Raw genomic sequence first — 57,101 nt, forward strand, 5'->3', positions numbered from 1 at the left:
CCCCGCGCCTGCCCGGGGTCGCGGCACGCCAACGCCCTCGCGACCGGCGTTCTGGCGGCGTTGCGCGGTTTCCGCCTGACCGCAGGGGAAACGACGTGGGTGTCGTCGCCGAACCTCCGGATGCCCGCGGTGCTGCGGGTGACCCGCGGCTGAACCGGCGGCGGGTTCTGCTAAGACTTACCGCGTCATTCTCTGGGGGAAGGGACGTTCCTTGCTGTACTTCGATGGTCTGCTCGGCATCTTCACGCTCGGGTTGTGGATCTTCTGCCTGGTCGACGTGATCACGACGGACGAGTCCTCGTGCCGCAACCTGCCGAAGGGGCTGTGGCTGCTGCTCGTGCTGGTGGTGCCGCTGGTGGGCTCGATCGTCTGGCTGGTCGCGGGCCGTCCGCAGCAGGCGACGCGGGCGCGCGGCCCGTACGAACGCCACACGCCGGCGTTCCCCGAGTACGACCGCCCGGGCCGCTTCGCGGCGACGAGCCCGGACGACGACGAGGAGTTCCTCCGCAGGTGCCGGGAACGCGCGGAGGCTCAGCGCAAGCTGGCTCGCGAAAAGCGCGGCGAAGAATAGCGCCGTGTCGTCCACCCAGGTACGCGTGTCGTCCACCTGAGTACGCACGGCGTCAGCAGCTCGGGCCTTCGCAGGTGCCGCGTTCGTAGGTTTCCAGCGTCGTGATCACGAGCCGGCGCTCGGCCGGGGTCAGCGGCGTCAGCGCGTCGCTCCAGGCTTTCGCGCCGCGGGCGAGCCAGGCGTCGACCGCCGGGCGCTTGTCCGGGGCGATGCTGACGATCGTGCGGCGGCGGTCGGCCGGGTCCTCGTCGCGGTTCAGCACGCCCTGACGGCTGAGGTCGCCGACCATCAGGCTCGCCGTCGTCGGCGCGACCTGTAGGCGGGTTGCCAGTTCGGTGACCGTCATCGGGCCGTCGAAGAGCAGGTACGACAGCAGTGAGAGGTGCCGCGGCGCGAGCGCGCAGCCGTTCAGCTCCTCGGGCACCGGCGTACGCTTCGCTCGGCCGACCAAGCGCGGCATGAGCAGCAGGAGCTGCCGCACGCCGTCTTCGACACTCAGACCGGCCTCCGTTGACACCACACACCTCCCGTCGGTAGCTTTGCTTGCAAAGCAAACTCTTCGCCAAGCGTACTCGCGCCCGGCCGAGCGTACCGGCCAGAAACAAGGGATCCCATGACCACACCAGCCGACATGACCGACTTCAACACGCAGGTCGCCGCCGAGTTCCGGGCCAACGAGGGCAAGGTCGGCGGCATGTTCGAGGGCAAGAACGTGCTGTTGCTCACCACGATCGGCGCGAAGAGCGGCGCAGAGCGCCTGTCGCCGCTGGTCTACACCCGGGATGGCGACCGCTACGTCATCGCCGCGTCCATGGGCGGCGCGCCCAAGAACCCGGCCTGGTACCACAACCTGGTCGCCAACCCGAAGGTCACCGTCGAGGTCGGCACCGAGACGTTCGAGGCCACGGCCACCGTGATCGCCGACCGCGCCGAGCGCGACCGCCTCTACGCGGGCATGGTCGCGCACGCCGAGGGCTTCGCCGACTACGAGAAGAAGACCGACCGGCTCATCCCGATCGTGGTCCTGGAGCGCTGAGGCCTGCAACGAGTGGCCACGACGCGGTGACGGTCGAGCCGGTTTGGCCTTGCAGTGCCCCTTGGGTCGTTTCTGAGCCAGGGGGGCACTGCAAGGCCGAAGCCGACTCCGGGCCGGCACCCCGACCCCGCAGCGGGATCAGTTCGGAGACGGTGCCTGACGGAGGAATCCGGAGTAGACGAGGTGCAGAAGCGCGGCGTAGGCGTGCTGCGCGTCCGCGACCGCGAGTTCTTCGCCGGTCACCTCGGTCCTCAGGGCCTCGATCCTGCGTATGATCTCTTCCAGCTCCGCCAGCACGTCCACGGGAGCAGGTACGACTTTGCCGTCCGGGGCGATGATTCCGCCCTTGCCGCCCGGTACCCAGTACTTCACCCCGTATTCGCCGTCGCCGAAGGGTTGCCGCTTGGCGTTCAGGCCACGTTTCCCGCCTGGTTGGGCCAGCTGCTCGGACCACTCCTTCGCATCCAGGAAGTACTGCTCGGGTGTGACGTGCTCCGGCAGGCCGTGCTTGTTGTAGTGGTATTCGAAGCTCTTCTCATGCGAGGTGAAAGTGCCCTCGTGTCAGATGTCTCCGGCTCCCACCGGGCAGGGCACCGTGTTGTGCACCAGAACCGGCGTGTCGCCCGCGAGCACGTAGTAGGTGTGAACACCCTCGACGGTGAGGTTGTAGGTCCGCAGGGCCGTCGCGTAGCGGTTGTTGGCCGTGACTGTTGCACGTCCGTCACCGGGCGTGGCGAGCTGCTCCTCCGGCACGAGCCATTCAGGTCGAGGTGCTCATCGCCGCAGACCCGGTACCCGCGAATGTCGCTCCCGACGCCGAGACCTTCGGCCGTTCCTACGTGGAACCCGCTGTGCGTGCAGCACTGCACGGCCAAGCCGTCAGTTGCGGGAACTTCGCCGGAGTGTGGGCCCCGGCGCGCTGACTTCCAGCCGGCTCAGTGCGTTGCGACCGCGGGCGCCGGCCGGAACGTGTCTCGCGGGTCGTACGCCGTTTTCAACCGGGCAAGGCGCTCGAGGTCCCGGGCCGGGAAAACGCCCTCCGCGACCTCCTCCGGCGCGTGCTCGCCGTACACGAACGGCAGCAGGCGGCCGGTCGTCCACGGCGCCAGCGCGCCGAACAGCTTCGCGTGCGCGCGCCGGACGGCCGCGACGCCGTCTTCGCCGATCACCGACAGCGCCCGGACGACGAACTCGGCCGAGCGGTCCCAGTCGATGCCCGGCGTCTGCGGGGGCCGGGCGAGCGCGCCGCCCAGCCGGTCGACGATGAGCACCGGGGGCGTGGCCGCGCCCGGGCCGGCGTGCTCTAGGAGCGCGTCGAGCATGGCGTCGTTCAGCTGCGAGACGGTCGCGTTGGTGCCGTGGTAGCCGTGCGGCTGCCGCGGTTCGGCCGCGATCGACCCGGACTCGGTGAACGGCATCGGCCGCAGCGTGTCGAGCAGGGCGGGCGCGGCGGCTCGCAGCGGCGCGACGAGGTCGTCGCCGTCCTCGCCGAGGTAGGCGACCCGGACCTGGGCGACGTGCCTGCCGCGCAGGGGTTCCGGCAGCATCGGCAGGTCCGGGTACGGGATCATGGCCAGCGACGTCGTCAGCGCGTCCGGCGCGGCCGCCGACCACGTCCGCCAGGCCCGCAGCACCGTCGGCACGTCGGCGCTGTCGAAGGTGAGGCTGCCGCCGTAGAGGTCGCGGACCGGCATGAGGGCGAACTCGATCGCCGTGACGACGCCGAAGCTGTCCCGGCCGCCGCGCAGCGCCCAGAACAGGTCCGAGCCCGGCTCGACGCGCCGGAGGTCGCCGTCGGCGGTCACGACGTCGAGGGCGCGGACGTGGTCGGCGGCGCGGCCGTACCGCCGGGCCATCAGCCCGAAGCCGCCGCTGAGCGTGTAGCCGACGACGCCGACGTCGGGGGACGAGCCGCTGAGCGGCGCGAGGCCGTGCTGCCCGGCGGCTTCGAGCACCGCGCCCCAGCGGACGCCGGCTTCGACGCGGGCGGTGCGGGCCGCGGCGTCGATCTCGACGCCGGCCATCCGGCGGGTGCTGATCAACAGCCCGTCGGTGCCGTCGGTCAAGCCGTGCCCGGTCGCCTGGACCGCGACCCGCAGCCCGTGCGTGGCGGCGTAGCGCACGGCAGCGCCGACGTCCTCGGCGCTTTCCGCGGCGACGACGGCCGCGGGCGAGCTGGGCACCGCCGTCTGGAACCCGGCGACTTCCTCGGTGTACCCGTCCTGACCAGGGCGAAGGATGTTCATCTCGGTTCCTTTCGGTCGCTGCCTCCAGCTTGGGGCGCCGACGATCAGAAGTCCAAGATCTGGTTTTTCTCCTGGCTAGAATCACTGCTTATGGAACTGCACCAGCTCGCGTACTTCGTGGCGGTCGCGGAGGAACGCAACTTCACGCGCGCGGCGGAGCGGCTGCACGTCGCCCAGCCCGGCGTGAGTGCGCAGGTCAAGCGGCTCGAGCGGGAGCTGGGTCAGGAGCTGCTGGACCGCTCCGGCCGGACGGTCCGGCTCACCGACGTCGGCGCCGCGGCCCTGCCGCACGCCCGGGCCGCGCTCGCGGCAGTGCAGGGGGTGCGCGAAGCCGTCGAGGAGCTGGCCGGGCTGGTCCGCGGGCAGGTCGCGATCGGCGCGGTGACGTCGGCGGGCCCGGTCGGGCTGCCGGACCTCCTGGCCGGCTTCCACGAGCGGTACCCGGCGGTGGAGATCACGCTGTCGGAAGCCAACTCCGACACCATGCTCACGGCGCTGCGCGAAGGCCGCCTCGACCTCGCCGTCGTCGGCCTCGCGACCGGACCGCCGCCCGGCATCGCGACGCAGGTGCTGCTCGACGAGCCGTTCCTGGCCGTCACGGCGCCGTCCGGTCCGTTGGCCGGCCGGGACGAGGTCGACATCCCCGATCTCGACGGCCTCCCGCTGATGGCGCTGCCGAAGGGGACGGGCCTGCGTACGGCCCTGGACGCCGCCTTCGCGCGGGCCGGGCTGACGCCGCGGATCGCGTTCGAGGCGGCCGACCCGAACGTGCTGGTGCAGCTGGCGACCCGGGGGCTCGGGGTGGCGATCGTGCCGGCGTCGCTGGCCCGGTACCACCAGGCGGAGCTGCGGATCATCGGCATCGCGGGACCGGGCCTGCGGGGCGTGCTGGCGCTCGCGTGGCGGACCGACGGGCCGGTGAGTCCCGCCGCGCGCGCCTTGATCGCGTTCGCCCGGGCCGCTTACCGCTCTTGACGTCACGTCGCCGCGGGGGCGGCCGCGCACCGGAGATTCGATCGTTTGAGAGTTGACCGCCCCCGCGCGGGGGCGCAAAGGTGGGCCGATGAGTGGCGATGAGGTGCGGCACGGCGTCAAGGTGAGCAGTCTCGACCAGGAGGTCTTCCCCGGCGCGGCGGCGACCAAGCGCGACCTGCTCGACTACCTCGAAGCGGTGTCGGACCGGATGCTGCCGGAGCTGCACGACCGGCTGCTCAGCGTCGTGCGGGTGCTGCGCGGCCAGGGGCCGTTCATGCAGAAGAACCTGCCGAAGTACACGCCGGAGTGGGTGGAGCGCCGGGCGCTGTGGGCCGACCGGTCCCGCCGCGAAGTCACCTACGCGCTCTGCAACGACCTGCGCACGCTGCTGTGGTTCGGCAACCAGCGCGCGATCGAGTACCACACGTCGCTGTTCCGCGGCGAGCCCGCGAACGGGGCGACGCACCTGATCCTCGACCTCGACCCGCCGGCGGACGCCCCGTTTTCGCTGGCCGTGGGCGCCGCAAAGCTGGTGCGGGAGGCGTTGCGCAACGACGGTCTCGACGGCGCGGTGAAGACCAGCGGCTCCAAGGGCGTCCACGTCTTCGTGCCGCTCGCGTCCGGGCAGGCGACGGAGGACATCGCGGCGGCGACCCGCGCGGTCGCGGCCCGTGCCGAGCGGATCGACCCGGCGCTGGGCACCACGGAGTTCGTGGTCGAGCGCCGCGAAGGCAAGGTGTTCCTGGACTCGACGCGGGCCGGCGGCGGGACGGTCGTCTCGGTCTACAGCCCGCGCCACCGCCCGGGCGCGCCGGTGTCGTTCCCGGTCCGCTGGGCCGAGCTCGACGGCGTCAAGCCGGCCGACTTCACCGTGCACACGGCCCCGGGCCTGCTGGGCGACGGCGACCCGTGGACCGAGGAGATGCCGGAGCCGTTCGTCCTGCCGGCGGACCTGGTCGAGGAGGGGCACACGATCCCGGTCGCCCGCGTGGCGGCGATGCACGAGGGCAAACGCCGCGCCCGCGCGGCCCGCGAGTCGGGTTGAGCGGCCTGCGTGAGTGTTCGCGGGGGCGCCGAAAGCTCTGAACGCCACCATCACGGCACTGGTGGTGCTTTGTCCGGTCGACAGGTGTGATCCGACGAAGCACCACCAGGTCTGCCGGTGGGTTCCCCGAACAGCGGTCAGGGTGTGGCGGTCAACTGCAGGAGGGTGGTGGGGGCGTTGCTGGGGTTGGCGCCGACGCCGACCGGGGTGGTGCCGCTCGGGTTGACGTCGACGGTGGAGTGCTGGCCGGCGTCGGTGGTGAGCTCGGCCTTCACCCGGTGACCGGCGCCGCTGATCCGGCCGTCGCCGCGGATCTCGTAGACGGCGGGAATGCGCAGTTCCAGGTGACCGGTGGGGGCCAGCACCTTGAAGCAGACTGTGCGCCTGGTGCCGGCGTCGGCCGTGGTCCGGACCTGCAGCACGCTGACGTTGTCCTCCGGCGGGGTGGCGCAATCGGCGAAGATGATGTGGCCGTCGCCGGAGATGAGGGTGACGTTGTACTGCGCCTGGATATCGGCAGCGCCCGGGTAGGAGTAGTTCTCGGCGAGCGTGGGCTGGGTGTCGCTGTCGGCCTGCGTGGTGGTTGACGCCGCCGAGGCTGTCCAGACGCCGGTGATGGCGACCGCTACCGCTACCGCGGCCGCGATGGCGAGCTTCTTGGTGAGGTGCACGGTGCTGATCCTTTGTGTCTGGGTCTGCGGACCGGTTTCGCCTGGCGGCGTACGGAGAGTCAATTGAGGATCCAGCGCTGGTTGACGCCGGCCGGGGCCCAGCACTGCCACGCGTTGACGGTCGGGTGCGGCTGGTTGTCGGTGTAGTCCTGGTCGAGGCACTGGCCGCTGAGCTTGTTGACCAGCGTCACGGTGCCGTCCTCGTAGTGCGGCTGGACGGTCCAGGTCTGGTTGACCCCCGGCGGGGTCCAGCACTGCCACGCGTTGACGGTCGGGTGCGGCTGGTTGTCGGTGTAGTCCTGGTCGAGGCACTTGCCCGAGAGGGAGTTGGTGATCGTGACGGTGTCGCCGGAGACCCACGCCACCTTCCACTGCTGGTTGGTCCCCGGCGGCGTCCAGCACTGCCAGGCGTTGAGCTTCGGGTGCTCCTGCCCGCCGGTCCAGTCCTGGTCGAGACACTGCCCGCTGGCCTTGCTGACGATCGTCGCGGCGACCGGCGCGGTGACCTGGCGAACCCAGGTGCCCAGGTCGTCGACGCGGGTTTCCGTGGTGCCCTGGCGCGTCTCGGCGGAGGTGTAGCAGCCGTGCTGCCAGGACCGGGCGTTGATCGCGGCGAGCTCGACCTGCGCTCCGTTTTCCCGCAGCGCAGGGCCGCCGGCATCGCCGAGGCAGGTGGTGGCATCTCCCGTGACCGCGGTGACGGCCAGTGCCGTGCCGTTGACGCCGCTCACGGCGAACGACGCCGTGCTCAGCCGGTCCGGCACCCAGGTGTCCGCGGTGCGGCCGTAGCCGCCGATCCGCAGGACGTCGCCGGCGGCCGGGGCCTGGGTGGCCAGCGGCACCGGCGCGACGTCGACGACGGGCAGGGCCAGCTTGGCCAGCACCGCGTCGCGGTCGGTGGCGGGCACCAGGGTGGTGATCTTGACGGTGTGCCCGGCGGACCCGGTCAGGTCGGCCCGGCCGACAGTCGCCGTGTAGGGCGTGGCGGGCGCCCCGGCCGACAGTGGCCCGGTGCCGAAGCACGCGGCCGCAGTGAGGATCCACTGCGGGGCGACCAGCGCACCGGTGCAACCGAAGGCGCCGCTGATCTGCGCGGTGAAAGCGTAGGTCCCGTCGGCCACCGGGCTGCCGCCGGTGACAGCCTGAGCCGCTGGAGCGGTCATCAGACTGGCGGCCGTCAGTGCGGCGAAGGCCGCCCCGGCGTTCCGAAGTGCACGTGGCATCGAATCTCCCTCAGGTAACATATGTTTGGGTGAAATGGGTGTCCGACGCCGGGTGTACCGGTGTGTTGAAATCGCCGTGATTCCGCTGCGGGAATATTCGGTCAGATTCCCTCTCGGACTTCCAGGCTATTCCGGATAAGCGTTGGAACGACTGTTCACCCCCGTCGTCTATCGACGCTGAGCGGGCGATGTTACGAGAATAAATTGTGATGTATATCACGTTCCAAGGCAACGCCGCGGCTGGCTACGATGCAAAGACTTGCCGAGTTTTGGCGGCAAGAGGGGTCTTCTGACGGCGTGCGATACGCCTGAGCGTCAACGTGCGATTCTCCGGAATGTGCGCGCGAAGCATTCCAGGTCATAAACGCCGCGGTTGTCGGCGTGCGCCATTTGGTTGTACGAGCATCGGTTCACACGAGGGGGAGTTGGGTGTTGTTCGCGCGTCGGGAATCGGTACGGGCGGCCGTCGGGCTGGTCCTGTTGGTCGTCACGTTGTTCGCGGGAGCGCTGAGCGCGCCGGTTGCGTTGGCTGATTCGGAGCCGTCGCCGGGTGTTTCGGCTCCGCCGTTGTCTGACCGGGATCGTGTGGTGCAGATGTGGCGGCTGGGTGGCCCCACGGTGAAGGCGGACGCGGCGGCGGCGTTGGTCGGGACTGATGCCGACATCACGGCGTTCCTGACGGTCAAGTTGCCGCAGGACCGCAGGGTCGATGACCGGATCAGTGTGAACCGGATGCTGGCCTCGGGTGGCCCGACGGTGAAGGACGCTGCTCAGCGCGCTCTGGACGCGTCCGGTGACGCGGCGATTCCCGCGTTCCTGTCGTCGGGGTGGCAGTTGCCGTCGAGTGTGGATCGGCGGATCCGTGTCGATCAGATGCTCACCGCGGGTGGTCCGGAGCTGCGGAAGGCTGCGCAGGTGGCGTTGGACGCCGACACCGACGACGCGATTCAGGATTTCCTGGATTCGGGGTGGAAGGTCCCGTATGAGCTGGATCAGCGGATCCGGGTGGATCAGGCGTTGGCGGCGGGTGGGCCGGAGACCCGGGTGGCGGCGCAGCGGGCGCTGGACGGCGACAGTGTTGAGGCGTATGCGCAGTTCCTCAACCATGATCGGGAGGTGGCCGAGGCCCGCGATTTGGAGACGGCCACGATCGCGCAGCTGGCTGCGGCGGCCAAGGACGCGGGGGAGGAGGCGGCGAGGGAGACCGAGGCGTCCAAGGTGGCTTCGGCCAGTGCGGTGGCGGAGGCTTTGCTGGCCAAGCAGGCGGCTGAGGCGGCGGCGACGGCGAGTGTGAATGCGCATAACGACGCGAATGCTGCGACGGCCGCGGCGGTGGCGGCTGCTGATGCTGCGGACAAGGCTGCTTCGGCTGCGCGGGAGGCGGTCGGTGCGGCGAACGCGGCCAGTGTCGCGGCTCGGGTGGCGTCCGGTGCTGCGACTCGTGCGGCGGCGGCGGCGACCAAGGCTGGGCAGGCGGCGTCTCAGGCTTATAACTCTGCTTCGGCTGCGGCGACTGATGCGAAGAATGCGGACACTGCGCGTCAGGCGGCGGAGACGGCGCGGGATGCTGCGCGGGGTGCGCGGGATGCGGCGGCGGCGGCCAAGTCGGCGGGTGATGCGGTGACTGCGGCGAAGAACGCGATTTCTGCGGCTGGTTCGGCGGGGAACAATGCTGCGGCTGCGGCGCGTGCGGCTGAAGCGGCCAGCAAGAATTCCGCGGTCGCGAAGGCGCAGGCGGCCAAGGCGCGGCAGGCGGCGGCCAGCGCGGCCGCGAACGCGGCCCGCGCGACCCGTGCCGCGCAGGCCGCGAGCGTGTTCGCCGACACCGCGGCCGGCGCGGCTTATGCTGCCCAGGCTGCTGCGGAACGGGCTGCTGTCGATGCCGACGCTGCGGCTGCGGCTGCGTTGGATGCCGCCAGTCATGCCCACAACGCGACCGAGGCGGCCAACTTGGCCACCACGCATGCGAACGCGGCGACCCGAGCCGCTGAAGCTGCCTTCACTGCGGCCACCGGGGCCAAGACCGTCTACGACGCCGCCCGGACCGCCGACGCGGCCCGCCTCGCCGCCCAGTACGACCGCGACGACGAACTGGCCCTGAACCTCAGTGCCGCAGCCGATCGGGTGTTCGTCGCCGACCGGTGGACCAAGACCCAGAACGATCTGCGGGCGGCCGAGACGAACCGGTTGCTCGCCGAAGCGACCGCGCCGGGCACGGTGGCCGCTCTCGCACTGGCGGACGCCCGTAAGGCGGCGTTGGCGCTGGCGACCAGTGGTGGCCCGTGGACCCAGGCCGCGGCCCGCAACGCCCTTGCCGGCCCGGACATCGTCGCGATGGACTTCGTCCGCAGTGGCTTGGCGCTCGCGGCCGGGCAGGACGATCGTGTCACGTTGGCCAACCTCGCCCGGACCGGCACCGACGGTTTCAAGGCTGCTGCCGATACCGCTCTCGCGGGCAGTGACGCCGACGTCACGGCGTTCCTGCGCAGCCAGGACTACCCGGGCCGCGAGCTCGACGACCGGATCGCGGTGGATCAGGTCCTGGCCGGGGCGCAGCAGGCCGGGAACTTCGCGACCCAGGCCGCCGCACAGAAGGCCTTGGACGCGGACAACGACCAGGCGTTGCGGCAGTTCCTGGACGCCAAGACCGGTTACGCGGTCGACGACGAGCGGATCAAGACGAACCAGCTCCTCGCGGCCGATACGAGCGGGCCGGAGCTGAAGGTGGCCGCGCAGATCGCGCTCGACGGTACGCCGGCGATGGTCCACGACTTCCTGGAGTCCGGGCAGTACACCGCGGCCCAGCAGGACCAGGACAGCGCTGCTCACGACGCTCAGGTTTCCGGTTATCTCGCCCAGGCGATGCAGACTGCCCAAGCCGCGGCGCAGAACGCGGATCTGGCTCAGCAGGTCGCTGCGACTGCTCGTGGTGCTGCCGCCGAGGCTGCCGGCTACGCCCGGCAGGCCGAGACCGACCGGCAGGCAGCTGCTGTTTCCGCCCAGCAGGCTCACGAATCGGCGGTCGCCGCGCAGGACGCCGCCACGCGGGCCGCGCACTCCGCGGCGACGGCGAACACGGCCGCGGCGAACGCGCGGACCTCCTCTCGCAAGGCGACGCTGTCGGCGGCGTGGGCGAACTCGTCGGCGAATTTCGCGGCGCGGATGGCTTCGAATGCCTACGGTTCGGCTCGTGACGCGTTCAACAGCGCGCTGATCGCAGGTGGCAGCGCCGAGAAGGCCAGGACGGCGGCGAACGATGCGGTGGCGGCGGCGCTGGCCACGGTCAAGCGGAAGCAGGAGGAAGCGAACGGGATTGTCCTGTTGCACTGCAAGAGCCTGCCCGGGGGCATCGGCTACGACGAGTGCATCAAGTTCGCGCAGATGTCCGATGCCGACAAGGTGATGCGGATTCTGGACAACGACTGGCTCTGCCGCCACACCGGGAACATGGGGCAGGCGTTTCAGCGGGAGTGCTTCGCTGCCGAGACCAGTCCCACTTTCGCCACCGACCTGGCGTTCACGACGGCGGCGCAGGCCCTCAACGAGTTGAGTGCGATCTACGGCGCACTGGCAACCGTGGAGGCCGCGGTCGTCGGTGGCGCTCTGTGCGCGGCTTTCGAGCCCTGCGCTCTTCTGGCTGCCTCCGTCGTTCCCGAAGGCACCGCCTTCACCACGTGGATAGCCATGGCCGCGGGGGACGCGATGATCACGTCCCGGGTGGCCGGGCTGCTGGAGGAAGCCGGCATCAGCGCCGGGGCCACCCAGGCGGCGTTGACCGAGTTCTTGACCCGGCCGCCGCCGCTGCTCGACGCGGGGCTGCTGGAACAGCTGACGATCAGCGGTGTCAACTTCTCCCGCGAGGATCTGCTGGGGATGCAGCTCGACGCGAACGGAAAGCTGATCTTCCTTGAGGTCGGCCACGAGAATTCCGGTCTGATTCACATCCTGGTCGAGCACGGCCGCGAGTTCGCGCAGCTCGGCATCGCACCGGACCAGGTCGGCGACTTCGTTCTGACCGGTGCCGCCACCGGTCGTATAGTCGGCTACCAGGGCAAGGGAACAGGGCGGCCGATCTACCAGTTCACCTACAAGGGCAAGGAATACCGGTTGAGCATTACGGTCGGGAGCAACGGATACATTGTCGGGTCGAACACGGTGGGTTCGTGGTGACAGTGGAGAAGACGCTCAGGGTGCTGGCGGACTACGACTGCTGGGCGTTGTGGGTGTTCGCGCCGCCGAGGATGGAAAACGTCGATCCCGCGGATCCCGAGCTGGGGTTGAGTCCGGCTCTGGTGGGCGAGCTGAACCGCTGGGCGGACGAGTACACCGCGACCCTGAACCGTGACGACCCGAAAGCCTCCAGCTTTATGGCCGGAGCGGAGAAGCGGGAGTTCGTCGCCCGGGGACGCCGCCTGGCGGAAGAGGTGCGAGCCCAGGTGAGCCCCGGCTGGCGAGTCACGTACTTCGACAGCGACCTCGGCCGCGACGACGAGATCCAGGCTCCCGGCTGAGTCCCGGGTTCCGCGGGCGGTCGCGTTCGGCCCGGTAGCCGGTTCCGACATCGGGGACGGAGGCGAACGAATCGGGCCGGCTAAGCAGCCTGGTTGTGGCCGCGCCAGGCGGTGGCGTTGCCGAGGGGGCGCCGGAGGGTGGTGCGGGTGATCTCCACGATCCCGCCCGGCCGCCGCTCCGCCACCCGGTGCCGGGCCAGCCAGACGACGTCCCGGCCGAAGGACCACACCAGCGACCCCAGTGCCACGGCGACCGCGGCCAGGGTCACCGCGAAGGACAGCAGCTCCGACACCGCCGCAACCAGGACGACACCCTGGATCGCCGCCACGGTCTTGCGGGCCATGCTCGGGTACAGCGGCGCCGTCAGCCAGGGCATGGCCCACGAAGCGGCGACGAACGCGTACCGCATCAGGCCGATCGCCAGCACCCAGAGCCCGAGCGTCCGCGACACCTGCACACACAGGAGAAGGATCAGGAACGCGTCGACCTCCATGTCGAAACGCGCGCCGAACTCGGACGCCGTGCCGGTGCGGCGCGCGACCTGACCGTCGAAGCCGTCCAGGAGCAGGGCGACGGCGACGAGTCCCACCAGCCACGCGACGGGGCGGCCGCCGTCCGCGATCAGCTCCGCCGCGCAGCCGACCAGCGTCGCCCGCGCGAACGTGATCCAGTCCGCCGGGCCGAAGGCCGGCCGGCCGGCCCGCCGCAGGCCCCAGCTCGTCAGCAGAACCAGTGCCGCACCGAAAGTGAGCCCGGTCACCATCGCGATCGGGCCGAGGCCGCCTGCGACGCCCGTCGCGCCGAGCACCCACACCGGAATCGCGGCCCGTAGGAAAAGTCCCTGCTTGATCATCGTCACTCCGCGAATCGGCACGGCTGCTCATAAGGTGGCGGCGACACCAGCCTCCGGTCGCCTGCTGAGGAGAAACACGTGGAACAGGCCTTCTGGGTTCAACGGCCGGGCGAAGGGGCGCTCCGGCCGGTCACCCTGCCCGCGCCCGGACCGGACGACGTGCTCGTCCGCACCCTCTACTCCGGTGTGAGCCGCGGCACCGAAACCCTCGTCTTCCGCGGCGGCGTCCCGGCGAGCCAGCACGACGTCATGCGCGCCCCCTTCCAAGAGGGTGAGTTCCCGGGCCCGGTCAAGTACGGCTACCTCAACGTCGGTGTCGTCGAGCGGGGCCCCGCGCACCTCGAAGGCAAAACCGTCTTCTGCCTCCACCCGCACCAGACCGCGTACGTCGTCCCGGCCGACGCGGTGACGCTGGTGCCGGAAGCCGTCCCGGCCGCCCGCGCGATCCTCGCCGGCACCGTCGAGACCGCGGTGAACGCCGTGTGGGACGCGCGGCCGCGGCTCGGCGACCGGATCGCCGTCATCGGCGCCGGGATGGTCGGCTGCAGCGTCGCGAAGCTCCTCACCGGCTTCCCGGCCGCGCGGGTGCAGCTGATCGACGTCGATCCGGCACGCGCCGGGATCGCCGAAGCACTGGGCGTCGACTTCTCGTCGCCCGAAGACGCGCTCGGCGACTGTGACCTCGTCGTGCACGCCAGCGCCAGCGACGCCGGGCTCGCCCGTGCGCTGGAGCTGCTCGCGCCGGCGGGGGAGGTCGTCGAGATGTCGTGGTACGGCGACCGCCGGGTGAGCGTTCCGCTCGGCGAGAACTTCCATTCGCGGCGGCTGGTGATCCGCAGCAGCCAGGTCGGGACGGTCGCGCGCCCGGACCGCAGCTACGCCCAGCGCCTCGGCGTCGCCCTGGATCTGCTGGCCGATCCGGCGTTCGAAGCGCTGGTCAGCGGCGAATGCATGTTTGAAGATCTCCCTTTCGTGCTACCCCGGCTGGTCGCGAATGAACTTTCCGCCCTCTGCCTCCGTGTCATGTATCAGCCGTAATGACCACGTCCACCCGAATGCCTCGGAGGTCTTGGTGTTCAGCATCACCGTCCGTGACCATGTGATGGTCGCCCACAGCTTCCGCGGGGAAGTGTTCGGCCCCGCGCAACGTCTGCACGGCGCGACCTTCGTGGTGGATGCGACCTTCCGCCGGGCCGAGCTCGACGACGACAACATCGTCGTCGACATCGGCAAGGCCACGGAAGAGCTCGGGGCGGTGCTCAGCGACCTGAACTACCGCAACCTCGACGAGGAGCCCCAGTTCAAGGGGATCAACACCTCGACCGAGTTCCTCGCGAAGGTCATCGCCGACCGCCTCGCCGACGCCGTCCACGCCGGACGCCTCGGCGAAGGCGCGCGCGGCCTCGACGGGATCGCCGTCGCGCTCCACGAGTCGCACGTCGCCTGGGCGAGTTACGAGCGTGCCCTGTGAACAGCCTGTACGTGATCCTCCCCGGGGACGTCGACGACGCGTCCGTCCCCAGCGGCGGCAACACCTACGACCGCCGGATGTGCGACCGGCTCGCCGCCGCCGGTCTGGACGTGCACGAGATCGCCGTATCCGGCAGCTGGCCGCGGCCGGACACCGAGGCCCGCGCGGTCCTCGGCCACCTGCTGTCCGCGCTGCCCACGGGCGCGGCCGTGCTGCTCGACGGCCTGGTCGCGTGCGGCGTGCCCGAGGTCGTGGTCCCGCAGGCGCGGCGGCTTTCGCTGTCGGTGCTGGTGCACCTGCCGCTGGCCGACGAGACCGGCCTGCCGCCCGCGCTCGCCGCGGAGCTCGACGCGCTGGAGCGGGAGACGCTGCGGGCGGCCGGCTCGGTCGTCGCGACCAGCGAGTGGGCCGCGCGCCGCCTGATCAGCCACCACGGCCTGGCTCCGCACCGCGTCCACTCGGTGACGCCGGGCGTCGACCCGGCGCCGCTGGCCATCGGCACCGACGGCGTGTCCCGCCTGGTCTGCGTCGCGAACGTGACCCCCCGCAAGGGGCAGGGCGTGCTCGCCCAGGCCCTCGAGACCGTCGCGGATCTGCGCTGGACCTGCGAATGCGTCGGCGGCATCCGCCGCGAGACCAAGTACGTCGAGCGGTTGCGCGAGCACCGGCTGGGCGCCCGCTTCACGCTGACCGGCCCGCGCACCGGCCCGGCGCTCGCCGCGACCTACCACACCGCCGACCTCGTCGTGCTGCCTTCGCGCGCGGAAACCTTCGGCATGGTCGTCACCGAGGCCCTCGCCCACGGCGTGCCGGTCCTGACCACCGACGTCGACGCGCTGCCCGACACCCTCGGCGTCGCGCCGGACGGTTCGGTGCCCGGGATGCTCGTGCCCGGTGACGACGTCGAAGCGCTCGGCGCCGCCCTGCGCCGCTGGCTCACCGAGCCGGCGTTGCGGACGCGGCTGCGTGCGTCGGCGAGGCTGCGCCGCGAGAGCCTGACCGGCTGGGACGAGACCGCCCGCCGGATCGCCGGCATCCTGCAGCGGCAGGAGGCGGTGGCATGACCGCGTTCGCGCCGGACTGGCTCTACCTGCGTGAACCCGCGGACGCCGCGGCTCGCGCCACCGAGCTCCTCGAACCCCTGCGGGAGCAGCTGCCGCCCGGCGGGGAGCTCGTCGTCCGCGACCTCGGCTGCGGGACCGGCTCGCTCGGCCGCTGGCTGGCCGCCCGGCTGCCCGGCACCCAGCGCTGGATCCTGCACGACCACGACACCGACCTGCTCACCCACGCCCGCGGCTCCCTGCCGGCCACCGCGCTCGACGGCAGCCCGGTCACCGCCGTCGCCGAGCAGCGCGACATCACCGCGCTGCGGGCCGCGGACCTCGCCGGGACGTCGCTGGTCACCGCGTCCGCGCTGCTCGACCTGCTGACCGAAGCCGAGGTCACCGCGCTGGCCACGGCGATCGTCGAAGCGGGCTGCGCCGCGCTGTTCGTGCTCTCCGTGACCGGCCGGGTGGACCTCTCGCCCGCCGACCCGCTGGACGACGAGGTCACCGCCGCGTTCAACGCCCACCAGCGCCGGACCACGGGCGGCAGGCAGCTGCTCGGCCCGGACGCGGTGGACGTCGCCGCGGCCGCGTTCCGCAGGCTCGGCGCCACGGTCGTCCGCGCCGGCAGCGCCTGGCAGCTCGGCCCGGACGAGGCCGAACTGCAGCGGCAGTGGCTCGAAGGCTGGGTCGGCGCCGCCGTCGAGCAGCGCCCGGACCTGCGCCCCGCCGCCGACGGCTACCTGCGGCGGCGGCTGGACCTGGCCCAGGCCGGCGAGCTGCACGCGGTGGTCCAGCACGGCGACCTGCTGGTCCTGCCGCCGAGCTCGGGAGCGGTGGCGTGAAGCGCGCACTGGCCTGGCTGCGGATCCTCGGCGCCGCCGGCATCCTCGCCGTCCTGGTCTGGCAGCTCGGCAGCGCCGCCTTCCTCGACGGGCTCGGCCGGATCAGCGCCGTCGGCGTCCTGGCCGCGCTCGGCATCGGCTTCGCGACGACGCTGTTCAGCGCGGGCCGCTGGCAGATCGTCGCCACCCGGCTCGGCCTGCGGCTTTCCCTGCGCACCGCCGTCGCCGACTACTACCGCGCGCTGTTCCTCAACGGCGTGCTGCCCGCCGGTGTCCTCGGTGACGTCCACCGCGCGGTGCAGCACGGCCGCGACAGCGGAGACGTGCCGCGCGGCGTGCGGGCCGTCGTCCTGGAACGCACCGCGGGCCAGATCGTGCTGGTCGGGGCCGCGGTCACCGTCGTGCTGGCGTCGCCGGGGGTCGTGCCGGACGCGTTCCGCGAGGTCGTCGTGGTCGCCGGGGTGGTACTCGTGCTGGCCGCCGTTGCCGCGCTGGTCGTCGGCCGCCTGCTCGGCGGGCGCTGGATCCACAGCCCGTCGAAGTGGCGCCGCGGCTTCGCCGTCACCCTCGCCGACCTGCGGCTCGGCCTCTTCAGCCGCGAGACCTGGCCCGGCGTGGGCTTCCTGTCGGCCGCGACGCTGGCCGGGCACTTGACGCTGTTCGTCGTCGCCGCCCGCGTCGCCGGGGTGGCCGCGCCGGTGGGGCAGCTGGTGCCCCTGATGGTCCTCGCGCTGCTCGCGATGGGGCTCCCGCTCAACGTCGGCGGCTTCGGCCCGCGCGAGGGCGTCTGCGCCCTGCTCTTCGGCGCGGCCGGTCTGGGAGCCGCCCAAGGTGTCACCGTCGCTGTGGTCTACGGCGTGCTCACGCTGGTCGCGAGCCTGCCCGGCGCCGGTGTCCTGCTCGTCCGGAGCGTCGCCGGGTTCCGCGAGACCCGCGCTCCGCACACCGGTGTCGTGCCCGCTCCGCGCACGGCGGCCGACACCGGGATCGAATCGGAAGTGGGGTTGAAGTCATGACCGCAAGTGACGTCAGTGATCTTGCCGGGGGTCTACCGCGCCGGGCCGTGGTCGAGCGGGTCGTCGAAACCCGGCTGCCGACCCGGCACGGGACGTTCCGCGCGGTCGGGTACCTCGACCGCACCGGCACCGAGCAGGTCGCGCTGGTGTACGGCGAGATCGGCCCGCTCGGCACCCTGGCCAGGGTGCACAGCGAATGCCTGACCGGGGACGTCTTCGGCTCGACGCACTGCGAGTGCGGCGACCAGCTGGCGGTGGCGCTGGACCGGATCGTCGAGGAGGGCTCGGGCGTGCTGGTCTACGTCCAGGGCCACGAGGGCCGCGGGATCGGCCTGCTCGCGAAGCTCGAGGCGATGCGGCTGCAGCAGGACGAGGGCCTCGACACGGTCGACGCGAACGTGGCACAGGGCCTCCCGGTCGACGCCCGCGACTACCACGCGGCGGCGGGCATCCTCCAGGACCTGGGGGTCCGGTCGGTGCGCCTGCTGTCGAACAACCCGGCGAAGGTCGAACAGCTCACGCGCTACGGAATCCGGATCAGCGAGCAGGTTCCGCTGCTCGTTCCGCCGAATCCGGAGAACCTGCGGTACCTGCGGACCAAGGCCGAGCGGATGGCCCACCTGCTGCCGCACCTCGGCCAGGCGTTCGCCGGCTCCTGACCCTCGTGAGTGGCAATTCGGGTTGGAACCCTCATTGCCACTCACGACAAGCCCAGCACCTCGAGCACCCCGGAGAAGCGCTGGACCAGCGTGTCCAGCACGACGTGCCCCTTGGCCGCACTGGCCAGCGAAGGACGGCCGAGCACCCCCGACTCCGTGTACGCCCGCAGGCCCAGCGTCAGCAGGTGGTCCCGGTCGGCGACGTGGTCGGCCGTCTCGTGACCCGGCCGGACCAGGTGCGGGTGGGCGTGCAGCAGGATCGACGTCTCCAGCTCGCCCGCGTGCATGTCGTCGTCCAGTGACGTCCGCAGGCCGGCCGCGGTGTGGGCCGCCTGCCAGTCCGCGACGCCGGGGAACAGCGCCATCGTGCCGGCGGCTTCCTGGACCACATTGGACAGTACGTAGTTGCCGCCGTGCCCGTTGACCAGCACGAGCCGGTCCACCCCGGACGCTCGCAGTGACGCGGCGATGTCGGTGACCACGGCGTGCAGCGTGCGCGCCGAGATGCTCACGGTGCCCGCCCACCCGGCGTGTTCGTGCGAGCACGAGATCGTGAGCGGCGGCAGGTGGAGGACGGGGTGGGCGTCGGCGAGGGCCTTGGCGAGCGTGGCCGCGATCACCGTGTCGGTCACCAGCGGGAGGTGCGCGCCGTGCTGCTCGAAGCTGCCGATCGGCAGCACCGCCACCGACGCCCGCCGCTCCTGCTCGTCGACGGTGGTGGCGAGCGGGAACAGATCGGTCATGGACGCGTCCCTTCTCTATGTTGGTGGCATGACCGAGCATGCCGCACTACTGGACGTCGCGCGCGAAGCCGTGGCGAAGGCGACGGAGATCGTCAGGTCGCGCCCGAGTTTTTCCGTTTCCGCGAAAGGCGATCGCGACCTGGTGACCGACGTCGACACCGCCGTCGAGGACGCGCTGCGGGAGTTCCTCACCGCCGAGACGCCGGAGATCGGCATCCTCGGAGAAGAGCGCGGCCGCAGCGGTGCCGCGGGCGGCCGCTGGTGGGCCCTCGACCCGATCGACGGAACGGCGAACTTCGCGCGCGGAATTCCGCTCTGCGGGATTTCCCTGGCGCTGGTGGAGGGCGAGCACAGCACGGTCGCGGCGATCGCGCTGCCGTACCTCGGTGTCACGTACACGGCCTTGCGTGGTGAAGGCACCTTCGCGAACGGAGAGCGCGTCGGCGCGTCCACCGCGACGGAGATGTCGGACGCCATGATCGCCGTCGGCGACTTCGCGATCGGCGAGCTCGCCGAGGAGAAGAACCGCGCCCGGCTGACGCTGCTGTCGGACCTCGGCGCGCGGGCGCAGAAGATCAGGATGCTCGGCACCGCGGCGATCGACCTCGCCTGGGTCGCCGACGGAAAGCTCGACGCCGCACTGATCTTGTCCAACAACCCGTGGGACACCATGGCCGGCGTGCTGCTGGTGCGCGAGGCCGGTGGCGTCGTCGTCGACCGCGACGGCAGCGAGCACACGGTCGGTTCCGCGGCGACCATCGCCGTCGGCGCCGGGCTGCGCAAGGAGATCGTGGACGCACTTGATCGGGCATACGGGGTTGTTCGTTAGGATTCCTGGGTACACCGTGGGCGGCGCCACAGCGCACTTTTGCGCTGTCCACGCAAGGATTTCGGTTACGTTGGTACCGGTCGGCCGCGCAGGCTGGCATGCTGACCGGATCTCGTCGGCCGCTTCGGAGAATGGTGGATGCTCGTGGAAAGTCGCCGGATCCGCGATCGGTACCGGCTGATCGAGCCGGTCGGCGGCGGCGCGATGGGCACGGTGTGGCGGGCCCAGGACGAGAAGCTCGACCGCACTGTGGCGATCAAGGAACTCCTGCTGCCGCACGACCACGACGAGCACCGCACCGAGGAGGCGAAGAACCGCGCCATGCGCGAGGCGCGGATCGCCGCCCGGTTGCAGCATTCCCACGCGATCACCGTGTTCGCCGTCCTCGAGGAGGAGGACCGGCCGTGGCTGGTGATGGAGTACCTGCCGTCGAAGAGCTTGGCCGTCGTGCTCGGCGAGGAGCCGGCCACGGTGGACGACGCCATCCGGATCGGCGCGCAGATCAGCTCGGCGCTGGCCGGCGCGCACCGCGTCGGGATCGTGCACCGCGACGTGAAGCCGGCCAACATCCTGGTCTCCGAGGACGGCACGGCGAAGATCACCGACTTCGGCATCTCGCGCGCGATCGGTGACGTCAAGCTGACGGCCACCGGCGAGATCGCCGGCACGCCCGCGTACCTCGCGCCCGAGGTGGCCCGTGGCGAGGACGCGGACTTCGCCGCCGACGTCTTCTCGCTCGGCGCCACGCTGTACGCCGCCGTCGAGGGCCAGTCGCCCTACGGCGTCGCCGACAACCCGATCGCGTTGCTCTACAAGGCGTCCAGCGGCGAGACCGTCCCGCCGGAGAAGGCGGGCCGGCTGACGCCGCTGCTGCTGCGGATGCTCGCCGGCGAGCCGGCCGAGCGCCCTTCGATGGACGAGGTCGAGCAGGAGCTGGTGGCGCTGCTGGGCGACGCCGAGCCGGGGGATTCGGTGCTCGCGGCGACGGTGCCCGGAACCGAGGCGCCGGCGGTGCCGACCGTGCCGGCCGCGGTCACCGTGCCGACGGGGGAGGTCACCGCGGTGTCCCCGGGCGCGCGCAAGGGCCTGATCGCCGTCGGAGCGGGGGCGGCGCTGCTGTGCGTCGCGGTCGTCGTGGCGATCCTGCTGGTCGTGCGGCAGAAGGCCCCGCAGGACACCGCCGCCCCGCCGGTGACGTCGCCGTCGCCGTCCACCTCGGCCTCGCCGACGCCGTCGTCGGCCACGCCCACGCCGTCGTCTTCCCCTTCGCCGACGCCGCCGACCTCGGCGTCCTCAGCTCCGCCCACCTCGCCGACGATCTCGACCGTGGCTTCGTCGAAGTCCGCCGTCGAGGCGCTCACCGCCTATTACGGATTGCTGCCGGGCAACCCGGCGGCGGCGTGGAACCTGCTCACCCCCCGCTTCAAGGCTTCCCGCAGCCAGACGTACGAGACGTACAAGAGCTTCTGGGGCAAGTACAAGCAGGTGAACGTGAGCAATCCTCGCGAGGTCGGACCCAACCGGGTGACCGCGACCGTCCTCTACGACGGCGGGAAGCCCGAGAACGACACCTTCACCCTGGTTCAGGTGGGCGGCATCTGGATGATCGACTCGCAGAGCACCTGAACCTTCGCGGCCCGGCGTGCGTGTGACGTATGAGCCGTCACCGCCGTCGATCCACGCTGGAGGTAGCCGTGTCTGTTCCCGAACCCGACCTGCTCCGGCGCGCGCGGTGAGGCCCGCCGACCCGATGGTGTTCATCCTCCCGGCCGCACCGCCGGGCAGCGACACCTACGACAAGCGGATGTGCCAGAACCTGCCCGCCGTCGGGCAGCCGGTGCTGGAGCTGCCGATCGCCGGCGACTGGCCGGAGCCGGACGCGACGTCGAGACGCCGGCTGGCGCGGTCGCTCGCCGCGCTGCCGGACCGGACAGTCGTGTTGCTCGACGGCACGATCGCCTCGGGCGTGCCCGAGATCGTCGTCCCGCACGCGCGCCGGCTGCGGCTGGCCGTGCTGGTGCACCAGGCCCTCGCCGACGAGCCGGGGCTGGCTCCGGCGCACGCCGCGGAGCTGGACGCTTGCGAGCGCGAGACGCTGCGGATGGCCGGGATGGTCGTCGCGACCAGCCCGTGGCTCGCCCGGCTGCTGATCGACCGCCACGACCTGGACCCCGGCCGCGTCTACGTCGCCAAGCCCGGTACCGACGCGGCCCCGCTCGCCGCGGGCGCGGACGGCGTGTCGCGGCTGCTGTGCGTCGGCGACGTCACCCGTCGCAACGGCCACGACGTGCTGGTCCAGGCCCTCGGCGAGATCGACCACCTGGCGCTGTCGTGCGTCTTCGCCGGCTCGCTGACGGCGGACCCCGCGTTCGTCGACGAGCTCGGCTGGTCGATCGAACGGCTCGGCCTCGGCAACCGGATCACGCTGGCCGGCGACGCGGTCGACCTCGGCGCGGCCTACAACGCGGCGGACCTGCTGGTCATCCCGGCCCGCGCGGCGACGTCGGGCATGTTCGTGGCGCAGGCACTGGCCAGGGGCATCCCGGTGGTGGCGACCGAGGTGGGCGGGGTGTACGACGCACTCGGCGTCGACGCCGACGGCGAGATGCCCGGCCTCCTCGTCGAGCCGGACGACCCGTTCGCCCTCGCCGACGCGCTCCACCGCTGGTACGCCGACGCGGAGCTGCGCCGGTCACTGCGCACGGCAGCGCTGGGCCGGGGCAGCGCGCTGGAGGAGTGGGACGTCGCCGCCCGGCGGTTGACCCACGTCCTGTCGCGGCTCGCGTCGGAACCGCGGATCGTCGCTTGACGCTTGCCGGGGTGCGGAGAGTCCAACCTGGCGGAACGGTCCACCGGCGACGCGTGTTTTACATTTCGCCGTCTTCGCCCAGCGCGATCTTGCCGGTGCGGCGATACCGCGTGGCCGGGTTGCGTACGTTCTCCTCCGTGGTCTCGACGAGCCCTTCATCCCGGAGGATGCGAAGCCATCGCGCCACGGTTTGGTCGGTGAGACCGGTCGCTGTGGCCAGTTCGAGCCGAGACCGTTCCCCTTGGCGCAGGGCGTCCAGGATTTCCCGGCGGCGGTCCGCCCTCCGCGGACCGGTGATCGGTGCCGCGTCGGCAGCCGGCAGCAGAGCGGGGGCGAGCCGATAGCGCGCCCAACGCCGGTTCCCGGTCTGCACCACCAGTTCCCGGGCGATCAGATCGCGAAGCTCCTGGGTCGCCACGCGGGAGTCGACGCGGGTCTCCGTCCGGTAGGTCTGGTTGTCGAGGTGGCCGCCTTCCCGGAGGATCGCGAGGCCGACGCACTGGCTTTCCGACAGGCCGTGTTCGCCCAGCGACTTGAGCCAATCGACCGTTTCCTCCCCGAGAAGCGTGTGGTTGGGAAAGGTGACGCTGAACGTGCTCACGCGGTTCTTGAACTCCGGCAGGCTCATGCGTGCCGCGCGAAGTGCGTTGATCATCGTCCGGATCCCGGAACCGCGGTTTTCGCAGATCGCCTGGGTGCCTCCCGGCAGTGGCACGTCCTCGAGGACGCGGAGGAGGCCGGCGTTCCGCGCCGAAGAGATGCCTTCCTCGCCGAGCCTGTCTTCCGTCACCGGCCCGAACAGCCCTCCGGGATTCCGGACGGTAAGCCGATCGGGGTACATCTCGACCTGCACCTGCGTGCCCCGCGCCTCGGGCGAGAGGTCGCGGTGGACGAGCGCGTTCACGATGGCCTCGCGTAGGGCGGCCTCGGGGTATTGCCAGATGTCCGCGCGTCCCGCTCCGTGCACAACCGATCGGCGTGTCATGTTCTTCCGCACGACGAGGAGCGCGTCGCGGACGATGACGGGTATCGGTCCCTCGGCGACGACGTTGTCCACGAAGCGCTCGCCTGTCGTGGTGTCGGCGCCGTCCGTCGTCGGGTAGTGGACGAAGGTCAACATCAGCTGCGGGAAGTGTTCCTGCGGGTAGCTGCCGAGGGCAAGCAGACCGCCCACGCTGGCGACGTCGGCGCCGTTCTCGTCCCTGACCAAAGCTTTCGCCCGCCGCAGGGCGGAGACGGCATCGAGTTCGCTGAACGCATAGGGACGACGTGTGCGGAGCCTGGCCAGGAACGCTGTCACCAAGGCGGCGTCGAAATCGGCAGGGCCGGTCCCGGGGACCGGGGCCTCGTCTTCGCGGGGCTGCCCCCGGTTGGCCAGCAGGAGCTGGACTTCGTAGCTCGTGAGCTTTCGATCTCCGTCACCGACTCGGACGAAGCACCCCTGGCTCATCCCGGCGCCGCGGCTGAAGCAGGGCTTGCGATGGGCGGGCAGTTCCGGGATTTCGGCGACCAGGACCGTCACGTCTTCGAAGTCGTGGATGCCGATGTGGGGCCGCAGGGGCGGTTCGATGTCGGCCGCGCACATGGCGGCGAGGTCGGACGACATCTTCGCCGGGTCGGAGAGGCCGGTCGCCGTGAAGCCCGACCGCTCGTCCAGACCGAGGATGAGGGTGCCACCTCGGGTGTTCGCGAACGCCACCAGTGTTTCGCGCGCCGAGCGCGGGAGCCCGCCCTCGGCCTTCTTGACTTCGACGTCGGAGACGTCGCTGCCGACAAGCCGGAGGTTTTCGACGATCTCGGCGAGCTCCTCTTCGTGCACCTTTGCTCCGTCACCCCGGTGACATGCTAGTTGACATGCTAGTTGACATGCTAGTTAGCATGCTACCGCGGGTGACGGAGCGACACTCACAGTGTCAGGCGAACCGGACCGTCACACCAGGGTGAGCGCGTAGATCTCCACCCGCGGATCGTTCGGCAGGCTCACCGACTGCACGGTCTTCCCGCCGTCCAGCCCGGCCGAAATCCCGAACAGCCGGACCGGCGGCCCATCGACGCCGCTGCCGGCCTTGATCCGGTGCGGCATCTCGAGCACCACCGGACTTCCCGACCCGGCCCAGTCACCGAACGTCAGTGCCAGGTCGGCGCTCGTGCCGTCCGTGTAGTGCGCCGTCACCGTTGTCGACACCGGGCCGTTGTGCGACGCCCCGACCAGCTTCAACGCCGTGTGCTGCCCGGCCGGGAGCAGCAGCGACTGCCCACGGGCCTCCACGAAGTTGGGCGTAGTCCCCGAAGCGTCCGGAGCCGCGTACGTGACGCCGTCCCAGACCACCGGGCCCGCCGCCGGGAGCAGGGCCGCGTCGTAGCTCCAGCCGCCGCCGTCGAAGTTGCCCTCGGTGGACGCCGTCACCGTCGCCGTGCCGTCGTGGTTGCGGTCGCGAGCCAGGTCGACCGCGCACTGCGTTCCCGCGGGGACGCACACCGACGGTGTCCGGACCTCGACCGTCGCCGAGCGCGTCACGGTGTTCGCGCCCAGCCCGGACACCTTGACCTGCACCGGGTACGTCCCGAGCGCCGCGCCCGCCGGCACGTTCACCGTGATCGGCACCGTCTGCTGCACCGGCAGCCGCCCGGACCAGATGAGCTGCACCGGCTGCACCTGGGCCTTCCACGGTGCCGTGACCGAAACCGTCACCGGCTGCAGCACCGGGTTCTGCGCCAGGACGTCCAGGTCGAGGTGGACCTGCTGCGCCGCACCCCCGGGGATCACCACCGACGTCTGCCGCAGCGACGCGTCCACGTGGCGTCGCAGGTCGCCCACGGCGTTGTTCACCGAAGGCGGCGCCGCGGCGGCGGACGTGCCCCACGAAGACGGCTTCGACCCGAGCTTGTGCGAAAGCGTTCCGCCGTGCGCCAGCGCGGACCAGTCCAGCGACGTCTTCCGGACGTCGCGGCCGTTGAGCGACACGCTCTGGATGTACCGGTTCGCGTCGCTCGCCCCCGGCGCCGACACCGTCAGCGTGCCGCCCTGCGCGGAGCCGTACTGTCCGATCCGGACGGTCGCCGACTCGAACTGCGGGCTCGACACCGCGAGGAAGTTCGCACCGCTCATCGTGGGGTACAGCCCGAGCGACGAGAAGACGTACCAGGCCGACATGGTGCCGAGGTCGTCGTTGCCGGTCATGCCGTCGGGCCCGGTGGTGAACAGCGTCATCGCCGCACGGACGACGGTCGCGGTCTTCGCCGGCGCGCCGACCCAGTTGTACATGTACGGCGCGAGCAGGTCGGGCTCGTTGTTCGGGTTGTAGGTCGCCTTGCCGTAGTAGTCGTACGGGCTGGCGATCCAGTCCTTTCGCGCGGTGCCGGCGGGGTCCTTCAGCAGGTTGCCGTAGGCGAAGAAGGAATCCAGGCGCTGCTCGGTCGACGGCCTGCCGCCCATCAACGAGACGAGCCCGGCCGGGTCCTGCGGCACGAGCCACTGGTACTGGTAGGCGCCGCCCTCGTGGAACTGGTGGTCGGCGTCGATCGGGTTGTACGGCGTGAGGAAGGTGCCTTCGGTGGTGCGCGGGCGGAACTGCCGGATCGAGGAGTCCCAGAGGTTCTTGTACCACTGGCCGCGGTCGGCGAACATCCGCGCGTCGGCCTGGTGGCCCAGACCACGCGCCATCAGCGCGAGCGCCGCGTCGGCCGCCGAGTACTCCATGGTCGCCGACGCCGGGTGCTCGCAGTCGTTGTCGCCGCCCTTGGCCGCGCAGTCCTTGCCCAGTTCGAGCCCGCTCGGGATGTACCCGCGCTCGTTGTAGTGGTTGACGCCGGAGCGGCCGTTGTACGGCGAGTCCGCCGGTGGCGTGCTCGTCGCGTTCTTCTTGAGCAGCGCGTACGCCTCTTCTTCGTGCCCGGCGAGCAGGCCCTTCGACCACGCCTCGACGAGGAACGGCGTCACCGGGTCGCCGGTCATGATGTTCGTTTCGCTTTCGGCCAGCGCCCAGCGCGGCAGCCACCCGCCGTCCCGCCCGATGGCGACGACCGACAGCGCGACGTCCCGCGCGACCTGCGGTTCCAGCATCTCGAGCAGCTGGTTCTGCGGCCGGTAGGTGTCCCACAGCGAGAAGTTCTGGTACGGCGTGTACCCACTCGCCGCGTGCACCTTGCCGTCGAAGCCGGTGTACGCGCCGTCGGTGTCGCCGGCCAGGTTCGGGTGCAGCTGCGCGTGGTAGAGCGCGGTGTAGAACGCCGTCTGCCGCTCGGTGGTGCCGCCGGCGATCTTGATCGCGCCGAGCCGGTCCACCCACTGCTGGTGCAGCGCCGCACGCGTGGCGTCGAAGTCGTAGTTCGACGTCTCCGCCGCGAGGTTCTTCCGCGCGCCGTCGAGGCCGGTGTAGGAGAGGCCGACCTTGAGCACGACGTCGTGGTCGGTGGTCGCGTCGAAGCTCGCCCAGGCGCCGTTGCCGCCGGTGCCCGCGGCGTCGCGGCTGCCGGGCGTGCGCGTCGAATCGCGCCAGGTGCCGAACGAGCTGAACGGGCGGTCGAAGGTGGCGGTGAAGTAGACGGTGTGTTCGTCGTGCCCGGCGCAGAACCCGCCGGCTTTCACCCGCCCTTCGAGCGTCCGGTCGCCGACCACGTGGATCTCGGAGTCCTTGACGGACTGGTTGGCCTGGCCGGTGTTGAACAGGACGTTCGCGGCCCCGGTCGACGGGAAGGTGTAGCGCTGCCACCCGGTGCGCGCGGTCGCCGTCAGCTCGGCGTTGATCCCGTACTTCTTGAGGCCGACGCGGTAGTAGCCGGGCTCGGCGTGCTCGTCGTCGTGGCGGTACTCGGACTTGTAGGCGTTCTTGTCAACGTTGTCCACGGCGCCGGTGGTCGGCATGATCGGCAGCTCGCCCATGACGCCGCAGCCGACGCCGGACAGGTGCGTCTGGCTGAAGCCGTAGATCGCGTTCTGCAGGTAGTCGTAGCCGCCCTGCCCGCCGGTGTCCGGGCTGACCTGCACCATCCCGAACGGCGCGCTGGCGCCGGGGAAGGTGTTGCCGAAGTTCTGCGTGCCGACGAACGGGTTGACCAGGCCGACCGGGTCGACCGCGGCCTCGGCGTGTGCGGTGGGCTGGATCGTGGCGGCGACCACGAGCCCGACGGCTGCGGCGGCCAGCCGTCTGCTTTGCGACCCCATGGGCGCACCTCCCGGGTGACAACGTTGTCAAGAGCCAACTGTCCAGCAGCTTTTCACATCGACGGGCTTTTGAGAAGGCGGCAAGCAGGTCAAGCCGTTGTCATCGCGGGCCGGAGCAGGCGGGCGGTGGCGAGCAGCGCGGCGATGCTCGGTTTGTGCTCGTCGCGCCGCCGCCACGTCATGGTGACGTCGGTGGTCGCGCCGGCCAGCGGGACGGCGACCGCACCGCCGGGTTCGACCAGGGCCGGCACGATCCCGCACCCCATCCCGGCGGCCACGCACCGCGCGAGGGCGGCGAGGCTGCCGACCTCGGCTTCGACGACGGGCCCGTCGATCCGGTCCAGCATCTCCCGGAAGCCGCAGCCCTTGGACGTCGCCAGGAAACCGGCGCCGTCGAGGTCGCCGGGCCGGACTTCGTCGTTGTCCGCCAACGGATGTCCCGGCGGGACGAGGACGACGAGTGGTTCGGTGCCCAGCGACGCACTGGCGAGAGCCGGGTCGGCGGGCGCGTCGCCGAAGGTGAAGCAAACGTCCATTTCGGACCGTTGCACGGCCTGGTAGAGCTCGCCGCGGCTGCCCTCTTCGAGCCTGACCCGCACACGCGGCCACCTCGTCCGGTACGCGCCGAAAAGGACCGGGATCCGTTGCGCGCACAGTGTTTCCAACGCGCCGATGGTCAGGTCGCCTTCGGGTTCGCCACGCTCCTCGTCCACCGCGGCCCGGGCTTCTTCGACGAGTTCGAGCACCTGATCCGCGTACCCGACGAGCCGTTCGCCGGCGCCGGTGAGCCGTAGCCGCCGCCCGCGTTCGAACAGCTTCGAGCCGAGCTCGGCTTCCAGGGCCTGGACCTGCTCGGTGACGCTGGACTGCGCGTAGTGCAGCTCGGCGCCGGCGTGGGTGAAGTTGAGCGTCCGCGCGACGACGCGGAAGGTACGCAGGTGGCGCAGTTCCATGGCCTCCCCCATCGGAGTTCCCGATACCGGCCATCGTAACTGCCTGCTTCCATCGATGTCACCGAGCGTCCAGGCTTTCCCCGTGGCAAGACTCCTCATCGGCCTTTCGCTGGGCTACTTCCTGGTGCTGGACACGACGATCGTGACGGTCGCGCTTCCGGCCCTGTCTCCTTCATTGCCCGCGCAGCAATGGATTTCGAACGGCTACACGCTGACGTTCGCCGCGTTCCTCCTGGCGGCGGGAGCGTGGTCGGACCGCTTCGGCGCCCGCCGGGTGTTCTTCGCCGGCCTGGTCTCGTTCGCGGCCCTGTCCGGTTTGTCGGCGCTGTCGTTCTCGACGTCCCTGTTGATCGCGCTCCGGGCCCTCCTCGGCGTCGCAGGAGCCCTTCTGGTGCCTTCGTCGCTGTCGCTGATCGCGGTGGCGTATCCGGCACCCGCCGCGCGGGCGAAGGCGATGGGCGTCTGGGCCGCGGTGAGCGGAACGGGCCTGGTGGCGGGCCCCCTCTTGGGCGGCCTCCTGACCGAGGCGTTCGGCTGGCGGGCGATCTTCCTGGTCAACGTCCCGGTGGCGCTGATCGCCCTGACCCTGGCCCGCTCGGCGCCTTCGACCCCCGCGAGGCCCGGCCGGATCGACGTCGTGGGCCAGGTATCCGCCGTGGTCGCCTTGTCGACCTTGGTCTACGCCCTGATCGAACGCGGCTGGTCGTGGGGCGCCTTGGTGCTCTCCGCCGCCGCGGCCGCGGTGTTCGTGCGGTCCCAGCGGACGCTCCCCGCGCGCCTGTTCCGGGCTCGCGCGTTCCCGCTGGGGCTGGCGGCGGGCGCGATCGTGAACTTCGGTTTGTCCGGCGTGCTGTTCGTGCTGTCGCTGTATTTCCAGGAGACCCGCGGTTACCCGCCGTCGATGACGGGATTGGCGTTCCTCCCGTTGACGATTCCAACGGCGTTCAACCCGATTTTCACCGGCCGTTTGGTGGCTCGCGTCGGGCCACGGATTCCGGCGCTGGCCGGTTTTCTGCTGATGGCCGGAGGCACCCTGATCCAGGCGTGCTCGACCTCGGCGGCCCTGTCGGTGGTCGCGCTGGCCCTGCTGGGCTTCGGGGTGTCGCTGGCGATCCCCTCGCTGCTGACGGCGGTGGTCGCAGCGGCGCCGCCCGACCTGACCGGCGTCGCCGGCGGGGCGTTGAACGCGGCCCGCCAGACGGGCGCGGCCCTCGGCGTGGCGGTCCTCGGGGCCCTGCTGACCAGTACGACGACGGTGATCACGCTGGTCACGGCGGCGGCCCTGCTCCTGGCCGGGGCGCTGGTCGTCGCGGCGATCCCGGTGGCGAAGACCGGCCTCGTGCGGGCCCGCTGAGCCCGGAGGCCGCGTTCCCCCCTCGAGAACGCGGCCTCCGGGTGTGCCTGCGCAGCATCCGCGCCGCGTGTGGACAAGAAGTGGACAGCGCGTGGATACGACGGAGGAAACTGTTTCCTGTTCGTTTGTGAAACAGGAAACCCCTTGTCGGTCAATGTGGCGGAGCGAATCCTCGGTGGTGCGCCAGGAAATTATCCGAAGCGCTCAGAAATCACCGTTTCCGAGGAGGATTCGTCATGTCCAAGAAGCTGCTCAAAATCGGTGGCCCGGCGCTCGCGATCTGCGCCTTCGCGGCGCTGCCGCTGCTCGGCTCCACCGCGGCGTCCGCGGACGACACCGGTGGGGCGCCGGCCGCCGCCGTCGTCACCCCGACGCCGACGGACACCACCGACGGCAACCCCTGGCACGGTTGACGGGCCTGCCGTGGGTGGCGGCCTTCCCGCCGCCACTCACGGCGACCGCTCACCGCGGGCCGCAGACACACCCGAGCGCCGAGCGTTCTTCCCGTACTTCGCCGGCCTCCGGCAGGCCGAGCGCGGCGAACCCGTCCTCGGCCGCGGCCCAGTGCGTGACGGCGCCTTCGTGGTCGCCCATTGCGTGCAGCGTCTCCGCCACGCCGCGGTGGGCACGGGCCCGGTAGGAGCGGTTGCCGCTGCCGTCGGCCAGGTCCAGGGCCGATTTGCCGGCGGTGAGCGCCTCCTGCCGGGCGCCACGGGCCAGCGCCGTCGCACCCCGGTCGAGGTAGAGCTGGGTGCGCAGGTCGGCGTCCGGCACGTTCGCCGCCACCTCCCTGGCCTTGTCGTGGTAGCGCACGGCTTCGGTGTACCGGCCGCGCTGCCGGTACACGTTCCCGATGTTGTTCAGCGCGTAGGCCTCGACGCAGTGGTCACCGACCTCGGCGGCGTGCCCGTGGGCGTCGGTGTAGCTGGCCAGTGCTTCGGAGAGCAGACCGAGCTGTTCCTGCACGGAACCGAGGTTGTTGAGCGTGTGCGCCACGCCGTGGACGTGGCCGATCTCCCGCAGCATCCGCGCGGCGGATTCGTGCTGGTGCAGCGCGACTTCCAGGTTGCCGTGCTGTTCGTTGAGGTAGCCGAGCATGCTCAGCGCGTGGGCTTCGCCCCGCCGGTCTTCGGTCTGCTCGTACTTGGCCAGCGCGGCCTCGAGGTGGGCCATCGCCTGGTCGTGCCGGCCCAGTTCCATCGTGGGGATGGCGAGCGCGCACAGCGTGGCCGCTTCGCCACGCGGATCACCGAGGCGGCGCCATTTGGGCAGCGCCTTCGCGGCGAGTTCCAGTGCCTCGGCGAGCTGCCCGCGCCGGTCGTGCGCGGTGGCCAGCCGCAGCAGGACGTGCGCCTGGCCGTAGTCGTTGCCCGCGTCGGCGGAGACGATCTTCCAGGCGAGTTCGAGCGTGCCGATCCAGTCCTCGAACTGGTTCGTCGTGTGCAGGTAGCGCCACAGGAGCACGGCCAGCCGCCAGGTGTGCTCGGGCAGCGCGTGCGCGGCGGCGTAACGGATGGCGGCCACGAGGTTGTCGCGTTCGGCGACGATCCACCGCAGCCCGGCGCCGGCGTCGGCGAAGACCGGCGTCACCGGGCACGACCGGTCCGTCGTCGAGGGCAGCTGAGCACGATCGAAGGGGTACGCGGCGCGGACCGCGGCCGCCAGCGTGACGAGGTAGTAGTCGAGCAGCCGCACCAGCGCGGGCTGGGGAGCCGGCTCGGCGGCGGCGAACTCCTTGAGCGGGTCGAGCATCTGGTACCGCTCGGGTGCGGCCTCCTCCAGCAGGCTGACCTCGTGCAGGTCGTCGAGCAGCAGCCGCGCCTCGGTGACGTCGCAACCGGCCAGCGCCGCCCCGCCTGCCACGTCGACGTCCGGCCCGGGCAGGCTGCCCAGCAGCCGGAACAGGGCGCGCTGCGGCTCTCCGAGCTGCTGGTAGGACGCGCGCACGGCGGCGGTGCCGTCACCGTCCTCGGTGCCCCACGGCCCGTTTTCTTGGAGCAGCCGGAGCAGGTGCTCCAGCGGCCACCGGTCGTGCCGCCGGAACAGCGCGGCCGCCACGCGGATGGGCATCGGGAGGAAACCGCACCGCGTGACCACCGCGGCCACTTCGGCCGCGCGGCCGCGCACCCGCGCCGGCCCGGCGAGCGTGAGGAACAGCTCGACCGCCTCCTCGGGCGGCAACGGCGAGAGCCTGATGTGCTCGCCGGTGTCGGCGTCGCCCATCCGCCGGCTGGTGACGACGGCGAGGCAGCCGTCCGCTTCGGGCAGCAGCGGCCGGATCTGCTCCGCCGACGCGGCGTTGTCCAGCACGACGAGCGTGCGGGTGCCCCAGAGCGTCGTCTGGTAAAGCGTGATCTTCCGGCCCACGGTGGCCGGGATCTGTTCGGCCGGCACGCCGAGTTCGATGAGCAGCTCGGTGAGGGCGTCGCCGACGCTCGTGGGGGAGACACCGGGGGTGAACCCGTTGAGGCGCGCCAGGAGCTGGCCGTCGGGGAACCGGTCGCGCAGGCGATGGGCCGCCTCGACGGCCAGGCCGGTCTTGCCGACACCCGGCGCGCCGCTGACCCAGACCGCGCGCCGCCCGGCCGCGGCGGCCCTCTCGATCGCGGCGATTTCCGCGGCCCGGCCGGTGAACCCGCCGGGCCGGGACGGCAGTGAGCTGGGCGGATCGCCCTGTTCGGCCCGCGCGGCCAGCTTGCGCAGCACCGGCCCGGGTGCCATCCGCAGCTTGGCGAGGGCGTCGCGAGTCGTGTGGAAGACGCGGAGTGCGCCGACCTGGTCGCCGCCGGCGAGCAGCGCGCGCATCAGCAGCTCGGCGTGCTTCTGACTGGCCGGATCGGCCTGGACGAGCGGCCGCAGGCGGTCGCGCGCCGAGCGGTGGTCACCGGCCTCGAGCTCGAGTTCGGCGAGGTCACCGACGACGTCGCGGTAGCTCTCGTCGGGCGAGATCACCTCGGACCCGCCGACGCGGTCGATGTCGATGTCTTCGAGGAACTTCCCGCGCCACAGGCCGACGGCCTCGCGCAGCAACGCGATGGCCCGGCGCGGGTCGTCGCCGCGGACGTCCGCGGCTTCGGCGCGGAGCCGGGCGAACCGCGCGGTGTCCAGCTGGTCCTCCCCGACCCGCAGCAGGTAGCCGGTCGGGGTGGTTTCGATGGTCGCGTCCCCGACGACGTCCCGGAGCCGTTTGATGTAGCTGCGCACCAGCGTGGGGCGGGTTTCCCGGCCGGCCCAGACGATCTCGGTGAGGCGCGCGGGCGTCACCGGCTTGTTCGCGTGCAGGAGCAGCACGACGAGGACGAACCGCTGCTGCTGGTCACCCAGCTGCACCGGCGCGCCGTCGTGCCACGCCTCCAGCGGGCCGAGCATCCGAAACTCCACGCGGCCTCCCCGGCGTCAGCTTGCTGTCCTCTTTTGATGTCGCGCAATCGGCCGTCCGGGTTTCGGTAATCCGCATTTCTTGCACGTTCGATACACGCGGGGTTGCCAGACTCCGCCGGTTCGAATCAGGGGTGAAGGAGAAACCGGTATGGGGTCCGACGTGTTGCCGTGCTACGTGGCCTGCGACATCTCGCTTTCGATGGCCGACCATTTCGACGAGCTGACCACGGGACTGCGCGAGTTCCGCGGCGCCGTCCACGCGGACGCGTCGGTCACGGGCCGCGTGTTCTGCAGTGTGGTGGGGTTCGGGGAGAAGCCGCAGGTGGTCCAGTCCCTGCTTCCGATGGACGACCTCGCCGAGCTGCCCGAGCCGGGCCCGTGCGCGGGCACGAACTTCGGCCCGCTGTTCACGTTTTTGCGCACTCTGATCGACCGCGACGTCCTGGCGTTGGAGCGCCACCGGCTGCTCGTCCACCGCCCGCTGGTGTTCTTCCTGTCCGACGGCCAGCCCACGGACCCGGTGACCTGGCCGTCGGCGTTCGCCTCGCTGACGGACCCGGCCTGGCCGTTCTGCCCCCTCGTGGTGACGTTCGGCGTGGGCGACGCGGACCAGGAGGCGCTGGACCGCATCGGCACGTTCCGCACGTACCTGGGCCGCGACGGGGTCCGCATGGGAACGGCGTTGATCGCCTCGGTGATGCACGTTCTGTCCACTTCCCGTCCACCGGCTGACCGCACCCTGTCCCAACGGGGGTCCGCAAGGGGGTTGCCATGGAAACGCACTGAAGGAGACGACCGTGGAGCGCGCTGAACTGGTCCGGGAGCTGAAGTCCCTCCGCAAGGGACGGGGTCTGCAGGCGAGCAGGCTGCCGGACCGGGTCGGTCCATCGCTTCGATCGACGTGCGCGATTGCGGAGTCCGACGGAATGGTGGCGATCCGCACCAAGGTGTCCGGCCGGCTGTCAGAGCTGGCGGCCCACCTCCCGGACGACCTGCGGGTAGCGACGCTGGCGGCCTTCGCGATTTCGCCGGAGGCCCGCCAGCCGCTGTACCAGGATCGGGTGCGCTGGGCAGCGGACCGCCTCGACCGCGACCCCCGCACGGTGCGGCGTCGCGTGGACGAGGCGATAGAGCTGCTGGCGGAGCTGGCCATGGGCGCACCGGACAACTCGTCGCCGGGAAACTGGCACACGGCATCGTTGACGGTCGCACTGGTGCTCGACGAGCCGTGCGTGTTCGAGCAGCACCGGGTGGTGGCGGACCAGGACGGTCTTCGGTCTTTCGACCTGGCTGCCGGCGCACCTGACGGCATGGTCCTCTACGGCGGAACGCTTTCGGAGGGCTGCGCCGTGGAGCTGCCCCGCCCGCTGTCCCGCGGCGAGTCGTGGGAGTTCGCGGCGGTGTTCGCGGCGGAGCCGGCCACACACATGGTGTACGTCCCGCGCCACCGGTGTGAGGTGTTCGACCTGCGTGTGCGGTTCGGCAAGGCGGGACCGGCGGAGGTACTTACTCTGGACGGCGCGTTCGAGAGGGACATCTCGGACCCGGGTTACCGGGGGCGGGCGCTTCCGGTGGATGCAGCGGGGGAGGTCCACCTGCAGTTCCGTCACCTCACTCCCGGGCTGGTGTACGGGGCCCGGTGGGCGGAACAGCCGTGAACGTCCATGCGACGATGGACGACCGCACTGGACGATTCAAGAACTGGAAGTCGATCGGTGACCACCGCAGAGAAAAACGTGGAGATTCCGCCGGCGCACACGCTGGTCTGGCCGGTCGTGCGTGCGCTGCGAGAGCTGGGTGGCTCCGGCCGGATCGACGAGATCAACGACAAGGTCGCGCAGCTCGAAGGCTTCACCGATGAGCAGCAGCAGTTCGACGGCCGGAACAACGGGCTGGAGATCCCCTACCGGCTGAGCTGGGCCCGCACGTTCGCGAAGAAGCGGGACTTGCTGGACAACGTGAGTCGTGGCGTGTGGGCGCTGACGAAGGACGGCCAGGAGGTCGACCAGGCGGAGGTCGAGCGGCGTCGCGTCATGGACACGCGAGACAACAAGAAACGTGCCACCTCGGAATCGACCCTCTCGTCCGTTGGCTCCGGCGACGACGAAACCATGGGCGTACTCGACGGCGATGACGACATCGAACAGAACTGGCAAGCCACAGCCTTGGCCGCGCTCCAGGCCATGGCACCGGACGCGTTCGAACGGCTGTGCCAACGGCTTCTGCGCCAAGCCGGATTCATCAACGTCGCCGTCACCGGCCGATCCGGAGACGGCGGGATCGACGGCGTCGGAACCTACCGGATGTCGCTCGTCTCGTTCCCCGTTTTCTTCCAGTGCAAGCGCTATGTCGGCTCGGTGGGTTCAGCGCAGGTGCGCGACTTCCGCGGCGCGATGATCGGCCGCGGCGAGAAAGGGCTGCTCATCACCACCGGCACTTTCACCGCCTCGGCTCGTGCCGAAGCCACTCGCGACGGTGCCCCGCCGCTCGACCTCATTGATGGCGAGGAGCTCGTGGAGTTGCTGCGGGAGCACAAACTGGGCATCACCACCGAGCTGGTCGAGCAGGTCACGGTGCACCCGGGGTTCTTCGACTCGATCTGAGCGGCGAGCTCCAGCCGCACGGGAACAGTGGTTCACGTGCGACCGGCGAGCACGGGTGAACCGATCCGCGAAGGCCTGACTACTCTGCCATCTCGTGACTCGACGTTTGCCGAAGTCCTCGAAGCAGTTGGTCGGCCGGTGGCGGCTCGTGGCGATGAGTGGCTGGGACCGCGAAGACATCGACCTGGACGAACCCGGGTTCATCGAGTTCGCCGCCGACGGAACCGGGCAGATCAGGGTCATCGCCGTCACCGGGTGGCTGGACTGCCGCACGATCGAACGTGACGGCTCGCCCGGCGTCGAGTTCACCTGGGAAGGTGTCGACGAAGGCGATCAGGTCAGCGGACGCGGCTGGGCGATCCTGGTCGGCGACACGATCGAGGGGCATCTGTTCTTCCACCTCGGAGACGACTCGAGTTTCCGAGCGAAGCCGTTCACCGGCACTGACGAACCAGACGAGCCGTGAGCGAATACCAGTACTACGAGTTTCTGGCGATCGATCGGCCGCTGGAAGTCGGCGAGCGGGCCGAAGTCCGGTCTTTGTCCACCCGGGCGACGATCAGCGCTACCAGCTTCGTGAACGAATATCACTGGGGCGACTTCAAGGGTGACCCGCGCCGTCTGATGGAGCGTTACTACGACGCGCACCTGTACGTCGCCAACTGGGGCACCCACCGCGTGATGTTCCGCCTGCCGCGTGACTTGCTCGATCCGGATGTCGTCGAGGACTACTGCGTCGGTGAGGGGGCGAGCGCTTGGGTGGCGGGCGAGTTCGTCGTGCTCGGCTTCACGAGTGAAGACGACACCGGCGAGTTCGATTTCGACTACGACCCCGAGAACCTGCTGCCGGCGATCGTCGGAGTTCGCACCGAACTCGCCGCCGGTGACCTCAGGCCGCTCTACCTCGCCTGGCTGGCGGCTTACGGCGCTTGGGAGCGCGATGAGGACGCTTTCGGCCGCGAAGCTGACGCTGATGTCGAACCACCGGTCCCGCCCGGGCTGGACTCGCTCACCGCGGCGCAGCGAGCGCTTGCTGACTTCCTCCGCCTCGACGACGAACTCCTCGTCACTGCGGCCCAGGCATCTCCGCCGCTGGAGGAAGCCGCAGACGGCCCCGGATCGGCTTCTCGTACGTGTCTTGCTGGGGGAGGGCGTGTGGGTGCGAACGGAGCTGCTGCGCCATTACCGCGGTGACGCCGCTTCGGCCATCCCCCGCCGGACCGTAGCCGACCTGCTCGACGCCGCAGCGCGTCGGCGGAACTCATCGCGAGCGTCGCCCTGGCCCGTGAGCGTGCCGAAGACGAGGCACGCCGGGAACTAGCACTTTCCCTGGCCCGCGAGGGACGGCTCAACAGACTCGCCGAGGAGGGAGACGCCGCGTGGTCGCGTGTCGACGCGCTGATCGCCACCCGCAAACCGGCCGGCTACGCCGCCGCCGTCACACTGCTCACCGATCTCCGAGCGCTCGCCGAACGCGAGAACCTCGACGACGCGTTCGCCTCACACATCACCGCATTGCGGCAAACGCACGCGCGCAAACCCAGCTTCAATCGAGCTGGCATCTGATGTTGGGTCTGCCCAGACTTTGGTTGACACCTCACGTGTGAGGCTTCGGCCTCGCCTGGAAGGATGTCACCGTGCCCAAGCCCCACCCCCGTGAGTTCCGTGACGACGTCGTCGCCGTGGCCCGCCGCGGCGATACCCCGCTGAAGCAGGTCGCCAAAGACTTCGGGATCTCCGAGTCATGTCTGGCCAACTGGCTGCGCGCCGCCGACGTCGAGGATGGCACCCGGGCCGGCGTGACCCGGGACGAGTCCGCCGAGCTACGCGAGTTGCGTAAGCGCAACCGGCTGCTGGAGCAGGAGAACGAGGTCCTGCGGAAGGCCGCCGCCTACCTCGCGCAGGGCAACCTGCCGGGAAAATAGCCTTCCCGCTCGTCCGTGAACTGGCCGCGGCCGGCGCCCCGATCAGGGTGCCGGTCGCGGTGACGTGCAGGGTGCTGGGCATCTCCCGGCAGGCCTACTACCAGTGGTGCACGGCTCCGGTCTCGCAGCGGGACTGGGTCGACGCGCAGCTGATTAACGCCGCGCTCGAGATCCACGCCGACGACCCGGCCGACGGGTACCGGTTCATCGCCGATGAGCTCGCCCGCCGTGGTTTCACCGCGTCCGAGAACCGGGTGTGGCGGATCTGCTCGATGCAGCAGATTTTCTCGCTGCACGCCAGGAAGAAAGGCCGCTCACGCAAGGCCGGGCCGCCGGTGCATGACGATCTCGTGCGCCGGGATTTCACTGCCACTGCGCCGAATACCAAGTGGTTGACCGATGTCACCGAGCATCCCACCGGTGAGGGCAAGCTGTACTTGTGTGCGGTCAAGGACTGCTACTCCAACAAGATCGTCGGCTACTCCATCGCCTCGCACATGCGGGCCTCACTCGCGGTCAGCGCGCTGCGGAACGCGATCGCGCTGCGCGACCCGCGCGATGTCGTGGTCCACTCCGACCGCGGCGCTCAATTCCGGTCGGGAGCCTACCGGCGCCTGCTGCGTGCCCACGGGCTGACCGGGTCGATGGGGCGGGTCGGTGCCTGTGGTGACAACGCAGCGATGGAATCGTTCTTTTCGTTGCTGCAGAAGAACGTTCTCGATACCCGACGTTGGCGCACCCGCGAGGAACTCCGGTTGGCGATCGTGTCCTGGATCGAGACGAAGTACCACCGCAAACGCCGACAACGGGGGCTGGGCAAGCTCACCCCGGTCGAGTTTGAGACCATCTACACGACCGCAGCAGCGGCCTGAGAAACAGTCAGCTCCGGTGTCAACCGAAGTCTGGGCAGACCCGTTTTCGAGTACCAACCGTCTGATGCTGACGCAACGCATGTTCTGAGTGCCCCCGGCAGGAGCGCCAAAGGGTGGGGAATAGGGCTGACCAGCGGTTTCAGGTTGGATGCTTGTTCGTGCAGGCTATTTCATGCTGTAGTAGTGCTCGCGTGCGGTGGCGCTGATGCCGTTTCGGTGGTGCCACAGCACTACGTCGCGGATGACCGCCGCCTGTTGCAGGCCATGACGCTCAGCTTCGGCGCCGTCAACGAGGTTGATCTCGAAGACGACGTCCACGGCTTCATGTTGCTGCTGGCGGCGGGTCCGCTGCCTGGAGTCCGGAGTTGTGTTCATGCTGCGATCTGAGCATCAGCACGTCTCAGCGCTTTGCGGTCGACGCTTTGCAGTCCATTGCGGCCTTGTTTCCCGGCTCGGCGTCGATCCAGTGTACAGGAAGAGGTCCTGGTGGATACCTGCTGAACGGAGATCGGTCAGCCATCAAGCCCCGCCTCCGCGAGACGTGAGACCAAAGAAGCGCTCGAAGAACGTGCCGAGCTTCGTCAACACCCGCTGCTTCTTCTCGCCGTGACCGCCGTCGGCTGAGAAGCGTGAGACCGGTGGAAGCACCTTGGTGATTGCCGTACCGCTAGCCCTGATCTCGCCGTTGCGGAAGGCGGTCTCGATGAAGGCTCGGGCCTCGTCAGGTCTGAGGTTCTCGTCCTCGATGATTGCGTTGAGCTCTTCGGCACGGCGCTTTGCGACGTAGGCGGCCCACTCCTCGCCGAGGTCGCCTGTCGCCGATATGGAGTCGACGAAGTCCTCGACCAGGTCCTTCTTGTTGCGCAAGCTCGGACTCGCATCGATAGCGTGGGAGATGGTCGCCCGGATCTCCCGATCCTCATTGACCCCCTTGGCTTCGCGGTACTTCTGGACCAGCATCAAGATGAAGTCGACGTTGATCTCGACCTGCTTGATCAGCTCGATCTCGAAGACGACATCGTCGACGATCGACTCCTTCTCGGCCTTCTTCTCCTTCTTGAACTCCGCGTAGAGGTCCAGGTAGACGCTTCGGTAGTCCTGGCCTTGGCGCTCGGTCAGGATCACGTTACCGGCGAATTCGTCAAAGCTGGTCAGGATGTTATCTAGTCGCAGAATCTGACCGAACAGGGTGATGAACGCCTTCTGTGCCGCCTCGCCGACGATCGGCTGGCCGAGTGGGAACTGCGTGAGCAGCTCCTGGGCCTTCTCTGCGTACTCGGTGTAGTACTCGGCGTATGGCTTGAGCAGGACGATGCCTTTGGCGTCCTTGTTGCCGAACAACGCGATGGCGTCGTTGGTCTCGTCCTCCAGGTCGCGGAAGCTGACGATGTTGCCGTAAGTCTTGACCGAGTTCAGGATGCGGTTGGTTCGCGAGTAGGCCTGGATGAGGCCGTGATTCACCAGCCGTTTGTCGACAAACAACGTGTTCAGCGTCGTGGCGTCGAAGCCGGTCAGGAACATGTTGACCACGATGACCAGGTCGATCTCGCGGTTCTTCAGCCGGAGCGACAAGTCCTTATAATAGTTCTGGAACTTGTCCGAGCTGGTGTCGAAGCTCGTGCCGTAAAGTGCGTTGTAATCCTGGATCGCGGCTTCAAGGAAGTCGCGCGACGACTGATCGAGTTCGCCTGTCTCGAAGCCCTCTTCGTCGAGGTAGTCGTCGGCCACTGCCTCGTTGGCGGCGTAGGAGTAGATCAGCCCGATCTTGAGCTTGCGGTCCGGCGTCAGGTCAGCCTGCTGCTCCTTGAAGCGGGTGAAGTACCGCTTGGCTGCCTCAATCGAGGCAGTAGCAAACAGGGCGTTGAAGCCGTGGACACGGCGCTCGCTCAGCGAGTAGTGCTCCGAGCGGCGGGTCTTCTGGTCGAAGTGCTCTAGCGTGTAGCCGACGACCTTGGTCAGCCGCTCCGGCGCGAGCAGAGCCTTCTCGGTGTCGATGGCCGACACCTGCTTGTCCGTCAGGCCGGCGGAGACGCGGACGGTGTTGACGTAGTCGATGCGGAAGGGCAGGACGTTCTTGTCACTGATGGCGTCAACGATCGTGTAGATATGGATCGCCATCTGGTGGCCCTCAGGCGGGCAGCTGACCGGATCACCGTGCAGGAAGCAGCCGAATGCCTGGGCCGTGGTGCGGAGCTTCCGGTTGCCGCTGGTGCCCGCGTTGGCGGCGAAGATCGGAGTACCCGTGAAGCCGAACAGGTTGTACCGCTTGAACGTCTCGATGATGGCGGAGTGCATGTCGCCGAACTGCGAGCGGTGACACTCGTCGAAGATGATCACGACATGGCCGCTGTAGATGTCGTGGCCCTTGTTGCCGCCGATGAAGGTCGCCAACTTCTGGATCGTAGTGATGATGATCCGCGCGCTCGGGTCCTCAAGCTGCCGCTTGAGCACCGCAGTCGAGGTATTGGAGTTGGCCGAGCCCTTCTCGAAGCGGTCGTACTCCCTCATGGTCTGGTAGTCCAGGTCCTTGCGGTCGACGACGAATAGCACCTTGTCGACGTCAGGCATCCGACTGGCGAGTTGGGCTGCCTTGAAGCTAGTCAGGGTCTTGCCCGACCCGGTCGTGTGCCAGACGTAGCCACCTGCCTTAAGGGTGCCGAGCTGCTTGTAGTTCGTCGAGATCTCGATCCGGTTCAGGATCCGTTCGGCCGCCACGATCTGGTACGGACGCATGACGAGCAGCAGTCGGTCGGCCGTCAGGACGCAGTACTTGGTCAGGATGTTGAGCAGCGTGTGCCGGGCGAAGAAGGTCTTGGCGAAGGCCGCCAGGGCCTGGATCGGCTTGTTCTGGGCGTCTGCCCACCACGAAGTGAACTCGAACGAGTTGCTAGTCTTGCGGGTCTTCTTGCCGCCCGACTCGCTGATGTGCTGGCGACGGGTGGTGTTGGAGTAGTACTTCGTCAGCGTGCCGTTGCTGATGACAAAGAGCTGGACGTACTCAAACAGGCCCGATCCGGCCCAGAAGCTGTCCCGCTGGTAGCGGTCGATCTGGTTGAACGCCTCGCGAATGTCCACGCCCCGACGCTTCAGCTCGATGTGCACCATAGGGAGACCGTTGACCAGGACAGTCACGTCGTAACGGTTGGCGTGCTTGGTGCCGCCTTCGCCCGCTCCGATCTCGTACTGGTTGATGACTTGCAGGCGGTTGTTGTGGACGTTTTTCTTGTCGAGAAGGCTGATGTTCTTGGTCGTGCCGTCGTCCCGCTTCAGGACCTGGACATGGTCCTCCTGGACGCGGACAGTCTTCTCGACGATGCCCTCGTTGGCCCCAGCAATCTTCTCGGTGAAGAACCGTTCCCACTCCGAGTCGCTGAAGGTGATGCCGTTGAGGAGCTCGAGCTGGGTGCGAAGGTTGGCGACGAGCTGGTGGTCCGAGGTGATCCGGAGGTACTCGTATGCCTGGGATTGCAGGATCGCGACGAACTCGCTCTCAAGGTCTGCCTCCGACTGGTAGGTCGCGGCGAGTACGGCGTCCGGGATGAACTCGGCGACGACCGTACTCTCCGAGCTGACCGCGATCGGGTCGTACTGGCGTGCTGGAGCCTCACTCATGCCAAGAGCCTCTCGAAAGCGAAGAGTCTGTCGCGGTAGTACGCGTACTGCTTGTGACGACCGATTATCTCGTCGGACAGACTCCTCACGAGACCGCCGACTGAGGCCTCCAAACTATCCAGCGTAGAGACGATTCGTGCCTGATCGCTAAGCGTTGGCCACGGGATTCGGATCGAATTAAGATTCACCTTGTTCAACTTTGGCTGAGCGGCGCCCGTGACGTACGGGGCAAGGTCGATGGAGTTCAGGTATAACTCAACAAACCGCCGTTCCGTATCCGTCGCGAACTCGAGGACGTGCGCATGGTTGTTCACCCAGGACTTGCCAGAGATCGAGAATGCTATTGGAGTTGAACGAGCCAGGAGATTGGCGCCATCCTCTGACACCAAAAGATATTTGCCATCAAAGATGAAATCGCTCACGTAGTCGACAATGCCGGATGCGCCATAATAGGGAATTTTTCCTGAGACCCGCGCCGACTTTGTCACGGGGCGACGATGACTGTCGAGGTCTACAGATACTTCAGGAAGCGTTATTGCATGAACGTCGCCGCCACTAATTGTCAGTAGCTGCGTGCGGAAGAAATTAAACTGTTCCCTGCGAACCTTCATCTCCGCGCCGAGCTGGGCCTTCAGCTCAGCCTCAAACCTGGAGTAGCGGTCAAGGATCAGCGCGATCTCCGCCTGTATTTCGATTGGCGGCACGGGGATGAGGATCCTGGCCAAGGCGTCGCCCGAGATTCGCCGCACTTTTGTACCGGTGATGCTACGCTTCTTCTGATTCTGGAACTGATCAGATTGGAGGTAGTAAGCGACAAATTTCGGATCGAGCGTGTGACGGTAGATGTATGCGTCCCCACTAATTGCGACATCCTCGTCGCCAAGCCAAGCAACGGCTTTGGCGACTGCCTTGTCGTCCTCGCTTGTCGTAACCACAATCAAGTCACCTGAAGCAGCTCGGCGAAGTGACTTGGCGAAGTCGGGATCCACAAATGAGACGGTCTTCGTAGTCCAGGTCCCGTAAATCGTATGAACCTGGCCGTAGTGGATAGCAGATACGCCTTCGTCTGTCAGATTACTTTTTTGGAGACCATTTCCACGAATGAACTCGCCGACATCCCCGAGTGCCTTGAGCGGAACTCCTTCGGGTGCAAGCGCCTTGAGCAGGTCATCGATCCGACTCACGAAACGGCCCTCTCTCCCGCGATCTCATCGATGTTGTCGACACCCCAACCGAGTTCATCGATGGCCTTGGCAAAGACGTTGTCGCGATTGACTTCCTCGACAACGCCAAGTACCAGCTGAAGGCAAGGGTTGAACTTCTTGAGCGCCTCGTCCTCGCTGGAGTTGCCATGGATTACCTCGCTCAGCTCGCTAAACAGAAGATATCCGTTAGCGGAAAAGCGTTGCGGAATGATGTTCCGCTTCTCATTGACCTCTCGGAGCACGTCCTTGAAGGGGCGCCGTTTCCCCCTGGGAGTGGTAGTCGCAATCATGGCGATCTCTGCGACCTCAAATGTGATCGATTCAAATATCTTGCGCAGATAGATCATCGACCCGGCTCCCAGTTGCTCTTCGTACGCAAGCTGTGCGCGCATGAGCAGGTCCGCAAAAGGTCCAGCAGTCGATCCAACTCGATCGGCACGATCCCGCAGGTTCTCGGTGTATCGCTCGATTTGAACAGTCGGTGCCCGGTCGAACATGTCGCCCACACTTCGCAGAAGGAACCATACTTCCACCGAAGCCCGACACGCACCGCATCTCAGTGCGGCGTCAATGCTTACAGCCTGGTCGCCTAAGCTGAGGCACGAGAGCTCATCTCCCGATTCAAACGTGCGCTGGTCATCACATTGACGGCAGTGAAAATTGTGAAAGACCTTGCCGACCTTGATCCGCTTGTGTCGGCCCCAGCCGAGTCGGCGACTGTCAAGAAATCCCTCTACCTGCACGGGGGTGGGGTCTGGTGCCCTAGAAAGCAGGTCAGACAACCTCATTTCCCCCTGCTTCCAGGCTTGCGACGATCTCATCGATAGTAGACCTGAGTTCCGCCTGTCGAGCAACCACCCTCGCAAGCTCCATGTTCAGATCCGCAATGTCTACCGCTTCCGTGGTGTCTTCACCCTCGACGTAAGAAGCGACGGTGAAGTTATAAGTTTTGGCAGCAATGTCATCGTTCAGGACCAACTTGGCGAAGTGGTCTATGTCCTCGCGGGCCATATAAGCCGCGAGGATATTTTGCTGGTTGACCTCCGACAGTTTGTTCTTGTTGCCGGGTCGGACCGACTCGGCAGTGGCGTCGATGAACAGTACTGCATTGTCCTTCTTCGACTTCTTGAGCACCAAGATGCAGGTCGCGATGGTTGTGCCGAAGAAGAGGTCTGGCGGCAGCTGGATGACGGCGTCGACGTAGTTGTTGTCGATTAGGTATTTTCGGATCTTCTGTTCTGCACCACTGCGGTACAGCACACCTGGGAACTCGACGATGGCTGCTGTGCCGTTGACCGCCAACCACGAGAGCATGTGCATCGTGAAGGCGAGGTCGGCCTTGCTCTTCGGAGCGAGGATGCCAGCCGGGGCGAAGCGCGGGTCGTTGATCAGCAGCGGGTTGGCGTCGCCCTCCCATTTGATCGAGTACGGCGGATTGGAGACGATCGCCTCGAACGGCTCGTCGTCCCAGTGGGCCGGTTCGATGAGGGTGTCGCCGTGGGCGATGCTGAACTTTTCGTAGTTCACGTCGTGCAGGAACATGTTGATGCGAGCCAAGTTGTACGTGGTCAGGTTGATCTCTTGACCGAAGAAGCCTTGGCGGACCTTGTCCTTGCCGAGGACCTTGGCGAACTTGAGTAGCAGCGAGCCTGAACCGCAGGCGGGGTCATAGACCTTGTTGACTGACTTCTTGCCGACGACCGCGATGCGGGCCAGGAGTTCGGAAACCTCCTGCGGCGTGTAGTACTCGCCACCGGACTTGCCGGCGTTGGCCGCGTACATCTGCATCAGATACTCGTAGGCGTCGCCGAACGTGTCGATGGTGTGGCCGTTGAAGTCGCCGAGGTTCAGATCGCCGATGGCGTTGAGCAGCTTGACGAGCTTCTCATTCCGACGAGCCACCGTGTTGCCGAGCTTGGCGCTGTTGACGTCGAGGTCATCGAACAGACCCTTGAGGTCGTCCTCGGAGTCGGTACCCTTCGCCGAGCCCTCGATGTTGCCGAAGATCCGCTCGAGCGTCTCATTCAGGTTCTCGTCGCGAGAAGCGCGCTTGCGGACGTTGACGAACAGCTCGCTCGGGAGGATGTAGAAGCCCTTCTCGGCGACGGTCTCCCGGCGACCGAGTTCTGCTTGCTTGTCACTCAGCGTGGCGTAGTCGAACGACTCGTCGCCGGCCTTACGTTCGCCTTCGTTGATGTAGGCCACAAGGTTTTCGGAGATGAACCGGTAGAAGAGGATGCCGAGGACGTAGCTCTTGAAGTCCCAGCCGTCGACCGAGCCACGTAGGTCGTTGGCGATACGCCAGATGGTCTTGTGCAGCTCGCCGCGCTGGGTCTCTTTGACGCGGTCAACCATCAAGACGCCTCTCCGCTGAGGCAACACCACGTTGCAGTTGGCTGGTGGTCGCGTTCCATGTACCCCTCCATTGTGCCACGCGTACGAACATACGTTCGATGGGCGGTTCGTGAAGATCAGCGAGCCACCTTACTCAGGATGTCACGGACCGCCGAGACGACTGCGGAGCCTCACCGCGACAAGACGTGCCAGTGAACGGCTGCGCGCGTCTGGTCGGCGGGAACAGCTTGTAGCTGCGGGCATCCAGCGCAGCGGCGGTGAGCTCGCGCCCGTCGAACGGGCCACGCCAGTCTGAGGTGTGGGTCACTGAGAGGTGGGATGGCAACGTCCGCGCGATCCATGTTCGTCGGGTTATCGCCTGGAGCCCGTGCATGAGGTGCTGGTGCTGGTCGGCCTCGACACCTTCATCCAGACCCAAGAAGTCAGCGGCCACCGCTTCGGCTCCCGCACCGCTGCTGGAGCCAACACCAAGCACCAGCAGACCAAACGGTCCCACCTTTCCGCACCTACCTCTTCTGCGACCTTTGTGGACGGCGCGTGAACGGCAAGACCCGCAAACGGGCCGACTACGCCTACGCTCACAAGAAGGCATACCTCCCCGCCGGCCACCCAGCAGCCGGTGGCATCTTCATCCGCGAGGACCACCTGCTGGAGAAGGTCAACGCCTTCCTGTCCGACCACGTCTTCGGCGACTACCGTCGCCAGCTGCTCGACGCCAACCTCCGCCATCTCGACGCCACCGTGGCACGAGAGCGGGAACAGCAGGTCACCGGATCCGTAGGTGATCGCCGACATCGATGTCAAGATCAAGCGGACGATCCGCAACTTCGAACTCATCGACGACCCCGACGAGGACTTCGTTCGCGACATCAACGAGTGGCGCGCGGAGCGCCGGGCCCAGCGCGAGCAGCTGGAGGGACAGCTCGCAGAGATCGAACAGCGCATCCTGGCCGCACCCAATCCCGGCCTGCTCGATGCGCTCTCCGTGATGAAGGTCGAAGTCGACCAGCTATCCGAGGAACTGGCCCGAGCCCTGTTCGAAGCCCTCCGGCTGGGGATCCGCTACCACCGCGACACCCACACCGCCACCTGCCGTGTACCCTGACCGGCCCCGCCATCACTGCTGCCAGCCGAACCGCCCACGACGGGGCTGTCATCTCGCTCGACGATGCACGGCAGCGCCGTCAACAGCGTAAAGAAGAGAATGCCGGACAGGACCGCCGCCCATCGGGTGACGGTCTTGTTCCCGTCCTTAGTAGTGCCCCCGGCAGGATTCGAACCTGCGACACCCGCTTTAGGAGAGCGGTGCTCTATCCCCTGAGCTACGAGGGCATGTCCTGCCGAGTCGAGCCTAGCGGACGTAAGCCGCGAGAGGCACGGGGGCACGGATGGAGGAGCCCGACTCTCGTCGTCACCCACGTGAGTGGTTCTGTGGGCCTGGCCGACGCGGGGGTACACCCTGGCGCACCGCCGACCGAACCTGACCTGGACGGACCAGCCCGTCACCTGGTCGTGTCTGGTTTCGAACTGCTGAACAACAGTAGGTAACCTTCGTTAACGGGACGCGGGGAGCCGCTCCCACCGGCTGTTGCGGAGGGCTTCGTTGATCAAGCTCATGTTCGCCGACGACGAGGAACTGGTGCGCTCGGGCCTGCGCGCGATGATGTCGGGGGCCCAGGACATCGAGATCGTGGGCGAAGCTTCCGACGGCAGATCCGCGGTCGAGGTCGCCCGCCGGTATCACCCTGACGTGGCTCTTCTCGACATCAAGATGCGCGCTCCCGACGATGGCATCCGTGCGCTGAGGGCCATCCTCGCCCTCCCCGACCCGCCCACCGTGGCCATGCTGACCACCTTCGACATCGACGAGTACGTCAGTCTCGCGCTCAGGCTCGGTGCCAACGGCTTCCTGCTCAAGGACATCGACCCCGCCGCGCTGCTCAGGGCCGTCAGGGATCTCGCCAGGGGTGGCGCCGTGCTCGATCCGGGCGTCGCCGCGCGGATGGTGCAAACCCATCGGGACGAACAACGTGCTGCTCAGCCCGCTCGCAAGCTGCTTGCCTCGCTGTCCGATCGGGAACGGGAGGTCGTCGCGCTCATCGGGCAGGGGCTCAGCAACGCCGAGATCGGCGGGCGCCTGCACCTCTCCGAAGCCACCGTCAAGGGGTACGTCTCCGCCGTGCTCTCCAAGATCGGCGCGGCCAACCGGGTGCAGGCCGCGCTGCTGGCCTACCGCGGTGGGCTGCTCGACCAGTAGATGCTGCTCACGGCGCTGGAGTTCGTCGGGCTCGTCGCCTTCGCCGCGTCCGGCGCGCTCGCCGCCGTGCGGGCCCGGCTCGACGTCTTCGGGGTCGTTGTGGTCGGGCTCACCACCGCGCTCGGCGGTGGTGTCATCCGGGACGTGCTACTCGGCATCCACCCGCCCACGACGCTGCGGAATTGGTCCTACCTCGCCGTTTGTGCCGTGACCGCGCTGGTCGTCTTCGTCTTCCACCCGCAGGTCGCGCGGCTGCGGCGGGGCGTTCTCCTGGCGGATGCGCTCGGGCTCGGCGTCTTCGCCACCGCCGGGACGACCATCGCGCTCAACGCCGGCGCCACCGTCTACGCCGCGTGTCTGATCGGGATGACGACCGGCATCGGCGGCGGTGCCGTGCGCGATCTGTTGCTCCGGGAAATACCGCTCGTCCTGCGGAAGGAGATCTACGCCGTGGCTGCGCTGGCCGGCTCGGCGCTCGTCGCCGTCGGTCACGCTGTGCGACTGCCGGAGGGGCCGGTGACCGTCGTCGCGGCCGCTGCGGTCGTCACCGTCCGGATGGTCGCGCTGTGGCGGCACTGGAACGCGCCGGTCGCGCGGGGTCCCGAGTGAGAAATCCTTTGTGAGTTCTGCGTGTGTTCTTAGGCGGGTCTCAGCACGCTGCGTAAAACTACAGCCATGCGCATCCTTGTGGTGGACGACGACCGCGCCGTCCGTGAGTCGCTGCGGCGGTCCCTGGAGTTCAACGGCTACCAGGTCCAGCTGGCCAGCGACGGTGCGCAGGCCCTGGAGGCGATCATCGCCGACCGGCCGGACGCCATGGTCCTGGACGTCATGATGCCCCGGCTCGACGGCCTGGAGGTCGCCCGCCGCCTGCGCAGCACCGGTGACGACCTGCCGATTCTCGTCCTCACCGCCCGCGACACCGTCTCCGACCGGGTGTCCGGGCTGGACGCCGGCGCCGACGACTACCTGCCGAAGCCCTTCGCGCTCGAGGAGCTGCTCGCCCGGCTGCGGGCGCTGCTGCGCCGCGCCAGCCCGGAGGCGCCGAACGGCCAGGCGTCGGAGGCGCTGGCCTTCGCAGATCTGACCCTCGACCCCGGCACGCGGGAGGTCCGCCGCGGCGGACGCGAGATCAGCCTGACCCGGACTGAATTCGCCCTGCTGGAACTGTTCCTTTCCTACCCGAAGCACGTCCTCACGCGTGGCCGGATCCTGGAGGAAGTATGGGGTTACGACTTCCCGACGTCGGGCAACGCGCTGGAGGTCTACGTCGGCTATTTGCGCCGCAAGACGGAGGCCGAGGGGGAGCCGAGGCTGATCCACACGGTGCGGGGAGTGGGGTACGTCCTGCGGGAAACCCCGCCGTGACCGAACCCGGCGACCCCCGCGGCACGCGCTGGGGCGCCCGCCGGTTCTCGCTGCGCGGCCGGGTGACGCTGCTCGCCGCCGCCTGTGTCGCCGGTGCTGTCGCGCTGGTGTCGATCGGCGCGTACATCGTCGTGCGCAGCAACCTCTACCAGCAGCTCGACGACAGCCTGATGGCGCGCGCGCAGGCGGCCGCCGACTCGCCGCAGGTGCAGACCGAGCTGCGGCAGGTCCCCGGTGCCTTCCTGGCCAGCGCCGACCTGCAGATCGGGCAGCTCAACGCGGCGCCTGACGTCCAGCACGCCGTGATGACCTACCCGCTGTCGAGTTCGGCGCCGCCGTTCGGGCAGGACGAGCTGGCCGTCGCGAACGGTGATTCGGCGGAGTCGCTGCGGACGGACTTCCGCTCCGACAGCCGCGTGGTTGCGCTGCCGACCGGCCACGGCGAGGCGATCGTGCTGGCGCAGTCGATGGGGCCGACCAAGCGCACGCTGAACGAGCTCGCGCTGGTGCTCTTCCTGATCGGCGGCGCCGGCATCCTGGTCGCCGCCGCGGCGGGCACCGCGGTCGCGCGCACCGGCCTGCGCCCCGTCGACCGGCTGACGTCGGCCGCCGAACGCGTCGCCAAGACCGGCGACCTGCGGCCCATCCCGGTCAGCGGCGACGACGAGCTGGCGCGCCTCACCCAGACCTTCAACACCATGCTCGGCACGGTCGCGGACTCGCAGGAACGCCAGCGCCAGCTGGTCGCGGACGCCGGACACGAGCTCCGGACACCGTTGACGTCGCTGCGCACCAACCTCGAGCTGCTGCTCGCCGCGAGCAAGCCCGGCGCGCCGCCGCTGCCGGACGACGACCGGATCGACATCGTCGCGGACATCAGCGGCCAGCTCGACGAGCTGACGCAGCTCATCGGCGACCTGGTCGAGCTCGCGCGCCAGGACGAGCCGCGCGAGCGCTTCGAACGCGTCGAGCTGCTGGAGGTCGTCGAGCGGGCGCTCGACCGGGCGCGGCGGCGCGCGGGCGACATCAACTTCGACGTCTCGCTGCAGCCGTGGGTGCTCACCGGCGACAACAGCGCGCTCGAACGCGCGGTGCTGAACCTGCTCGACAACGCGGTGAAGTTCTCGCCGCCCGACGCGACGGTCTGGGTGCGGCTGTACCCGCTCGGCGACGGCACCGCCGTCGTCGAGGTCGCCGACGCCGGTCCGGGCATCGCCGAGGAGGACCTGCCCAAGGTGTTCGACCGCTTCTACCGCTCGTCGGAGGCGCGGACGCTGCCGGGTTCGGGCCTCGGGCTGGCGATCGTCAAGCACGCGGCCGAGCGGCACGGCGGAGCGGTCTACGCCTCTCAGGCACCCGAAGGCGGTGCGTTGATGACGATCCGGCTGCCGGGGGCGCCCGGCTGACTGGTTCGCGAGACGCCGACGGCGGAATCGGCCAGGATCGGCGGATGTCCTGCCGTGAGCTGGTCCGCCGTTGCCTGGTCGCGGCGGCGAGTGGGCTGGTCGCGACACTCGTCTTGTGGGCGTTCCCGTACCGGGAAATGTGCACCGGCCCGGCGTGCCTGGTCATCGCGATGTTCGTCGTACCGCTCGCGGTGTTCGGTGCGGCGCTGATCGCGTACGTCCTGTTGGCGCTGGCGCGCGTCCGTCCGGCCTGGCCCGTCGCGCTGGCCGGGCCGCTCATCGTGCTCTCGCTGGTCACCACCGTGCTCGACCTGGTGGCGTGCCCCTTCCCGCTGTTCTGCGCGGTGGTCGCCGGCTGTTACGTGCTCGCGGCGCTCGTCACCGCGGACGCACTGCCGCGCGCGTGGCGAGTTGCGCTCGCCTCGCCCGTGGTGGTGTTGTTCGGCTGGGGCGTGGTGCTGCCGATCGTCCTGTGACCTGGTCGTTCGAAAGTTCACCCGCGTCGGCTCTGCGGATCTCGTGTTGAATCGTGTAGGATTTTGTGTGGTTGAGGTGTCCTGAGGACGGAGTTGAGCGGTGCTGGCGCGTCAGCGACAGGCGGTGATCCTGGAAGAGGCCCGCCGGACCGGTGCGGTCCGGGTCAGTGACCTCGTGTCCAGGCTGGGCGTCTCCGACATGACGGTGCGCCGGGACCTCGACGTCCTCGCTGGGCGGGGGCTCGTCGAAAAGGTGTACGGCGGCGCCACTTCCATTGTCGGCAAGAGCACCGACGAACCCGGCTTCGAGGCCAAGTCCGTGCGCCAGCGCGCGCAGAAGGAAGCCATCGCCGGACTTGCGGCGACGCTGGTGCGGCCCGGCACCGCGATCGGCATCTCCGCCGGCACCACCACGTGGACGCTCGCCCGTGCGCTGGACGCCATCCCGGGACTCACCATCGTGACCAACTCGATCCAGGTGGCGGACGTGCTCCGCGGGTCGACGTCGCCGGACCGCACGGTCGTGCTCACCGGCGGGGTGCGGACGCCGTCGGACGCGCTGGTCGGACCGGTCGCCGTGCACAGCCTGCGGTCGCTGCACCTCGACGTCGTCTTCCTCGGGGTGCACGGGATGGCCGACGGGCCGGGGTTCACGACGCCGAACCTCACCGAAAGCGAGACCGACCGCGCGCTGGTCGAGGCCGGGCGCAAGCTCGTCGTGCTCGCCGACCACACGAAGTGGGGCACCGTCGGGATCTCGACGATCGCCGACCTCGCCGAGGCTGACGTCGTCGTCACCGATGACGGGATTTCCGGCGAGGCCAAGGAAATACTTGCCGAAAGGGCAGGGGAACTCATGATCGCCGAAACGGCGGAGACGGTCGAGGCCGAACAAGCGTGAAGCGAACCGTACGACACCTGGCCGACGGCCGGGAGATCATCTACTTCGACCAGCCCGGCGCGCCCGACCGCGTCGCCGAGGACACCCGCGACCTGCCGCCGGTTTCGGCCGCGTCGGAGATCCGGCTGGACCCGCTGACCGGGGAGTGGGTCGCGATGGCCGCACACCGGCAGACGCGGACCTACAAGCCGCCCGCGGATCTTTGCCCGTTGTGCCCGAGCAAGCCCGGCAAACCGAGCGAGATCCCCGAAAGCGACTACGACGTCGTCGTCTTCGAGAACCGGTTCCCGTCCTTCGCCGAGGACGTCATCGGTGAACCGTCCACTGTGGATGGACTCGGGCTGGTGCCGGTGCGGCCCGGCCGCGGCCGCTGCGAGGTCGTCTGCTTCACCAGCAACCACGACGGTTCCTTCGCCCAGTTGAGCGCCGAGCAGGTGCGGGCGGTGGTGGACGCGTGGGCCGACCGCACGACCGGGCTGTCCGCGGTGCCCGGTGTGGAGCAGGTCTTCCCGTTCGAGAACCGCGGCGAGGAAATCGGCGTCACGCTTTCGCACCCGCACGGGCAGATCTACGGCTACCCGTTCGTCACCCCGAAGACCGAGCGGATGCTCGAAGTCGCCCGCGCCTACCAGGCCGAACACGGCCGCCCGGTGCTCGGCGACGTGCTCGCGGCCGAACGCAAGTCCGGTGCCCGCGTGGTGACCTCGGGCGAGCACTGGACGGCGTACGTGCCGCCGGCGGCCCGCTGGCCGGTCCAGGTCCAGATCGTGCCGCACCGGCAGGTCCCGGACATCCCCGCGCTGACCGACGCCGAGCGCGACGACTTCGCCGCCGTCTACCTCGACGTGCTGCGCCGCTGCGACGCGCTGTACGACCGGCCGCTGCCGTACATCGCGGCGTGGCACCAGGCGCCGGTGCGCCGCGATCGCGAACTCGGCTGGCTCCACCTCGAACTGTTCTCCGTGCTGCGCGCGAAGGACAAGCTGAAGTACCTGGCGGGGTCCGAATCGGGCATGGCGGTGTGGATCAACGACGCGACGCCGGAGCAAATCGCGGAACGGCTCCGCGCGGCGGGCTGAACCCGGCCATACTCATCTGCGATGCACAGGTTCGGCTCAGGAACCTCTCAGGACCATCCCGCAAGGTGAGGACATGACCGAGAACGACCCCACTTCGCACGACCCCGCGGCTCCGCGGCACCCCGAGACCGGCCAGCAGGCGGCTCAGGGCGGTTGGGCGGGGAATCCGTACGGTGAGCAGGCCCAGCCCGAGTCCGGCGGTGCGCCGCAGTACTCCGAGCCGTCCTACCACGCGGTGACCGGGGCCGATCCGGCGTACGGCGCGCAGACGGCGAACCCCTGGTCCGCCCCGGGTGCGCAGATGCCGTCCGGCCAGACCCAGCAGAGCGTCTACCCGCCGCCCAACCCGTACGGGCAGCACGGCCCGGCCGGCTACGGCCCACCCGCGCCGGAGCCCAAGCGGTCCGGCGGGAAGCTGCTCGCCGGGGTCGCGCTGGTCGCGCTCCTGGTCGGCGGCGTCGCGGGCGGAACGGTCGGGTACCTCACCGGCGGGTCGTCCAGCCCGACCGGCAACGCGCTCGACGCGCCGAAGCCGGCCCAGCAGACCGGCAACGCGCCCGCCGGCTCGGTCGAGGCCGTCGCGAAGAAGCTGTCGCCGAGCGTCGTCGAGCTGCAGGTGAGCGGCCAGCAGGGAGCGGGCGAGGGCTCCGGGTTCGTCATCAGCACCGACGGCTACATCCTGACCAACAACCACGTCGTCGAGGTCGCCGCGAACGGCGGGCAGATCCAGGCCGTGTTCCAGGACGGCAAGAAGGCTGCCGCCAAGGTCGTCGGCCGCGACCCGACGACCGACATCGCGGTCGTCAAGGTCACCGGCGTCGGCAACCTGACGCCGGTGGAGATCGGCCGGTCCGACGACCTGCGGGTCGGCCAGTCGGTGGTGGCCATCGGTTCGCCGTTCGAGCTGGCCGGCACGGTCACCTCGGGCATCGTCAGCTCGCTGCACCGGCCGGTGCGCGCCGGCGGCAGCAGCGGCGACCAGACCACGGTGATGGACGCGGTCCAGACCGACGCGGCGATCAACCCCGGCAACTCGGGTGGTCCGCTGGCGAACATGGCCGGCCAGGTCATCGGCATCAACTCGGCGATCTACAGCCCGCAGTCGGCAAGCGGTGGCCAGGGCCAGGGTGCGTCCGAAGGCGGCAACGTCGGCATCGGCTTCGCCATCCCGATCGACCAGGCCCGCCGCACGGCGGACACGATCATCAAAACCGGCCAGGCGATCCAGACCTACATCGGCGCCCAGGTGAAGGACGCCCCGCAGGGCGGCGCCGAACTCGGCGCCATCACCGCCGGCAGCCCGGCGGAGAAGGCCGGCCTCAAGGCGGGCGACGTCGTCACCAAGATCGACGACCGCCCGATCGACTCGGCCGACACCCTGGTCGCGGCGATCCGCACCCGGGCCCCGGACGAGAAGGCGACCTTCACGCTCGCCGACAGCCGCACGGTCGAGGTAACGCTCGGCGGGCAGCCCGTCCCGGCCAACTGATCCGTTCCAGACGCTCGGCCGCCTCGGTGCGGCCGAGACCAGCTTCGGCTCGACCCCCCGGTTTCGGGGCCGGACCCACAAGGCCACGCGCGACCAGGCACTCGATGCCGGTCGCGCGTGGCCGCATTTGTGCCCGGGTCAGGTGCGGGGGCGGTCGGCCGGTGTGGCTGGAGGGGCGGCCGGGGTGTCGGGAGGAGTGACCGGTGTGCCCGGAGGGGCGGCCGGGGTGTCGGGAAGGGCAGCACTCGTGGCTGGAGGGGCGGCACGGGTGACGGGCGGGGTAGCACTCGTGGTTCGGGGGACGAAGCGGTGGCGGAGGGCGGTCAGGGCCACGGCCAGCCAGACCGTCGCTACCGTGAGGGCGAGGCCAAGGGCCGGGTTGCCGTCGTGGAGGCCCGGCATCGGTGGGGTGCCGTACGGGCGCCAGAGCAGCGGGAACGCCAGGATCGCCAGGACCCCGGTGAGGACCGTCCCGGCCACGACGGGGGCCTTCCACGGGGGTGGCAGGAGACGGGCCAGTACGACGCCGAGCACCGCCGTCAGCGGGGCGATGACGGCGTCGTTGAGGATCGGGCCGCCGATGATCCAGCCCACCGTCCCGAAGACGTCCGGACGCAGCGGCAGCGCGTACTCGGCGAACAGCACCACCCCCCATGCCAGCGCCGCGAGGCCCGGCAAGGCGAAGAGCACACGGGCGATCTTCACAGTGCCTCCAGCTTGGTGACCCACTTCGTCTGCAGCACCCCGGGCCGGTTCGGGGCGATGATCCGGCACGGGAAGCCGTGGTCGGGAGCGAGGACCTCGCCGTTCAGTTCCAGGGCCAGCAGCGTCAGCTCGTCGGCCGTGTGCTCGCCGGGGAGCACGCTGACGCCGTAGAGCCCGCCACGCTCCGCGGAGGACACCCGGACCGCCGTGCCCGGCGACGCGCCGACGGCTTTCAGCAGCGTGGGCAGGGAGATCCCGCGCCAGGTGGCCGATTGGCTCCAGCCCTCCACGCAGGCGATGGGGAGCTCCGCTGTCGTTTGCGGCAGTGCGCGCAGCTCGTCGAGCGAGAACTTCGTCGTCCCGCGCGGGGTCACCACCGAGAGGCGCCAGGACGGGGACCACGTCACGTTCGCGGCCGCCGCCGTGCGGTTCACCGGCAGGTCCTGCGTGCCCTTGCCCGTCTTCCAGGCGAGCCCGGACACCCCGCGCAGGAACGGAACCGTCGCGCCGGCGGTGGCGACGACCGCGACCCCCGTCGCCAGCCCGGTGGTGAGGAGGAATCCCCGCCGGGACAGCCCCTCGGCCGGCGGTTCCTCGACGGTGGTCCGGCTCAGCGCGCGGCGGATGATCGGCAGCTTCACCGCGACGTGCACCAGGATCGACCCGATCGCCAGCCACGCGACCGCGTAGTGCACCTGCGGGAAGTAGAAGCCCCACGGGTAGTTCTGCGCGACGTTCAGCAACCCGGTCGTCAGCTCGAAGAACGCTGCGCCGGACAGCACCAGGATCGACAGCCGCTCGAGAGCGTGCGGCAGCGAGCGGACGAGCGGCCGGCCGAACAGCTTCGGGTAGACGCTCCACAGTTTCGCCAGCAGCAACGGGATCGACGCCACGCCCGAGATCACGTGCAGTCCCTGCGTGACGCGGTAGAGCCCGGCCGGGCGGCTGGGCCACCAGAACCACTCGGGCGGGTGCTGGATCAGGTGGCTGATCAACCCCGTCACGAAGCACGTCGTGAACGTGATCGCGAGCGCCAGGCCGATCTTCGACGTCACGCGCTCGTGGTGCGCCGGGGCCCGGAACTGTTCTTCTGCCGGGATCGGGAGTTTCACGATCGCTCCAATCGTGCGAACCAGCGGTGCCCGCGCCGGGTGGTCCAGTCGACGCGCAACCCGGCGCGCGCGGCGACTTCGGCGATCGCGTCGACCCCGACCCAGGCCCAGGTGAACCAGGCGACGTCGGCGTGGCCCGGCCGAAGCCGGACGCGCTCGTGCCGCAGGCCCCGGCCGGGTGACTCCAGTTCGACGAGGATGTCGCCGTCGGCGGCGATCAGCTGCGCCGTGCGCCGCAGCAGCCCGGCCGGGTCGCCGCCGATGCCGATGTTGCCGTCGGCGAGCAGGGCGTGCCGCCACCGGCCTTCGCCGGGCAGGCGGTCGAAGATGTTGC

Annotated in this window: 54 protein-coding genes and 1 tRNA gene (2 of these 55 only partly in view); 34 read left to right on the forward strand and 21 right to left on the reverse strand. The window is 69.2% G+C overall.

All coding sequences use genetic code 11. The annotated features are described in order from the left end of the window. A protein-coding gene (locus AB0F15_RS05760) for a hypothetical protein (RefSeq protein WP_360266373.1) crosses the window boundary here: on the forward strand, positions 1-153 show its end. The gene continues 501 nt to the left of window position 1, outside the view; only the last 153 of its 654 coding nucleotides appear in the window; its start codon lies off the left edge, out of view; it ends in the stop codon at positions 151-153. 58 nt (positions 154-211) lie between these two features. Continuing rightward, on the forward strand, positions 212-571 hold the full coding sequence (locus tag AB0F15_RS05765; protein WP_360265745.1) for a PLDc N-terminal domain-containing protein: 360 nt from the start codon (positions 212-214) through the stop codon (positions 569-571). A gap of 52 nt (positions 572-623) precedes the next feature. Here the strand turns inward: AB0F15_RS05765 and AB0F15_RS05770 are convergent, their stop codons facing one another. Continuing rightward, positions 624-1,088 (reverse strand): MarR family winged helix-turn-helix transcriptional regulator, encoded by a 465-nt coding sequence (locus tag AB0F15_RS05770; RefSeq protein ID WP_360265748.1) that lies wholly within the window; start codon positions 1,086-1,088, stop codon positions 624-626. 96 nt (positions 1,089-1,184) lie between these two features. Between AB0F15_RS05770 and AB0F15_RS05775 the strand changes: the two genes are divergently transcribed. Then, a complete protein-coding gene (locus AB0F15_RS05775) occupies positions 1,185-1,607 on the forward strand; it encodes a nitroreductase family deazaflavin-dependent oxidoreductase (RefSeq protein ID WP_360265751.1) in 423 nt (140 codons plus the stop codon). A gap of 138 nt (positions 1,608-1,745) precedes the next feature. On the opposite strand, the gene AB0F15_RS05780 is transcribed toward AB0F15_RS05775, so the two are convergent. The 3 genes from AB0F15_RS05780 to AB0F15_RS05790 form a co-directional block, all read right to left on the reverse strand. Continuing rightward, positions 1,746-1,910: a hypothetical protein gene (locus AB0F15_RS05780; protein WP_360265753.1), complete on the reverse strand. Its 165-nt coding sequence runs from the start codon at positions 1,908-1,910 to the stop codon at positions 1,746-1,748. A gap of 258 nt (positions 1,911-2,168) precedes the next feature. Then, entirely contained in the window at positions 2,169-2,360 is a 192-nt protein-coding gene (locus AB0F15_RS05785) for a hypothetical protein (RefSeq protein WP_360265756.1), read from the reverse strand. 182 nt (positions 2,361-2,542) lie between these two features. Further along, positions 2,543-3,853: an FAD-binding oxidoreductase gene (locus AB0F15_RS05790; RefSeq protein WP_360265759.1), complete on the reverse strand. Its 1,311-nt coding sequence runs from the start codon at positions 3,851-3,853 to the stop codon at positions 2,543-2,545. 90 nt (positions 3,854-3,943) lie between these two features. Between AB0F15_RS05790 and AB0F15_RS05795 the strand changes: the two genes are divergently transcribed. Both AB0F15_RS05795 and AB0F15_RS05800 read left to right on the forward strand, forming a co-directional pair. Next, positions 3,944-4,828, forward strand: a complete 885-nt coding sequence (locus AB0F15_RS05795; protein WP_360265762.1) for a LysR family transcriptional regulator — start codon at positions 3,944-3,946, stop codon at positions 4,826-4,828. A gap of 88 nt (positions 4,829-4,916) precedes the next feature. Next, positions 4,917-5,873 (forward strand): ATP-dependent DNA ligase, encoded by a 957-nt coding sequence (locus AB0F15_RS05800; protein ID WP_360265765.1) that lies wholly within the window; start codon positions 4,917-4,919, stop codon positions 5,871-5,873. Positions 5,874-6,010: 137 nt separating this feature from the next. On the opposite strand, the gene AB0F15_RS05805 is transcribed toward AB0F15_RS05800, so the two are convergent. Both AB0F15_RS05805 and AB0F15_RS05810 read right to left on the reverse strand, forming a co-directional pair. Then, positions 6,011-6,544 carry a hypothetical protein gene (locus AB0F15_RS05805; RefSeq protein ID WP_360265768.1) on the reverse strand — a complete coding sequence of 178 codons (534 nt, stop codon included), beginning with the start codon at positions 6,542-6,544 and terminating at the stop codon, positions 6,011-6,013. A gap of 59 nt (positions 6,545-6,603) precedes the next feature. Further along, positions 6,604-7,767, reverse strand: coding sequence for a trypsin-like serine protease (locus AB0F15_RS05810; RefSeq protein ID WP_360265771.1), 1,164 nt, complete (start codon positions 7,765-7,767; stop codon positions 6,604-6,606). Between the two features lie 429 nt (positions 7,768-8,196). Between AB0F15_RS05810 and AB0F15_RS05815 the strand changes: the two genes are divergently transcribed. Both AB0F15_RS05815 and AB0F15_RS05820 read left to right on the forward strand, forming a co-directional pair. Continuing rightward, the gene (locus AB0F15_RS05815) at positions 8,197-11,937 is read left to right on the forward strand and encodes an ALF repeat-containing protein (protein ID WP_360265774.1); all 3,741 of its coding nucleotides are present in this window, start codon (positions 8,197-8,199) and stop codon (positions 11,935-11,937) included. Then, positions 11,931-12,278, forward strand: a complete 348-nt coding sequence (locus tag AB0F15_RS05820) for a hypothetical protein (protein ID WP_360265776.1) — start codon at positions 11,931-11,933, stop codon at positions 12,276-12,278. Before AB0F15_RS05815 ends, AB0F15_RS05820 begins: the two co-directional genes overlap by 7 nt. Positions 12,279-12,358: 80 nt before the next feature. Here the strand turns inward: AB0F15_RS05820 and AB0F15_RS05825 are convergent, their stop codons facing one another. Further along, a complete protein-coding gene (locus tag AB0F15_RS05825; RefSeq protein ID WP_360265779.1) occupies positions 12,359-13,132 on the reverse strand; it encodes a CDP-alcohol phosphatidyltransferase family protein in 774 nt (257 codons plus the stop codon). Between the two features lie 78 nt (positions 13,133-13,210). On the opposite strand from AB0F15_RS05825, the gene AB0F15_RS05830 reads away from it, so the two are divergent. The 6 genes from AB0F15_RS05830 to ribA are packed head-to-tail and all read left to right on the forward strand — an operon-like array spanning position 13,211 to position 18,169. Beyond that, positions 13,211-14,170: a zinc-binding alcohol dehydrogenase gene (locus tag AB0F15_RS05830; RefSeq protein WP_360265782.1), complete on the forward strand. Its 960-nt coding sequence runs from the start codon at positions 13,211-13,213 to the stop codon at positions 14,168-14,170. A gap of 34 nt (positions 14,171-14,204) precedes the next feature. Then, positions 14,205-14,603: a 6-carboxytetrahydropterin synthase gene (locus AB0F15_RS05835; protein ID WP_360265791.1), complete on the forward strand. Its 399-nt coding sequence runs from the start codon at positions 14,205-14,207 to the stop codon at positions 14,601-14,603. Further along, positions 14,600-15,667 (forward strand): glycosyltransferase family 4 protein, encoded by a 1,068-nt coding sequence (locus AB0F15_RS05840; RefSeq protein WP_360265794.1) that lies wholly within the window; start codon positions 14,600-14,602, stop codon positions 15,665-15,667. The genes AB0F15_RS05835 and AB0F15_RS05840 overlap by 4 nt, the downstream gene beginning before the upstream one ends. Next, a complete protein-coding gene (locus tag AB0F15_RS05845) occupies positions 15,664-16,494 on the forward strand; it encodes a class I SAM-dependent methyltransferase (RefSeq protein WP_360265797.1) in 831 nt (276 codons plus the stop codon). Before AB0F15_RS05840 ends, AB0F15_RS05845 begins: the two co-directional genes overlap by 4 nt. Beyond that, positions 16,491-17,510: a lysylphosphatidylglycerol synthase transmembrane domain-containing protein gene (locus tag AB0F15_RS05850; RefSeq protein ID WP_360265800.1), complete on the forward strand. Its 1,020-nt coding sequence runs from the start codon at positions 16,491-16,493 to the stop codon at positions 17,508-17,510. Before AB0F15_RS05845 ends, AB0F15_RS05850 begins: the two co-directional genes overlap by 4 nt. After that, complete coding sequence (ribA, locus tag AB0F15_RS05855; protein WP_360265803.1) at positions 17,507-18,169, forward strand: GTP cyclohydrolase II; 663 nt, start codon at positions 17,507-17,509, stop codon at positions 18,167-18,169. Before AB0F15_RS05850 ends, ribA begins: the two co-directional genes overlap by 4 nt. Positions 18,170-18,210: 41 nt before the next feature. Here ribA and AB0F15_RS05860 read toward each other — a convergent pair whose 3' ends face one another. Beyond that, positions 18,211-18,912 (reverse strand): creatininase family protein, encoded by a 702-nt coding sequence (locus AB0F15_RS05860; RefSeq protein WP_360265806.1) that lies wholly within the window; start codon positions 18,910-18,912, stop codon positions 18,211-18,213. Positions 18,913-18,940: 28 nt separating this feature from the next. Between AB0F15_RS05860 and AB0F15_RS05865 the strand changes: the two genes are divergently transcribed. The 3 genes from AB0F15_RS05865 to AB0F15_RS05875 all read left to right on the forward strand — a co-directional run bounded on the left by AB0F15_RS05865 (position 18,941) and on the right by AB0F15_RS05875 (position 22,550). Further along, positions 18,941-19,741: an inositol monophosphatase family protein gene (locus AB0F15_RS05865; protein WP_360265809.1), complete on the forward strand. Its 801-nt coding sequence runs from the start codon at positions 18,941-18,943 to the stop codon at positions 19,739-19,741. 138 nt (positions 19,742-19,879) lie between these two features. Continuing rightward, positions 19,880-21,367 (forward strand): protein kinase, encoded by a 1,488-nt coding sequence (locus AB0F15_RS05870; RefSeq protein WP_360265812.1) that lies wholly within the window; start codon positions 19,880-19,882, stop codon positions 21,365-21,367. Positions 21,368-21,491: 124 nt separating this feature from the next. Beyond that, positions 21,492-22,550 (forward strand): glycosyltransferase, encoded by a 1,059-nt coding sequence (locus tag AB0F15_RS05875; RefSeq protein ID WP_360265814.1) that lies wholly within the window; start codon positions 21,492-21,494, stop codon positions 22,548-22,550. Between the two features lie 58 nt (positions 22,551-22,608). On the opposite strand, the gene AB0F15_RS05880 is transcribed toward AB0F15_RS05875, so the two are convergent. From AB0F15_RS05880 to AB0F15_RS05890, 3 genes are all read right to left on the reverse strand, one after another. Further along, positions 22,609-24,369 (reverse strand): ATP-binding protein, encoded by a 1,761-nt coding sequence (locus AB0F15_RS05880; RefSeq protein WP_360265817.1) that lies wholly within the window; start codon positions 24,367-24,369, stop codon positions 22,609-22,611. A 111-nt stretch (positions 24,370-24,480) separates the two neighbouring features. Further along, the gene (locus AB0F15_RS05885; RefSeq protein ID WP_360265820.1) at positions 24,481-27,714 is read right to left on the reverse strand and encodes a GH92 family glycosyl hydrolase; all 3,234 of its coding nucleotides are present in this window, start codon (positions 27,712-27,714) and stop codon (positions 24,481-24,483) included. 89 nt (positions 27,715-27,803) lie between these two features. Continuing rightward, on the reverse strand, positions 27,804-28,679 hold the full coding sequence (locus AB0F15_RS05890; RefSeq protein ID WP_360265823.1) for a LysR family transcriptional regulator: 876 nt from the start codon (positions 28,677-28,679) through the stop codon (positions 27,804-27,806). Between the two features lie 70 nt (positions 28,680-28,749). Between AB0F15_RS05890 and AB0F15_RS05895 the strand changes: the two genes are divergently transcribed. After that, positions 28,750-30,021: an MFS transporter gene (locus tag AB0F15_RS05895; protein ID WP_360265826.1), complete on the forward strand. Its 1,272-nt coding sequence runs from the start codon at positions 28,750-28,752 to the stop codon at positions 30,019-30,021. 236 nt (positions 30,022-30,257) lie between these two features. After that, entirely contained in the window at positions 30,258-30,434 is a 177-nt protein-coding gene (locus AB0F15_RS05900) for a hypothetical protein (protein WP_360265828.1), read from the forward strand. A gap of 49 nt (positions 30,435-30,483) precedes the next feature. On the opposite strand, the gene AB0F15_RS05905 is transcribed toward AB0F15_RS05900, so the two are convergent. Continuing rightward, the gene (locus AB0F15_RS05905) at positions 30,484-33,402 is read right to left on the reverse strand and encodes a tetratricopeptide repeat protein (RefSeq protein WP_360265830.1); all 2,919 of its coding nucleotides are present in this window, start codon (positions 33,400-33,402) and stop codon (positions 30,484-30,486) included. Positions 33,403-33,550: 148 nt separating this feature from the next. Between AB0F15_RS05905 and AB0F15_RS05910 the strand changes: the two genes are divergently transcribed. The 6 genes from AB0F15_RS05910 (at position 33,551) to AB0F15_RS05935 (ending at position 38,802) form a co-directional block, all read left to right on the forward strand. Further along, entirely contained in the window at positions 33,551-34,213 is a 663-nt protein-coding gene (locus AB0F15_RS05910; protein WP_360265833.1) for a hypothetical protein, read from the forward strand. Continuing rightward, positions 34,200-35,060 (forward strand): hypothetical protein, encoded by an 861-nt coding sequence (locus AB0F15_RS05915; RefSeq protein WP_360265836.1) that lies wholly within the window; start codon positions 34,200-34,202, stop codon positions 35,058-35,060. Before AB0F15_RS05910 ends, AB0F15_RS05915 begins: the two co-directional genes overlap by 14 nt. 57 nt (positions 35,061-35,117) lie before the next feature. Further along, positions 35,118-36,005 carry a restriction endonuclease gene (locus AB0F15_RS05920; protein WP_360265839.1) on the forward strand — a complete coding sequence of 296 codons (888 nt, stop codon included), beginning with the start codon at positions 35,118-35,120 and terminating at the stop codon, positions 36,003-36,005. Between the two features lie 94 nt (positions 36,006-36,099). Next, the gene (locus AB0F15_RS05925; RefSeq protein WP_360265842.1) at positions 36,100-36,471 is read left to right on the forward strand and encodes a hypothetical protein; all 372 of its coding nucleotides are present in this window, start codon (positions 36,100-36,102) and stop codon (positions 36,469-36,471) included. Then, entirely contained in the window at positions 36,468-37,199 is a 732-nt protein-coding gene (locus tag AB0F15_RS05930) for a hypothetical protein (protein WP_360265844.1), read from the forward strand. Before AB0F15_RS05925 ends, AB0F15_RS05930 begins: the two co-directional genes overlap by 4 nt. A 443-nt stretch (positions 37,200-37,642) precedes the next feature. Next, a protein-coding gene (locus AB0F15_RS05935) for an IS3 family transposase (RefSeq protein WP_360265847.1) occupies positions 37,643-38,802 on the forward strand; the annotation gives its coding sequence in 2 pieces (ribosomal slippage) (positions 37,643-37,921 and positions 37,924-38,802; 1,158 coding nt in all). Positions 38,803-38,967: 165 nt separating this feature from the next. Here AB0F15_RS05935 and AB0F15_RS05940 read toward each other — a convergent pair. The 5 genes from AB0F15_RS05940 to AB0F15_RS05960 all read right to left on the reverse strand — a co-directional run bounded on the left by AB0F15_RS05940 (position 38,968) and on the right by AB0F15_RS05960 (position 45,974). Further along, positions 38,968-39,120 carry a hypothetical protein gene (locus tag AB0F15_RS05940; RefSeq protein WP_360265850.1) on the reverse strand — a complete coding sequence of 51 codons (153 nt, stop codon included), beginning with the start codon at positions 39,118-39,120 and terminating at the stop codon, positions 38,968-38,970. Between the two features lie 201 nt (positions 39,121-39,321). Then, entirely contained in the window at positions 39,322-42,414 is a 3,093-nt protein-coding gene (locus AB0F15_RS05945; protein WP_360265853.1) for a type I restriction endonuclease subunit R, read from the reverse strand. Then, entirely contained in the window at positions 42,411-43,598 is a 1,188-nt protein-coding gene (locus tag AB0F15_RS05950) for a restriction endonuclease subunit S (protein ID WP_360265856.1), read from the reverse strand. The genes AB0F15_RS05945 and AB0F15_RS05950 overlap by 4 nt, the downstream gene beginning before the upstream one ends. Continuing rightward, positions 43,595-44,407 carry a hypothetical protein gene (locus AB0F15_RS05955; RefSeq protein ID WP_360265859.1) on the reverse strand — a complete coding sequence of 271 codons (813 nt, stop codon included), beginning with the start codon at positions 44,405-44,407 and terminating at the stop codon, positions 43,595-43,597. Before AB0F15_RS05955 ends, AB0F15_RS05950 begins: the two co-directional genes overlap by 4 nt. Continuing rightward, positions 44,394-45,974 (reverse strand): type I restriction-modification system subunit M, encoded by a 1,581-nt coding sequence (locus tag AB0F15_RS05960; RefSeq protein WP_360265862.1) that lies wholly within the window; start codon positions 45,972-45,974, stop codon positions 44,394-44,396. The genes AB0F15_RS05955 and AB0F15_RS05960 overlap by 14 nt, the downstream gene beginning before the upstream one ends. 367 nt (positions 45,975-46,341) lie before the next feature. On the opposite strand from AB0F15_RS05960, the gene AB0F15_RS05965 reads away from it, so the two are divergent. Together AB0F15_RS05965 and AB0F15_RS05970 are read left to right on the forward strand one after the other, a co-directional pair. Then, positions 46,342-46,515, forward strand: a complete 174-nt coding sequence (locus tag AB0F15_RS05965; protein ID WP_360265865.1) for a hypothetical protein — start codon at positions 46,342-46,344, stop codon at positions 46,513-46,515. A 240-nt stretch (positions 46,516-46,755) separates the two neighbouring features. Further along, positions 46,756-47,079 (forward strand): hypothetical protein, encoded by a 324-nt coding sequence (locus AB0F15_RS05970; RefSeq protein WP_360265868.1) that lies wholly within the window; start codon positions 46,756-46,758, stop codon positions 47,077-47,079. Between the two features lie 154 nt (positions 47,080-47,233). Here the strand turns inward: AB0F15_RS05970 and AB0F15_RS05975 are convergent. Then, positions 47,234-47,306 (reverse strand) — tRNA-Arg (locus AB0F15_RS05975). 271 nt (positions 47,307-47,577) lie between these two features. On the opposite strand from AB0F15_RS05975, the gene AB0F15_RS05980 reads away from it, so the two are divergent. The 8 genes from AB0F15_RS05980 (at position 47,578) to AB0F15_RS06015 (ending at position 54,950) form a co-directional block, all read left to right on the forward strand. Beyond that, positions 47,578-48,231 (forward strand): response regulator transcription factor, encoded by a 654-nt coding sequence (locus tag AB0F15_RS05980; protein ID WP_360265871.1) that lies wholly within the window; start codon positions 47,578-47,580, stop codon positions 48,229-48,231. Then, entirely contained in the window at positions 48,232-48,840 is a 609-nt protein-coding gene (locus tag AB0F15_RS05985) for a TRIC cation channel family protein (RefSeq protein WP_360265874.1), read from the forward strand. Between the two features lie 66 nt (positions 48,841-48,906). Then, positions 48,907-49,599, forward strand: a complete 693-nt coding sequence (locus AB0F15_RS05990) for a response regulator transcription factor (RefSeq protein WP_360265877.1) — start codon at positions 48,907-48,909, stop codon at positions 49,597-49,599. Next, positions 49,596-51,005: a HAMP domain-containing sensor histidine kinase gene (locus AB0F15_RS05995; protein WP_360265879.1), complete on the forward strand. Its 1,410-nt coding sequence runs from the start codon at positions 49,596-49,598 to the stop codon at positions 51,003-51,005. Before AB0F15_RS05990 ends, AB0F15_RS05995 begins: the two co-directional genes overlap by 4 nt. A gap of 44 nt (positions 51,006-51,049) precedes the next feature. Continuing rightward, a complete protein-coding gene (locus tag AB0F15_RS06000) occupies positions 51,050-51,481 on the forward strand; it encodes a hypothetical protein (protein WP_360265882.1) in 432 nt (143 codons plus the stop codon). A 100-nt stretch (positions 51,482-51,581) separates the two neighbouring features. Beyond that, positions 51,582-52,382, forward strand: a complete 801-nt coding sequence (locus AB0F15_RS06005) for a DeoR/GlpR family DNA-binding transcription regulator (RefSeq protein ID WP_360265885.1) — start codon at positions 51,582-51,584, stop codon at positions 52,380-52,382. Further along, positions 52,379-53,461, forward strand: a complete 1,083-nt coding sequence (gene galT, locus AB0F15_RS06010) for a galactose-1-phosphate uridylyltransferase (protein ID WP_360265888.1) — start codon at positions 52,379-52,381, stop codon at positions 53,459-53,461. Before AB0F15_RS06005 ends, galT begins: the two co-directional genes overlap by 4 nt. 73 nt (positions 53,462-53,534) lie before the next feature. After that, complete coding sequence (locus tag AB0F15_RS06015; protein WP_360265891.1) at positions 53,535-54,950, forward strand: trypsin-like peptidase domain-containing protein; 1,416 nt, start codon at positions 53,535-53,537, stop codon at positions 54,948-54,950. A 138-nt stretch (positions 54,951-55,088) separates the two neighbouring features. Here AB0F15_RS06015 and AB0F15_RS06020 read toward each other — a convergent pair whose 3' ends face one another. The 3 genes in view from AB0F15_RS06020 to AB0F15_RS06030 are tightly spaced (each overlapping or abutting the next) and all read right to left on the reverse strand, a layout consistent with a single transcriptional unit that may run on beyond the window. Further along, positions 55,089-55,655, reverse strand: coding sequence for a hypothetical protein (locus AB0F15_RS06020; protein ID WP_360265894.1), 567 nt, complete (start codon positions 55,653-55,655; stop codon positions 55,089-55,091). Beyond that, entirely contained in the window at positions 55,652-56,767 is a 1,116-nt protein-coding gene (locus AB0F15_RS06025; RefSeq protein ID WP_360265897.1) for a molybdopterin-dependent oxidoreductase, read from the reverse strand. The genes AB0F15_RS06020 and AB0F15_RS06025 overlap by 4 nt, the downstream gene beginning before the upstream one ends. Then, on the reverse strand, positions 56,764-57,101 hold the 3' portion of the coding sequence (locus AB0F15_RS06030) for a class I SAM-dependent methyltransferase (RefSeq protein ID WP_360265900.1). Its footprint extends 295 nt past the window's final position; 338 of the gene's 633 nt are visible here — the last part of the coding sequence; its start codon lies beyond the right edge, outside the window; it ends in the stop codon at positions 56,764-56,766. The genes AB0F15_RS06025 and AB0F15_RS06030 overlap by 4 nt, the downstream gene beginning before the upstream one ends.

Origin of the sequence: Amycolatopsis sp. NPDC026612, from assembly GCF_040638285.1 — a bacterium.
In the GTDB taxonomy this organism is placed as follows: domain Bacteria; phylum Actinomycetota; class Actinomycetes; order Mycobacteriales; family Pseudonocardiaceae; genus Amycolatopsis.

Bases quoted from the DNA above. Each gene is read 5' to 3' on its own strand.
- AB0F15_RS05775 (WP_360265751.1), top strand. From the start codon at position 1,185: ATGACCACACCAGCCGACATGACCGACTTCAACACGCAGGTCGCCGCC.
- AB0F15_RS05790 (WP_360265759.1), bottom strand. From the start codon at position 3,853: ATGAACATCCTTCGCCCTGGTCAGGACGGGTACACCGAGGAAGTCGCC.
- AB0F15_RS05795 (WP_360265762.1), top strand. From the start codon at position 3,944: ATGGAACTGCACCAGCTCGCGTACTTCGTGGCGGTCGCGGAGGAACGC.
- AB0F15_RS05800 (WP_360265765.1), top strand. From the start codon at position 4,917: ATGAGTGGCGATGAGGTGCGGCACGGCGTCAAGGTGAGCAGTCTCGAC.
- AB0F15_RS05810 (WP_360265771.1), bottom strand. From the start codon at position 7,767: ATGCCACGTGCACTTCGGAACGCCGGGGCGGCCTTCGCCGCACTGACG.
- AB0F15_RS05825 (WP_360265779.1), bottom strand. From the start codon at position 13,132: ATGATCAAGCAGGGACTTTTCCTACGGGCCGCGATTCCGGTGTGGGTG.
- AB0F15_RS05845 (WP_360265797.1), top strand. From the start codon at position 15,664: ATGACCGCGTTCGCGCCGGACTGGCTCTACCTGCGTGAACCCGCGGAC.
- ribA (WP_360265803.1), top strand. From the start codon at position 17,507: ATGACCGCAAGTGACGTCAGTGATCTTGCCGGGGGTCTACCGCGCCGG.
- AB0F15_RS05860 (WP_360265806.1), bottom strand. From the start codon at position 18,912: ATGACCGATCTGTTCCCGCTCGCCACCACCGTCGACGAGCAGGAGCGG.
- AB0F15_RS05865 (WP_360265809.1), top strand. From the start codon at position 18,941: ATGACCGAGCATGCCGCACTACTGGACGTCGCGCGCGAAGCCGTGGCG.
- AB0F15_RS05870 (WP_360265812.1), top strand. From the start codon at position 19,880: ATGCTCGTGGAAAGTCGCCGGATCCGCGATCGGTACCGGCTGATCGAG.
- AB0F15_RS05875 (WP_360265814.1), top strand. From the start codon at position 21,492: ATGGTGTTCATCCTCCCGGCCGCACCGCCGGGCAGCGACACCTACGAC.
- AB0F15_RS05885 (WP_360265820.1), bottom strand. From the start codon at position 27,714: ATGGGGTCGCAAAGCAGACGGCTGGCCGCCGCAGCCGTCGGGCTCGTG.
- AB0F15_RS05890 (WP_360265823.1), bottom strand. From the start codon at position 28,679: ATGGGGGAGGCCATGGAACTGCGCCACCTGCGTACCTTCCGCGTCGTC.
- AB0F15_RS05900 (WP_360265828.1), top strand. From the start codon at position 30,258: ATGTCCAAGAAGCTGCTCAAAATCGGTGGCCCGGCGCTCGCGATCTGC.
- AB0F15_RS05910 (WP_360265833.1), top strand. From the start codon at position 33,551: ATGGGGTCCGACGTGTTGCCGTGCTACGTGGCCTGCGACATCTCGCTT.
- AB0F15_RS05945 (WP_360265853.1), bottom strand. From the start codon at position 42,414: ATGAGTGAGGCTCCAGCACGCCAGTACGACCCGATCGCGGTCAGCTCG.
- AB0F15_RS05955 (WP_360265859.1), bottom strand. From the start codon at position 44,407: ATGAGGTTGTCTGACCTGCTTTCTAGGGCACCAGACCCCACCCCCGTG.
- AB0F15_RS05960 (WP_360265862.1), bottom strand. From the start codon at position 45,974: ATGGTTGACCGCGTCAAAGAGACCCAGCGCGGCGAGCTGCACAAGACC.
- AB0F15_RS05985 (WP_360265874.1), top strand. From the start codon at position 48,232: ATGCTGCTCACGGCGCTGGAGTTCGTCGGGCTCGTCGCCTTCGCCGCG.
- AB0F15_RS05990 (WP_360265877.1), top strand. From the start codon at position 48,907: ATGCGCATCCTTGTGGTGGACGACGACCGCGCCGTCCGTGAGTCGCTG.
- AB0F15_RS06000 (WP_360265882.1), top strand. From the start codon at position 51,050: ATGTCCTGCCGTGAGCTGGTCCGCCGTTGCCTGGTCGCGGCGGCGAGT.
- AB0F15_RS06015 (WP_360265891.1), top strand. From the start codon at position 53,535: ATGACCGAGAACGACCCCACTTCGCACGACCCCGCGGCTCCGCGGCAC.